This is a genomic window from Xanthomarina arctica (assembly GCF_014638915.1).
GTDB lineage: Bacteria > Bacteroidota > Bacteroidia > Flavobacteriales > Flavobacteriaceae > Xanthomarina > Xanthomarina arctica.
The window spans coordinates 922,742-980,412 of record NZ_BMFQ01000002.1; the positions used below are offsets into that span (position 1 = coordinate 922,742).

The window sequence follows — 57,671 nt, forward strand, 5'->3', positions numbered from 1 at the left end:
ATGAAAAAATTTTTAATATTATTAATATTATTGGGTACTTCAAGTATGATTTCGGCACAAGAAACCGCAAAAAATGCTGATAAGGTTATACATGCCACTTATGATGGTTACGATGGCGATGGCTTTTATTTTATTAATCAGAAGGACAATCAGAAAATGTTGTTTGTAAGAATTAGTCCACCAGTTTTAAAGAAATTCGACCTCATGGACGATACATCAATCGGTAAACTTTTTGAGGTATCTTATGATTTAGAAAAAGTTGGAAATTCGGAACAACCCGTTATAATTAATCTCGAAAAGATTTATGAAACCGATAGCAACGACGATTAAATAAGTGCTATGAAATACATACTATAATTGTATAGATTTCTTATTCCAAGCAAAATAAAGTATTTATAAAACCCTCTTTTAGATATAGAAAAAACCATCAAACAATTACTGCTTGATGGTTTTTATTTTCGGTTTAAAAAGAATTAAGGATGCAATTTCTTTTTTAAAACATCTAACTCTTTTACAGTTTCTTTTAAGTTCTTTTGAGCTTCTTTTAATTTTTTAGTTTCACCTGCTTTATGGTAGTCATAAACATTAATTGAAAATCTTTTGTGGCGATCGTGCAATGCTGCTAATTGATTGCGCTCGTCAGGATGATGTTGCATAGTATTACGTTTTAATTAATAAAATTATTTGTTTTTGTATGTAGATTGATAGCTTGCTATTGCTTTTTCTATAATAGATATGGCTGTATCAAGACCTTGAAAACCATCAACCAGCACCTCTTTATTTTGAAGTTTTTTATAATCTTCAAAGAAATTTTTCAATTCAAGCATAAAATGAGGTGGAAGTTGATCTAATGAATTAACATGGGAAACACTTACATCATTAGCTGCAACAGCAATAATTTTATCATCAGCTTCACCAGTATCTATCATTCGCATAACCCCAATTACCTTTGCTTTCACAATACAAAGTGGCTGTATGGTAATTTGTGATAATACTAAAATATCTAAAGGATCACCGTCTTCATCCAAAGTTTGAGGTATAAATCCATAATTTGCTGGATAATTTACCGAAGAGTATAAAACTCTGTCTAAACGAAGTAATCCAGAAGCTTTATCTAATTCATATTTGGCTTTTGAGCCTGTTGGAATTTCTATAATAGCTTGAATAATGTTAGGTTTTTCAAAACCTATATTCACTTCATGCCAAGGGTTAACTGCCATAATATTCTTTTTAATGTTTTATTATAATCTCGAAAGATCACTTGGAGTTTTAACAAACATAGCTTGATGTCCTCTAATAGCTATTGGTTCTTTAATAAATTGTGGATTTTTTTGAAGCACCTTAATCCAATCGTCATCAGAAAAATTAGAATTGTGAAATTTTTCATCATAATCTAGATGTTCTTTGTTTACCAATCCTTCTATGGTCACTTTTAATTTACTTGCCAATTCTTCCAATTGTGTTCCCGTAAATTTATTAGTTAAAATATTTACATCTTGTAATGCAAAACCTTCCCCTTTGGCATAACCCAAAGTTTTTGAAGCACTTGGTCTATCGGGATTATAATAGAGTATAATCTCTCGTTCTGAACTTGCTAATTCTGGCATAATTTATTTTATTTAATTGTTATTATAATCATTCAAAATTAAACCATGCAAACCTAATAAAATGCTACTTAGGTAGCAGTTGATCATATAATTATAAACATCTTAAACACAAATGGCTAATTTGATTCTATTGTTTCAACAGACGCTTTAGTTTTTAATTTTTCTTGTTTTTTGAAATAGCCTCTAAACAAAAAATTATGTTCTAAGGCTTCCATATTATCATTAAATCGTCCAATGGCTTGGTCTGCGTTTTTGGCCATATCTTTTACCTGATTTACTAAAGTGGTATCTGAAGCTACATAATTTAAAATGTTGTCTTTGTCATCAAATTTTGAAACTAAAGCATCCAAATTGGTTGACATGGTTTCAATTTTTTGACTTGAAGTTTCCAGATTTGCGACTACGTTTTTCACTTTAGCACCAGAATCTTCATCGTTCAACATCACTCCAGCAACACTTGTTTTTAAGTTCATTTGTTGTACCAAATTATTTAAGGCTGTAATAGTTTTATCTGCGGAAGCACTTGCTTTATTCAAATTGGCAAAAGTTTGTTGTAAATTAACAGACATCACAGAATCTTTTAACAACGCACCCAAAGTGCCATCACCTTTATCTAATGAACCCGTAATTTTTACCAAATTTTCTGAAAGTTTCGCAGCATTAAGATTGGTAGTGCTCAAAGTACTCAACATTTCTTGTGTGGTGGCTTGGCTGTCTGCGTCAATTGTACCACCATCAACTACATAAGGTGCATTGCCTTTTCCTGGGATAATATTTACCAACGTACTACCCACAATACCATCACTTCCAATAGAGGCTAAAGCATTTGTTTTAATAAGTGTTTTCATTTTGTCCTGTAGGGTCATATCAACTCTAATGAGTGTATCGTTAATCATTTCAATGTCCTTAACAGTACCAATATTTAATCCCGAATAACGCACATTGGCACCTTTTTGTAATCCGCTAGCATTTTTGAAATTGGATGATATACTAAAAGTTTTACTAAATAAATTCTCTTGATTACCAATAAGATAGGTACCAATAAGAAGTAGTAAAATTCCCGAAACAACAAAAATTCCTAGTTTTAGTTTTTGTGGTGATGTTTTTTCCATAATGTTATTTTTTAAAGAAGGCCGCAATTCTTGGATCCTTCGCATTGTATAAATCGTTAAAACTTCCTTCGGTATAATTAATACCGTCTAATAGCAATACCACGCGATCCGATATGACTTTTGCGCAATCAATGTCGTGTGTAATAATGATAGACGACGTTCCATAAGTATGCTGTACTTTGCCAATAAGTTCTACAATTTCCCTTGATGTAATAGGGTCAAGACCTGTTGTAGGTTCATCGTAAAGAATAATTTTTGGTTCTAATATTAAGGTGCGTGCCAAAGCCACTCGTTTTTGCATACCACCAGAGAGTTCTTTAGGCATTAAATCAATGGTGTTTGCTAAACCTACGCTTTCTAAAGCTGCCATGACGCGCGGTGTGGTATCTTTTATAACACCAAATTTTTCACGATGATGTCGTAATGGGAATTCGAGGTTTTCGCGAACACTCATAGAATCATATAATGCACCACCTTGAAATAGAAAACCAACTTCAGACCGAAGTGCATCCCAATCCTTAGTGGTTAGATGGTTTAATTTTTTTCCTAAAATTGAAACATCACCTTTATCTGGTGTTATCAATCCAACCAAGCATTTTATCAATACCGATTTTCCCGTTCCAGATTTACCCATTACAACCAAGTTTTCACTTTTGTAAAGGTTGAGATTCACACCATTTAGAACGTGATGGTCACCAAAACTTTTGTAAAGGTTCTTGATTTCAACAACGGTTTCTCTTGAATTATCCATTAGTTCGTGTAAAAAATATTAAACATAAACACCGCAACAAAATCTATAAAAAACAATAATAGTGAAGCAAATACCACAGCCGAATTTGCTGCTAAACCAACACCAACGGTGCCTTTTTCGCAATAGAAGCCTTTATAGCAGCCCACTAAACCAATCGCAAATCCGAAAAACAAGGATTTAATTATTGCAGGTATAAAATCGCTAAACTCTAAAATTGAAAATATCTCATTAAAGTAGAGCATAAAAGACGCGTCACCATTAAAGTTCTCGATTATGGCAGAACCAATAAGTGCTAAAGCATCACCAAATGCTACTAACATAGGCATCATCAATGTGGTTGATAAAACTCGTGTAACCACCAAATATTTAAAAGGGTTGGTGCCAGAAACTTCCATGGCATCAATTTGTTCAGTTACTCTCATAGCACCTATTTCGGCACCAATTCCAGAAGCAATTCTACCAGCACAAACCAAAGCGGTTATTACAGGACCTAATTCCCTAATAATAGAAATACCTACCATATTAGGCATCATAGAAACCGCACCAAACTCTTCAAGTACAGGTCTAGCTTGCAAGGTAAGCACCAAGCCTATAATAAATCCGGTAATGGCAACGAGCTGTAAGGAACGGTTGCCTACTTGATAACATTGTTTTAAAAATTCTTTCTTTTCAAAAGGAAATGAAAATAGTTCCTTAAAAAATCGAGTGGCAAAATAAGACAAGTCACCAAATTCAATGAAAATGCTTGATAGTTTTGTTTTAGTCTGAAAGTGATAAGCCATTATATTTGGTATATATTTATCTGTATAAAATTAATCAGCCTTAATTGATATAACTGCTACATAAGTAGCAGTTATATACATATTCTAAATGTAATTTTACAGTCATAATTATAACACGATGAAAAAAGCAAATTATTTAATACTATGTACTTCTTTACTACTTTTTGTTGCATGTTCTGGCCCTTACACATACAAAGACAATGGATCTATTATAGAATTAACTGAAGACGACCCCTTCGATATACAGCTAATATCTGATGTTGGTTCTGATTATACATGGCAATTAGAATCAACTTTAGAATTCACAAAATTATTAGATACTGAAACAATAAAAAACAGCGATAATACCATTGATTATCATTTCAATTTTAAAACCATATCAGATGGCGAAGAATTTATCAGATTTAATTTAACGGATGGTAGCGACATTAAAAACACATTCGAAATTAAAGTAATTGTAGGTTCAATAGGATTAATTACTTCAGACTAAAAAAAGACTAAAAACATAATTAAAAACTTATTTCAATGAAGAAGAGAACAAAAATAATCATTACAATTATCTTGATAATTATAGCCATTATATCTTATAACTTTGTTTATTCTTAAATTTTGCAAACACCAATTCTAATCGTAAAATGTGTTTGTTTTAAAATAATTTCAAATAAAACTTTGAGTGCTACCTACGTAGCACTTTTTGTTTGTAATAGCATCTACTTTTAGATGCATTAATAATTTAAAAAACAAAACTATTATGTTTTACGAAAGCAATTACTTCGGAATGCACTTTTTTTGGTGGATTATTTGGATATTCTTTTTACTATGGATATTCGCTACACCTTATGATGTACCTTACCAAAGAAGTAAAAAAGAGAGTCCTTTAAATATTTTGAAAGCGCGATATGCTAAAGGCGAAATTTCTAAAGAAGAGTTTGAAGAAACCAAGAAAACTTTAAACATAAAGTAACTAAAATTTAAGAAATAATTTTTTAAAATAACTTGACAAGTGCTACTTAGGTAGCACTTTTTGGTTTAAAGCTATACTACATTTACTTATAATTTTAAGTAAATAGGATAAGCATGGAAAAGTTAATTGCACTTATAAACGAAATTCAGGATTGTACGTTGGAAATTGAAGTACACTATCCAACATTGTACAACCAGTTAGACAAGAATCCTTATGAAGAACAATTGTCCAAGGTTTCTACAGAGATGCTTCTGGAATATTTTAATGCATTAAAAGTAAAATTAGATATGTATCAAATACCAATATGCCATGAATCAAGTGCAGTTATTTAACGAAGAAATTCTAGACTGCATTTTTGAAATAGAAATGTATTTCCCGGAACTATATTATCTATTAGAAGAAACACCTTTTAAAGGTATAAACTCTAACCAACTTATTTCAATTGAAGCGTTGGAAGATTATTTTAACACCTTAAAAGAAAAATTAAACACATTTAGAATAAATCAAACAAAATTAAATTTTAAGAAAACATGAAGACAAAACATATTGTTATACTAGTTGCCTTGATGGCAATAGGTTTAAATGTACATGCGCAAGATAATGAGGCGCAACCAACCAAAGGATTTTACCTTAGAGCTGGTGGTGGTTTTATTGCACAAACTGGTAAAACTGAATTTAACAATGCAGATCCAAATGGCATTACCATGATTCAACAATCCACTGAGATTAGTACTGATGGTTCAACAATTAATGTAAAAGCCTTAAACGGAACCTTAGGAGGTGGATTTAAATTCAACCTTACAGGTGGTTATATGTTTAACGATTATATTGGAGCAGAATTAGGAATTAATTATTTTAATAGTAGTAAAGAAACCATTGGTAAGTTGACTAGTCCACAATTAATTTCAGAAGAAACGGCTTACATACGTGGTGTCGATTTAATGCCTGCCATCTATTTAACACCTAATTTTAAAAAACTAAATCCCTATGCAAGAGTTGGTTTAGTAATGACTGGTGCTGGAAAATTATATATAGATACTGATGTTAGACAAATTGATGGTGGTGGTATTGGAACTGATATAGTTGTGAATGTCAAGACAGAAGTAAAATCAAAATTTAGCACTGGTTTAGGAGCCGCTGCAGGTGTAACCTACCCAATAGGAAACAAATTAAATCTTTTTGGCGAAGTAGAGTTTAGAAATTTTAGTATTAAAAGTAAGTCGGCTTCCATTAAAGAATATGAAACAAGAGCTGTGACTGGAAGTCAATCTCAATTAGTTCCTGGACAGCAATTGGCAGACTTACCAACCTCTGAAAAGGAATTTATTTTTACAGATAATTACAGTCAAAGTGCTACAAGTCCAGTACCAACAAACGAGGCGAGAAAAATACCAACTCAATATGTAAATGCAAGTGGAACTGGAATTAATGTTGGTGTGAGATATTCATTCTAAAAAATGAAAACTATAAAAAACATATTATTGATGCCATTGTTTTTCTTCGGAATAACATCAGTATTCTCGCAATCTGTTATTGGAAAATGGACTACTATAGATGACGATACCAATAAGGCAAAATCTGTTGTTGAGATTTACCAAGAAAACGATAAAATTTTCGGTAAAGTGGTTGAGATTATAGATAAGACCAAAGAACACAAGTTATGCGATTTATGTGAAGGCACAAATAAAAACCAACCCATATTAGGAATGGTTATTATGCAAGACCTCGAAAAAGATGGCGATACTTGGGAAGGTGGTACCATCTTAGACCCAGATACAGGGAAAGTTTATAAATGTTATATCGCTTTAGAAGGCGACAACAAACTAAAAGTAAGAGGCTATATAGGCTTCTCACTATTAGGAAGAACACAATATTGGAATAGAGAAATTAATTAAAAAACATATGAAATGAACAAAAATTCAGAGAACCTTCTAGACGGAAATCTTAAAAACATGTACCAACTTACAAAAGAGTGGATTGATGAAGTTGAGTTTTATATCATAGAACTAAAATTTTTTAATAGCCTTATTTCAGAACATATAAGCTCTACCACCACTGACGATTTAGAACATAAAGAAATATATAGAAATATAGATGAATTGTTATTTAAATTATCTAATGATTTAATTAGTCAATTTAAAACACATAAAAAAGAAATAATTGTATTAGTAGATACCAAAAACTTAACGGAAAATAGTAAAGAATGCATAGAACATATTCATCTTTTAGAAAAAATGACTAAGTTAAAACAAGGTATCAAAAAACTCAAAAAAGCATTATTTAGATACTTAAAAAACCATCCTTTTGAATTTGATTTTGACACTATTTATTAGAATTACAACTAAAAACAATAAATGATTTATTGCTATTGAATATTGATATACAGTTAGATATAAATAGTATTTTTCAAAATTAATTTTTAGTTTTAGACTAAATAGTAAAATTTAAAATCATGACCATTAAAAATACCAATCATATTTATAAGGATGAACTTAAAAAATCTGAACTATTTGCCATTTGGATTACCGAACGAATAGGTACAATAGGTTTTTTCTTTATTATTATAATATGGACAGTAATTTGGTTATGTTGGAATATGTTTGCGCCACTGCATTTGTGCTTTGATCCTTTTCCCGGCTTTGTTCTATGGTTATTTATATCTAATTTAATACAAATTATGTTGATGCCATTAATTATGGTAGGTCAAAATTTACAAGCCAAAAGAGCAGAAATACGTTCAGAAAACGATTTTAATGTCAATATAAAAGCCGAAAAAGAAATTACATTTCTTATTGAAGAGATGAAAGAATTAAAAGTAATGGTTTCAAAACTTACCAAAGACCACCAATGATAAAATATCTAAAAGACGAAAAAATCATTTTTTACGATGTTATTAAGTGGTTCTTTTTAGCTACTTTAATTGGTTTGGGCTCTGGTTTATTAGTAGCCTCATTTTTAAAACTATTAAATTGGGGAACAGTCTATTCTGAAAGTTTTGGCAAATATTTCTGGATTGCACCAGTATTTTTTGTCATTAACATTATCCTTATTAAATATTTAGCACCAGATGCTCAAGGTCATGGTACAGAAAAAGTAATAGAAGCCATTCATAAAAAAGCTGGTAAAATAAAAGTAGCAGTAATTCCTGTAAAATTGATAACCACTTTATTGACTTTGTTTTCTGGAGGTTCAGTAGGTAAAGAAGGCCCAAGTGCACAAATGGGAGGTGGTTTAGCGTCACTAATGGCAGATATTCTAAAATTTAATGATGATGACCGAAAAAAATTAGTGATCTGTGGCATTAGTGGTGGTTTTGCTGCCATATTTGGTACACCAATTTCTGGTGCAGTATTTGGTATCGAAGTCTTATTTGTAGGTATGATTTTGTACGACGATTTATTGCCTTCTTTCGTTTCTGGTATCACAGCCTATTATGTTACTACTTTAATGGGAGTTGTAAGACCAGAATATCATATTGACTTTACAACCGGAATGACGGAGTTTTTTATTCTTAAAATAGCATTGGCAGGTATTGCTTTTGGCGTTTGCTCTTTTATTTTTATCGAAATAATGAACCAAACCGAACGTATTTCAAAACGAATTAAAATTCATTTTTTACTAAAAGGCCTTATTGGCGGAAGCGCAGTTATTTTGGTAGGTACTTTTTTTGGTACGGAAACTTTAGGTTTAGGAACAACAACCGTAAACGCAATTTTCTCTGGCGCCAAAATAGTTTGGTATCTCTTTATTTTAAAAATAATTATCACGTCTATAACTCTAAATTTTGGAGGAAGTGGAGGTATTGTAACACCTGTTTTTTTTGTAGGTGCAACCGTTGGAGCCTTTGTTGGTCAAATTACAGGTCATGATCCAGCACTTTTTGCAGCAATAGGTTTGGTTGCCGTTTTAGGTGGTACAACTAATGCACCAATTGCAGCCTGTATTATGGGAATAGAATTGTTTGGTGTAGCCATTGCGCCTTATGCAGCTTTGGCGTGTATCATTTCCTTTTTTATCACAGGAAACCGAAGCATTTACCCAACACAAATATTGGCAATGAAAAAAGCATCACATCTTACCACCGTTGTTGGTAGAGAAATAAAATTAATAGATGAAGAAATTGAACAAGAAGAAATAATACAAGAAATAAAAGAACAAAACAATAAATAATTAATAACAATTAAATATATAATTACAATGGAAAACACGCTTACAATGAACATGAACAACAAATACTGGTGGCTACAAATGCTATTAGGTATTGCTTTTATAGGCTTTGGCTTATGGTTCTGGTTTACACCAGCAGAAACTTACATCACTTTAGCCGTCTTTTTTAGTTATTGGATTTTTATTACCGGAATTTTTGAAATATTCAATGCGTTTGGTTCGAGCAAACATTCAGGACAGTGGGTACTTTATCTTATTGGTGGTATTATAGATTTGGGTATTGGTGGCATATTAATGGCTCACGAAAATCTAACTATGGAAATTTTACCAATATTCTTGGGCTTTTGGTTACTCTTCAGAGCCATAATGCTTATAGTGATGTATTATGAATTAAAAAGAACATCAAAAGGTGCTTCTGGAATGTTATTACTTGCAGCTATACTATCTGGAATATTTGCTTTAATAGTTTTAGCGAAACCAGTTGTAGGCGATTTAGCAATAGTCTATTCTACAGCATTTGCATTCTTTTTTATAGGTGTTTATCGTGTTATTTTGGGTAATAATCTTCGTAAAACAATTAAATAAATATTTATTAATTATTAACATGAGACGATTTATTCTTAAATCGTCTCATGTTTTTTTTTATAACAATTACATTTATTTTTAACAACAGAATTAACTTAAAACTATATATGTAAGTTGCATTAAATTTTACAATTATAGATTTATTTAATTAAAATAATAGAAAAATTAAATAGAGCATGATCAATTATTCCTTCCTTTAAAATGCCATTTTCATAAGTGTATGTATTTTTATGAGAATGATCAGGATCTGTAAATAAATAAGCATTATCACCTGTCTCGGTAATATCTTTATAAATACCTTCAAGCTCAGCAAACATTTTGGAAATACCTTTAGGCTCGTTAAAATACAATTGATTGGCACTTGCAGTAATGGGTCCAGGGAAACTAGAAATTGCCCCTTTTCGATTTATTGAATAGGTTCCATTGTTTTCGGTTATTGTAGTACTATCATAAGGGCTTCCATCCTTCTCTACTGTATAAACGCTAGATTCTAAAACATCCTTTCGGTATACCACGACCAAAGATGTTGTTATTGTAGTTTTCCCAAATATATCTATAGTAGACGTACTATTGGTATCGAACGTTATTTTACCTTCTTGAATGGTTTTGGTGGCTACAAGTGTTCCAACATTTTCACCTGCAACAACAATGTTATAATTTAATGTTGTTACTTGAGCCTTTATACAAGTTCCGGATAACAAAATGAATAGTAGATAAAATAAGTTTTTCATTTCAAAATTTTTAAGGTTATTAATTACTTGTTATTTTTAAACTAACAAATGGATGAATCTAATAAAGACGATAATAATAATAATAATACCGATTAAGATCCCAAAATTATTATTAATATAAACAGGAAAATATGCTTCTATAATTAAACTCCAAGTTGCAAGTATCACTTTTAAAAAACAAAATTCCAAATAGTAAAATTTGTTCTTATTTTTTATTTAATTTATTTATCAAGCTTTTGAAGCCAAATTTATACTGAAAGATACAATTAATCCAACTATAGTACTACTTTAACCTAGTTAGAAATAAACTTCTTCCAAAAATCACTCTAAAAATTCCTATAATAATAAAAGCAATACTAGTTGCATATACAATGGTGTAACTGCCAATTTCTGGTTTTAATAAAATTAATAGTCCCATTGAAATAATAAGTATTCCAAAAAACAATAGCACAAACCAAGTAGCAAATACCTCTTTCCTTACTTCTAGACTTAGAATGATATAAAGAATCCCTCTAAAAACAATCCAAGCACCTAATAATATAGGAATTAACTGCATTGTTAACTCTAGATTTGCTAAAAAAATTACACCTACAATGGCATCTACAATACCACCAAACAAATACCATTTCCACTTATCTGAAAATGGTTTATTTTTTATAGCTCTAGTAATTTCAAAAGCACCAGTTACCAAAATAGCTACCGCATAAAAAAAACTTAACTCAGCATAACCTTCTTTTGGTAATAAAGCTATTTCTACTCCAAATGCAATAAAAAAGATACCCAAAGTGATTTGTAACCACCATAATTTAGTATAAACTTTGGTTAATAAACTTGTTCTCATGAAAATAATTTTGGTGTTATTTATTTTTAATCACATGTTTCTATAGTAAAAATTTTATAACTTTTATTTTAGTTATTGTTATTTAAACTCAATTCAAAAATAATAGGACTTCTAAATTTAAACTGCTACCTAAGTAGCATTATCTTTTTTTTTAATAAAGTAATATTGATGTAAATTGTAATATTATTAATAAAACAACAAGCAATTGAAAAATAAGATAACTTCAATAAAAGAATACGATTTAATATGTGTAGGTGGCGGTATAATGAGTGCTACTTTAGCCTTATTATCCAAGCTATTAAAGCCTGACTTGAAAGTACTTGTTTTAGAACGGTTAGATGCTGTGGCGCAAGAAAGTTCTGCCACTTGGAACAATGCAGGAACAGGACATTCGGCACTTTGCGAACTAAATTACACACCTCAAAATGAAGATGGCTCTGTGGATATTCATAAAGCCATAGACATTTGCACACAGTTTGAAACGTCCAAACAATTTTGGTCATACTTAACAACCAAAGGCTATATTAAAAATCCAGTTGAATTCATTTGCAAAGTTCCACATCACAGTTGGGTTATAGGAAAAGATAATGCCGATTATCTCGAAAAACGCTACCAAGCGATGAAGCAACATTTCATGTTCAATACCATTCAATTTACAAAAGATATAGAACAGATGAAACAATGGTTTCCATTAATGATGCACCAGAGAAATAACGACGAAGCTATGGCAGCTTCAAGAATTGAACGAGGAACGGAAGTCAATTACGGAACATTGACCAAACAACTCTATGAAATTTTAGACACCGAATTCGATACCAAAGTACAATGCCACAAAGAAGTTTTGGATGTTGACCCAGATACCAATTTAGATTGGTCTGTTAAAGTAAAAGACTTAAAGACTGATGATATTTCACATTTAGAAGCAAAGCACGCATTTATTGGTGCTGGTGGTGGAAGTCTGTTATTGCTTCAAAAGGCCGAAATTGAAGAAAAAGAAGGTTATGGTGGTTTCCCAATTAGTGGCGAATGGTTGGTTTGTAAAAACCCAGATATCATCAATCAGCACAATGCAAAAGTGTATAGTAAAGCAGGTATTGGCGATCCGCCAATGTCTGTACCACATTTAGACACACGTTATATTAATGGTAAACGAGAATTATTATTTGGACCTTTTGCAGGTTTTAGTCCTAAATTTTTAAAAGAAGGTTCTAATCTGGATTTGTTCAAATCTATAAAATTTAAAAATCTTCATTCATTTTGGGGCGTTTTTTGGCATAATCTGCCATTAACCGAATATTTGGTAAAACAAGTAGCCATGTCCTTTAAAGACAGAATGAATGCCTTACGCGTATTTGTAAAGGATGCTAAAGATGACGATTGGGAAATTTTGGTTGCAGGACAGCGTGTACAGACCATTAAAAAAAATGAATTTGAAGGTGGTATTTTAGAATTTGGTACAGAAGTAGTAAGTAGCAAGGATGGAAAAATAACCTGCTTGTTAGGAGCATCGCCTGGAGCATCAACCGCTGTGAAAATTATGTTGGATGTATTAGAAAAGGCGTTTCCAGAGCTACTTAATTCTACTGAAGCTATAGAAAATTTGAATGAGATGATTCCGTTTTTTAACAAAACAATCGACGAATCCTTTTTTAATGAGCAGCTAAAAAAATCTGAAACCATTCTTCAGCTTAACTAAAAAACTAAATGGATATTTTCAGTATAGCAGCAGTTTTGATGGTATTAGTGTCCTTTTTTGGGTATCTAAATTTTAGATTTTTAAAATTGCAAAATAGTATTGGGATAATGATAGTCTCTATTCTATTTTCAATGTTCATCATTGTTATCTCCATTTATTTTCCTGCTTTTATTAAATTCCAAAAGAGTATTGTAAGTACTATCGATTTTCAAAAATTATTGCTTAATGGTATTTTAAGTTTTATGCTTTTCGCTGGGGCTTTGCACTTAGATTTTAATCAGCTAAAAACTCAAAAATGGAATGTGCTAGCCTTTACTACACTTGGAGTTATTTTATCTACAGCATTTGTAGGTGTAATACTTTATTATGCTTTGGGATGGGTTGGACTATCTATGCCTATTATTCATTGTCTATTGTTTGGTGCATTAATTTCGCCAACAGATCCTGTGGCTGTAATAGGTATTCTAAAAAAAGCTGGCATTAATAAAACAGTAGAAATTAATATTGTAGGCGAAAGTTTATTTAATGATGGCATAGGTGTGGTCATTTTTTTAACCTTACTCCAATTTGCATCTGTTGGAAATACTGAAACCATTGCACTTTCAGGCATTATAAAGCTTATTTTTTTAGAAGTGATTGGTGGTATTGCTTTTGGGATTATTTTAGGTCGAATTACCCATCGTGCCATTATGAAAATTGATAGTTACGAAACAGAAGTTCTTATTACCTTAGGTATGGTAATGGGTGGTTATGCACTAGCAGAAAAATTAGGCGTTTCAGGACCTTTAACCATGGTGGTTTCAGGATTACTTATTGGTAATAAAACCTATTCGGAATCTAAAAAACGCACTGATACCCAAAGCTATGTATTCAAATTTTGGGAACTAATAGACATACTTTGCAACGCTATTTTATTTGTATTAATTGGGTTAGAAATTGTTCTTATTTCTTTTGATAAACAACTCGTACTTGCTGGATTTATTGCAATTCCTATTGTTATTCTGGCACGTTATCTATCTGTAAAAGTTTTGGTAAACTCATTAAAAAAATGGGAACCTTTTGGATCCAAGACTTCTCTCCTTATGACTTGGGGAGGTTTGCGTGGAGGTATATCTATTGCAATGGCATTATCCTTATCCAAAGCTACTTCTTGGGATATTATTGTGCCTATAACGTATATAGTTGTTGTATTTTCAATTATAGTTCAAGGCTTATCTCTGGGAAGATTGGTAGCCTTTTTTAAGAAGTCCAATAAAATAAAAACTTAAAAATGCTAACAGGATTTATAATAAATTTTGACGATTGGTTAGGTCATCTTTCAGTGGCATACCCCATTGGTGTATATGTTGTATTCTTTGTTATTGTATTTGTTGAAACTGCATTTTTCCCGGCAGCACCTGTTTTACCAGGAGATGGTCTATTGTTTTTTGTTGGTGTCATGGCAACATCTGGTTCGGTTAATTTTTGGTCAGCAGGTATAGCAATGATTTTTGGAGGTGTTCTTGGTAATTTAATGGCCTATCAGATAGGAAAATGGCTAGCACCAAAAGATGGAAAACCCATAAAATGGGTTAAACAAACAACGTACAATGATGCACAGAAATTTTATGATAAATACGGTGTCAAAGCGTTATTTTATTCTCGATTTATCCCATTAATACGTTCTATTGTACCATTGATTGCAGGTGTAGCAGTTATGGATTACAAAACGTTTTCAAAATACAGTATATTTAGTGTTATAATTTGGGTTTTTGCTATTATGATATAGCGTACTTCTTAGGTCACATTCCTTGGATTAAGCACAATTTTACTATTATCATCTTAGCATTTACCTTAATAAGTGGTTTACCTATCTTTATATTGTGGATTAAAATGAAATTACTTCAATTAAATAAAAATAGAAACTAGACATGGAGAACTTTAAAAGCATCATATCCAATAACGAATTTCCAATATCTGAAATGATATTAGGTAAGACCATACGGAACTCCATTTTTACACTTATTAAAAGTGAACATCTTAAATTTAATAGACATAGTTCGATTTCGATTTCAGAATTAAATCGTTATAGACAGAAATATTTAGAAACCTACCTGATTAAAGAAGTAGGCGAACTTACAACTCTTGAAGAAGATGTTTTACAAAGTATCGTAAACCAAGATCTCATATCGGCTAACAAACTACCAGAAGAAGTTGAAATTTCTAAAAATTTTGGTGAGCGTTTAGCAGATAAAGTAGCTTCTTTCGGTGGAAGTTGGAAATTTATTATCCTATTTTCGGTAATCATTTTCATTTGGATTTCAGCAAACATTATACTTCTTGCCAATAAAGGTTTTGATCCTTATCCTTTTATACTTCTTAATTTGATTCTATCTTGTTTAGCTGCCTTCCAAGCACCAGTTATTATGATGAGCCAGAACAGACAAGAAGAAAAAGACCGAGAACGTGCTAATCAAGATTATATGATTAATCTAAAGGCAGAACTTGAGATACGAACTTTACTCGAAAAACTTGATCATCTTATCATTCACCAACAGCAAGAAATGTTGAATATTCAGAAAGTACAAGTAGAAATGATGGAAGATATTATGAATAAAATTAATACAAGTAAAAATGGATAATATAGGGATAGTACTATCTGGAGGAGGAGCAAGAGGTGCAGCACATATTGGTGTTTTACAGGCTTTAAATGAAAACGGAATCTATCCATCTCAAGTCTCTGGTGCAAGCGCAGGCGCTCTTATAGCATCATTATATTGTTCTGGCTATACACCTAAAGAAATTTTAGAACTAAGTAAGGAAAAAGAGTTTTTAAAGATTTTTAAGATTGGTTTTCTCAATAAGGGATTAACTCATATGACACGACTTCAAGAGTTTCTGGAGTATCATATTTCACAGAAAAATATCGAAGACTTAAAAATTCCACTTCATATTTCCATTTCAAATATTAATTCTGGTCGAAGCGAAATTGTAAATACAGGAGAATTGACACTTTATGTTATGGCATCTTGCGCAGTACCGCTTATTTTTAAACCTATAAAAATAGGAGACAGTCTTTATGTTGATGGAGGATTGTTAAATGACTTACCTATAGAACCACTACTAGAAAAGAAGGTAAAAATTATTGGCGTTAGTGTATGTCCTAATAATTTTAAAAAAAATATTGTAGGTGTTAAAGCCATTGCAGAACGTGTGTTTCAAATGAGTATTTGGGATAATGTTGCACCACGAATAAAACAATGTGATGTTGCATTAGAACTTGATAAATCGTTTGCTTATAGTTTGTTCGATTTTAAAAAATCTGAAGAACTTTATAAAATTGGATATGAAGCTACAATAAACAAAATGGATAAAATATTCAAAATAATTAATTAAAATTTAATAGTTTGTTTCTATTTAGCTATAGTAACCGAACGTTGTGGAAACGGAATTTCAATATTTTCAGTATCAAAGCGTTTTTTTATACTTTGTAATAAATCGCAATACAATACATAACCATCTGCACTATCTTTTGCCCATGCCGCAACTTTAAGATTTACAGCAGAATCGCCTAAAGCAGTTACACGTGCAGTAACAAGAGGCACATTATTTTCAATGTCTTCTGGTGTTCTACTATCTATATGTAATGGATGTTTGGCAACTTCATCTTTCATAATCTCAAGCGCAAGTTCTGTATTTGAAGTATAACCAATTCCAATGTCAATATATCTACAATTACGAGTGTCACCTAAATGAGCATTAACCAATAAATCATTACTTATTACAGAATTTGGGATAATAATTCTATTATTTTCAACATCTCTTAATACTACCTGTCTTAGGTTAATATCTTCAACAGTACCAGTAAAAGTGCCACGAAGTGTTATTTTATCGTTAATTTTAAAAGGTTTAAAAATCACGATTAAAATACCACTCATAATATTACTCAATGCCTGCTGAGAGGCTAAACCAGCAACCAAAGATAGTACACCTGCACCAGCCAATAAAGTATGTCCGATGGTTTTAAAAGCTGGTATTTGAATCAATGCAAATGCGATACCAATAATATAAATTATAGCGGTAGAAATATGTTTCATAAAAAGGTAAGCTGTTACATCTTTATGATGTTCAACTAATGTCTTTTTTACAAATCTACGCATCAACCAATTAAACACTATTGAAATTGTAAAGGTTGAAAGAACGATGATTGCAATCATAGTTTCAATTCTGAATTCTGTAAAATATTTGTGTATCATTTTTTATTCATTTTAAGTTTGGACAGTTGTCACAGCTGTGGTATGTATACTTTTATTAATTTTTATATGCTTCACTCTTTTTTTCTTTAAATATATATAATAGAATATGGAGATAATTATTGCGATACATCCTTCAATAAAAACCATTTTTTGTACACCTATATAATGTGATATGCTGCTTACCATCAAACTACCTAAAGGAATGGCACTTGCTAATACCAATAAAAAATCACTAATAACGCGACCTCTAAAGGCTTCTTCTACATTTATTTGTAGTATCGTATTGGTAAGTGTTCTAATAGACATCATCCCAAAAGAACCAATAATTAAAAAAGTTAATGCTATAGGTAACGTATCCATTAAAGAAAATGATATGAGACCAACACCAAAAATAAACGTGTTTATGGTTAATATTTTGTTTAAGTTGGTTCCAGGTTTAAGTGATGCAAGATACAAAGCACCTAAAAATGCACCCAAACCAATTGAACCATCTATAAAACCTAATGTTGAAGCATTTCCTTTAAAAATATTTTGTGCGAAAATTGGTGTTAAGGTGGTAAATGGAAGCACAAAAAATCCTGCAAATGCTGTAAAAATAATTACTGAAGACAATAGCTCACTTTTTTTTAGATATTGAAAACCTTCTTTTAAATCGTCAATATCTCTACTAATTTTAGCTTTAGGGATAAATACAGGTAGCTTCATAAGTAATAGACTAATAATTACCGTTAAATAGCTTACTGCGTTGAGTCCAAAGCAAATTTGATCACCAAATTGTTGCAGTATAAAACCTGCAATGGTTGGACCAATCAATTTTGAAAAATTTACCATTGATGAATTTAGAGCCAAAGCATTTGGTAGATTTTTAGAATCTTCTACCAAATCCTTAACTAATGCTTGTCGGGCTGGTGATCCATAGCCATTAATAATACCCAACACAACACTTAAACCTATAATAAACCAGACAGAGTCTTGTTTAAAAAACACAACTGCAAACGTTAATAAAACAGCCTGAATTAAGGCTGCTATTTGAGTGATTAATAACACCTTGTATTTATTATATTTATCTGCAACAATACCACCAAATAATGAAAATATTGCAGTTGGAAAAAGTGTTGCAAATACAGAAATACCAAGCATTATATTAGATTGTGTCAATGAGTACACGACCCAACTTACGGCAGTCTTTTGCATCCAAGTACCAATAAGTGAAATAGACTGACCGACAAAATAGAGTCTAAAATTTCGACTTTTAAGTGAATTGAATGTGGTAAATTTCATTAAGAGTTTGAGGTTATATAATTAATCGTACTTCCCCTAATTCTTGAATTTTATAAGGAAACTTATCGCCAGGTGAAGCTATAAACATAAAATTGGTAGGTATGTGCCAACGTCTGGATAATTCTTTTATTTTTTCTGGCCCAAAAACACCAGGTTCTTCAATAAATTCTACACGAATTAATGGATATGCTCTATCTAGAGTCTCTATGTCTTTTCTAAGACCTTCCTCTACAGTTTCATCTTTATCTAAAACCGTAATAATTTTCACCTTTCGAGTAGATTCATTTTCAGAAATATATAGCAACACCTTATTTAATGTAGCCACATCATCGCGTTTAGTAAAATAGATAAATTGTTGTTTGTTAACTTCGTTTAAATGATGTTTAATATATTTATTCAATTTTATAAACAGGACAGTTTTTTCAGGAAAGATATAATCGAGTATTTTCAAGACAATTTTGTAGGTCCAAGTTCGGTAGAACATAAAAAACACTACAGCAAGCGTAGGAATAAGGTATTCCAAAAATATACCTAAATAGGCTGGATTTAAAAATACATTACCTATAATAGCTAGAGCTACAGCGATTATACCAATAAATAAACCCAACCAACTAGACTTTTCAGGTCTTGGTAAGCTAGAACGATTCACTTTTAGCAAAAGGTTCCCTATTCCAAATAAAATCATTACTGATAAAAACGCTATGGTGTAAACTCCAGCTAATTTGGCAAGGTCGCCTTCTGTAATCAATAAAATAGAAACACATAATGCAAAAAACAAAATAAAGATTAAGTAGTTACTGCCTTTTTTAGTTTGTTTTAGTAGAAGTTCTGGTAAAATTCTGTCTAATGCCATACGTTTCATTAAACCCCCAACACCAACAAAAGAGGTTAGAACTGCACCACTCAATACTAAAGCAGCATCAATACCAATCAATAGTGACAACCAACTACCACTTGCCGTTTTTCCCATGATAGATAATAATGCATCTTGGTTATGAACTACTGTAGGAATTGGAATGATACACAAAGCCAAAAACGCAATTAAGGGATTAAATACGGTAACCACAATCCACATGTTGCGTAATGTTTTAGGGAACACACCATTTTCTTGTTCTTCAACATAATTAGCCGAACTTTCAAAGCCACTAATACCTAACATTGCAGCCGAAAACCCTAAAAATAGAGCTGTTGTAATTCCACCTTTTACTGGTGTGCTAAAATTAGAAAAGAGCGTTTCAGTACCGTTTTCAATTAAAAAAACAAAACAAAATCCGCAAAGAATAGTGAGTGATACTAAATGAAAAATAAAGATGCCTATTGCAACTTTAGAAGATTCGCCAATGCCTATAATTACTAATCCCATAAATAAGACTAATAAACCTATTGTAGTAGGAATAATTGGGATAACTTCCCAAATGCTATGTGCATATTTTACAGCTTCGCTGGCAGAAATTACTGCAGTTGCCATATAAGATAAAACAGTAAGAGACGCTGCTAGAGAAGCTGTTGATTTTTTTGTTGTATTTAACAAAGCGTTATAGGCCCCTCCATTAAGAGGCAAAGCTCCTACTACCTCTCCATAAATTCTTCGGAAGAAAAATAGAACCACAGCGACCATTAATAATGAAATCCATGCATACTGTCCAGCATAAACTATTGCTAAGGCAGAAACATATAAGCATGATGAACTAATATCATTACCGCAAATTGCAGTAGCTTCAAGTTGGTTGAGTTTTTTTTGCATAGGTTATTAAGTTATAATTACTATATGATTTTGATTTTGCTACTTAGGTAGCAAAATCAAAATGAATTTAATAATAGTTTAATGAATTACTATTTATCCATTATTTAAGAAATATAAGATAATTCTGGATGCTCTAAGTTTCAACATTCCTTCCAAAAAATTAAATCTAAAAATAAATCCTCTTATATTAAGCGAAATATAAGTTTAGGGTTTAATATTTATTGATATTTAGAGGCGTTTATCAATACTCTTTTCATTAAAAGCAATAAGGTTAAATAGTTGTCTCATTCTAGAACGTACTCGATTGCCATATCTCTCTTCTAATTCTTGAGCGTTTAGATTGGTAGTTGCATGGGTTTTTATGTTTCGTTTTAGGAATAAATCGTAACGAGATAAGAGAATTTCACCCAAGACATTACAGTCTTTACCAAAATGACGACCTGTAGTTTCAACACCCAAATCATCAAAACAGTAAAAATTGCTATTACCATATTCTTCAATAGTTTTATAACCCAGGTTGTTAAAAGCAAATGTGATGTTACGAGCTGGAATTACTTCATACATTTTTTGATGAGGTACTATGTACCGTAATAACTTTATTAAACTGGTTTTACCACAGCCTACAGGCCCAGATAACAGAATTCCTTTATTTGGATCTATCTTTAGCTTTTCGCAAGCTTCAAAGTCTCTAATAAAATAAATGCACAGCTTGTAAAGAATGATCTCATCTTCATCATAAATTTTAAAGTGTTTACCGAAGAGTAATTTCCCCTTGGCTTCGAGGTAAATCAATATTTTTTTAAAATCGTATTGAATCATGTTACCATTGAGAGTTCCAAGATGGTACTCCACTCCTTTTTCGATTATTATATGTGGTTGTGTCGTATTCATGGTTCTATAGATGTGACCTTTCGACAGGCTCAAGGTGACAATTTGTTTTTATGAGATTCCCACTTTACTTATTGATTCACTATTTTAAACAATTGTTTTCTTGAATCTTCCATTTCGTGGGAACTAAAGAGGTTCGTTGTAATTTTTGTTTTTAGTTGTCCTTAGGTTGTCTTTAAAATGAGACTGTTGCTTATTGTTTATAATTTCTTCAGCTTTTAGCATCCAATTTCTGGCTGTAGCTTGCCAATTAACAATTTTAGTTTTACCACCTACTTTCCATCCAATACCTTGATAATGATTGTAAAATTTTTGAGCTTCAGTTTTTGCCCAGTTTTCCTTTTTAAAAAAATCAATTACTTCTTTTTCATTTTTGGGCTGGTCAAGTTTATTTATGTTTTTATTGTTTTCTATTGTTTGTATATGTTTATATTTAGGTACCAGTGCTTGTCCATTGCTTGTCTCATTTTTGGGGCGGTTGTGTACCACTGCTTGTCCAGAGGTTGTCTCGAATTTGAGTATCTTAATTTTACTCCCTCGATATGGATTATGAGATGGATCATACACAACATATTTCCAATGATGCAATTCTTTAATACACCTATGATAGGTAGATTTTGAGCCTATTTTTGATAGTTGCATCACCTCATCGCGAATTATAAAAAACTGTTCCTTAAACCGGTTTATGTTCCACAACTGGAACAAAGCCATATATAAACTAATATGGGTTGGGTTTAAACGGCTGTCTTTCGAGAATTGCTCAAAGACAGCGTTTAGATGTTTGATGTAATTTACGTCTTCCATAAGGCCTCCCCAACCCCCCCAAAGGAGGGGCTATTTTTAGGTGTGCTAAAATTTATTATGAATTTTATTGTCCTCCATAACTTTTTGAATTTCTTCATAATCGTAATAAATAACGCCACCAACTTTCGTATAAGGTAGTATTCCATTAATGCGAAGATTTTGTAGTGTTCCCGGTGAGATACTTAAAAAATCGCGAACTTCTGGGGACTTTAGCCATTTTTTAGGTGTAAATCCTGAATTGTGATTCATGATTGCTTTGAGGTCATCTAATAGTTCTAATTTGAACTCTCTTAAATCCTCTGTAGTAATAATTGTTGCTGGCATAGTAAAAATTTTAGTTTAAAATAGCTACCATATTGAACTTTCGCTCTCCATGGCAGCTATTAAATTGATTTGACTTTCGTTCAGCAAATTTTAGATTATTTGTTGATAATACTTCGGTAGTACCGAACAACTACCGAAGTAATTTAACATTTTATTAATACAAGTGTTATTACCTCCATTTTTAATGATAGGTAATGTTACTATTTAGAAAGTCTGAACTTGGATATGATGATTTGTGTTGGAAAAAGGATCTAGCTTTTAACTATAAAACGCCTTTTAGTGGATATGTATTAGTACTCAATAATAGTTTTCACCATTTAAAACATACAACAACTTAGAAGATTTATGCCTTTATTGGTAATTCATAGTGTTTTTCAATGAAAACTCTTCGGTAGTACCGAACAACTACCGAAAGAATTTAACAGTTATCCATATTTAAATATGCTTAAAATAGCATCCGAATTTAGTCGTCATCGGCATCCATTCTACGGAGTAGTGAAGATTTCAAATTATCCAAAAATTTTGTACGATCTCTTTCTCTTGCTCTAATTTCACCATAGGTTTTATAGAAGTTACCTAGATCAATATCGAAAAGTGACTCAAAGAGTTTCGCCAGGTTTTTTATATCTGCATTGCCATTTTGAATGGCTCCAATTGCATGAGTAGCGTACAATAATTCCACGAGATCTGTTTTAGAGGCAGTCCAAGAAAACCTTTGAGAAATTGGCAGAATATCTTCATTGAGATAATCTAATTTTTTGCTTTTTAAAAGCTTAAGTTCTTGCCTGTAATATGTAATTAGTAAATCGTAGGCCACAATTTTTGCAACCATATCATCATGACTAGTTGAAAATTCGGGATCGACAAAATGATTAATATTATTAGATATCGCTATGGTTTTTGAACCCCGAACAAAATAAATATGATCCAATCTAGTAGCTTTATGCCGATAATATCTAACGAAATCAAGTTGACGTATTTTATGCGCTTCTAGCTTATCAATAATGATGTAAATGTATTTTTTCTGTTTTGAAGCATTTACTTTAGGACGGTTCATTAAATAAGTATGTACATGACTAAAATACTTTAAATGACCATTAACAAAGGGTTTTACATCTTTGAAAAAATGAATTTCATCTACTTCAGTAGGGAATCCTCTTTGTCTAACAAATAGTCTTAATAAGTGAAGGTAATCGCTACTGAGGGTAATAAGGTAATTTAAATTAGAGATTTCCTTTAGGCTATCTTGTTGAATATTATTGACTTGATTTTTGTATTCATCAACAAGGTCGTTAATCTTATTCATCAATGATCGATTTGGGTTGGGAATATAAATGTAAGAAAATTTATCAGAAAATCACACCATTTGAGTTTAGCTAACTGATTTCTTTTTTTGTTCTTTTTTGTTGCTTACTTAAAAATGACTTTAAGGTTCCCATATCCTCACTCACCTTTCTTTCAATTACTTTAGCATAAATTTGAGTAGTTGAAATTCTAGAATGACCTAATAGCTTTGAAACTGTTTCAATGGGTACTCCGTTTGAAAGTGTTACTGTGGTTGCAAACGTATGTCGTGCTAAATGAAAGGTTAGGTTTTTTCTGATTTTACATAAATCTGCAATTTCTTTAAGATAAGAGTTTAGTTTTTGATTTGACATTTTCGGAAAAATCGTCCCATTGGCTATGGATTTGGGGGTTTCTTTATATTTATTAATTAAATCTAGTGCTTTAGGCAAAATTGGGATCCGTAAGGCATTATTTGTTTTCTCTCTTTTCATGATTAGCCATAGTTCACCATCTATTCCGTAATTGATGTCATTAGCAGTCAAATTAACGACGTCTATATAGCTTAAACCCGTATAACACGCAAATACAAATAGACCCTTTACTAATTGTAATCTTTCAATTGTATAGTTTTTCTCTTCAATATCCAACAATTCGGCTTCTGTTAAAAACCCCCTTTCTACTTTTTCAAATTTGGATTGGAAATTAATAAAAGGATCTCTATCAATCCATTCCAATTTATAGGCAAGGGTTATCATTTTTCTAAAACGCTCAATATGTTTCATTACCGTATTATTGCCCATCGGCTTTTGATGGTCTGTTGGTATGTAGTTTCTTAAGTACGTTTCAAATTTTAAAATGAAATTATAGTCAAGTTGTTTTAAGTACATATCATTTACTTTAAACTTTGTGAGTAAAAAACCTGTTATATATCCTTGAGTCGTAAAGTAGTTTTTTTGAGTGCCCCACTTTAGCTTCCCGACCATATCTTCATTATGATATTTTGTAATATCATTTAAAGAATAGTTTTGTTCATCTTCTTTTAAATAACGAGCCTTAATCGTTAGAGCCGAAATAATTTTGCCTTCAGATTTTAATTCGTTCTTGGATTTGTGAAGTTCTGAAGAAACCTGGTCTAAAAATTCGTTAATAATTCGTGCTTCTTGGTTGGTGCCTTTGACCTTATTCTTGGCCGAGCTCCAGAATTCAATAATGATTTTCCTTTTTAGGCTAATCTCCGCTCTTTTTCCATTTACTGTAATGCGAGCATAAAGGGGTGCTTTTCCGTTTTTGGCTTTCGAAAGTTTGAGCCAAAACAGAATACTAAATGTGGTTGAAGTTTTCATGTCTTTCGTCTTTTAGTTAAACATTTGTTTACTGACGAAAGTCAAATCAATAATTCGGTTACCTTTTTATTTACTATTAAATGGTAACCGAATAGGTCACTTATTTAACCAAATAATATCAATTCTTATGATTGCTTAAAAACCATAAAACCTCGATAATCTTACGATTACCAAGGTTTTGATATTAATTGATCATTAATTTTGTCGGGGTGGCAGGATTCGAACCTGCGGCCTCCACGTCCCAAACGTGGCGCGATAACCGGGCTACGCTACACCCCGAAAACAGTTATCTGATAATAATAAAAAAAAGCGGAGAGACAGGGATTCGAACCCTGGGTAAGTTTTCACCTACGACGATTTAGCAAACCGTTCCTTTCGGCCACTCAGGCACCTCTCCAGTAATATTTGTATGAACGCACATTTGAAATTAAATGCGGATGCAAATGTAGCTTTTCATCTTAAATAACGCAACTATTTTTTTCACTTTTTTTAATATTTATTCTGGATATTCAATTCGCAAATGGTAAATGTTTGCAAGCTTGTGTTTTAGCACTTTTTTAATGGCTTGAATTTCTTTAAAAGTTATGTTTGCATTCAAGAATTGTTCGTCCACCATCTGCTTATTGATAATATTTTCAACAAATGCATCAATTTTACTCGATGTTGGTTCCTTTAAACTTTTAGATGCCGCTTCTACACTATCGCACATCATCAAGATAGCTGTTTCTTTACTAAACGGTTTTGGACCAGGATAAGTAAATAAACTTCTGTCCACGGAATCATCTATATCTTTTTCTTTTTTATAGAAATAATAAACAACGCTAGTTCCATGGTGTGTTCTAATAAAATCGATTACGCGGTCTGGCAGGTTGTTCTTTTTAGCTATTTCAATCCCGTTAATTACATGATCAATTATAATTTTAGCACTTTCCTTCGAAGATAACTCATCGTGCGGATTAATACCGGTTGACTGATTTTCTGTAAAATAAGTAGGGTTCATCATTTTACCAATATCATGATACAATGCTCCTACTCTAACCAACATGGCATTTGCTCCAATTTCATTTGCAGAAGCTTCAGCTAAATTAGCGACGTTTAAAGAATGATGAAAGGTTCCTGGTGCTTTGTTGGATAGTTCCTTTAAAAGTTTGGTATTCGTATCCGACAATTCCAATAATGACACATCTGAAACCAATCCAAAAATCTTTTCATAGGCATAAATTAAAGGTTGCACGAATAAGGTTGCCAAGCCACAAAGTACAAACATTCCGAAGGTTTCCCATTCTAAGGTTTCAACACTTCCTTCATGTATTACAAAAAACGCAAAATAGGCGATGATGTAAATAAGTGTGATTTGTCCGACAGAAATAAACAGATTCGCACGTTTATAAAGCTCAGAAACCGTTAAAATAGTAACAATTCCAGCTATTATTTGAAGAAACATATACTCGTAACTGTTTGGCACTATAGAACCAAGTAGAAGTACCGTAATAACATGGGTAAACAACCCTAAACGAGCATCAAAAAAGGCTTTAAGAACTAGCGGTAAAATACACAGTGGAACAACATAAATATATTGCGAATTATAACTAACAACCAACGTGGTAATTAAAACCATTAAAAACACATTGAAAAAAATAAAAGTTACTTTAGTATTGTTCTCAAAAATGTCGTTTCTATATTTTCGTAAGAATAACAATAACATCAGTAATGCTAAAGAAACCAATAAGGTATAGGCAAATACAATCCAATAATAATTCGATTTTGTCCATACTTGAGACTCATATTCAGATTCTAGCGATTTTAAAATTTGATATTTATCTCCTTCAACCACTTCACCTTTAGAGATTATTAGCGTTTCTTTTTCAACACTTCCTCTGGTAAATGAAATTTTATCTAATTCATTTTGTAAGGCTTTCTCCGTAAACTCTTTATCATAGCTAAGATTTGGCTCTATAACATCGAAAAACAAAGCAATAAATGGCTTTTGAAATTCCATTAAATTTTCTTTAACTAAGAAATTGGTTATGCTATTTTTAATGTCGTTTTGCTTAACTAAATCAGAAAATCTAACAGTTTGTTTCTCTGTTCTATCTTCAAGAAGAATGGCTTTCTTGTCTTTTGAAAATTTATAATCTTCATTTAAAACTCCGTTTACATATAGTTTATTAATTAAATCTAAGCCTGTGTTATATAATTTATTTTTATAGGAAGTCACTAAAGTGTCCGGCAGTTCCAATTTAAACTCAGATTTATAATTTGAAACGACACGTTCTGTAATGTTTGGCTCAAGAATAAAATATAAATTAGCTTTATCTGTTATCTCCTTTTTCTCAACTTTTATTTCTTCATCCGTTTTTTTAATAGCAAAATCGAATGGTGCGTATAAGTTTTCGGATTGCCAAGGTTTCCCTTTTTCAAAATTATACTTAAACTTGCCACTTTTAGGAAACAAATAAACAATTAAAAACGTGGTACTTATAAAAAGAATTAATTTATAAGCAAGAGAATGATTTCTATAAAGAAAATTAATAAAGTCTTTCATTGATTAGGTTCGAGTATTCAAATGTAATAAAAATTACAGCGAATTAGGTGACTTATAATAAGTGAAACATTCTAAATTCTATAAAAAATTGATTAATTTTGCATCATTAAAATTTAAACCCACAGAAAATGAGTAAAGAAGTCGTAATTGTATCTGCAGCCAGAACACCAATAGGTAGTTTTTTAGGTGCTATATCTACTATAACAGCACCAAGATTAGGTGCAATAGCTATTAAAGGTGCTTTAGATAAAATAAACCTAGATCCAAATTTGGTTCAAGAAGTGATTATGGGAAATGTGGTTTCTGCTGGAACTGGACAAGCTCCTGCAAGACAAGCAGCAATTTATGCTGGTATTCCAAATACAGTTCCATGTACTACGGTTAATAAAGTATGTGCTTCTGGAATGAAAAGTGTGATGCAAGCCGCTCAAGCAATTGCTTTAGGAGATGCCGATATTATTGTGGCTGGAGGAATGGAAAACATGAGTTTAATTCCACATTATTATCATGCAAGAACTGGAACAAAATTTGGACCAGCAACATTAGAAGATGGAATGCAGAAAGATGGTTTGGTAGATGCTTACGATAACAACGCCATGGGTGTTTGTGCCGATGCATGTGCTACAGAATATAAATTTTCTCGTGAAGATCAAGATGCTTATGCTATTCAATCATATAAAAGATCTGCAGCAGCCTGGGAAGCTGGAAAATTTGATAATGAAGTAGTTCCTGTGGAAGTACCTCAACGTCGTGGAGATGCTATTATTGTTTCTAAAGATGAAGAATTTACAAATGTTAAACTAGATAAAATTCCTGGCTTACGTCCTGCTTTTACAAAAGATGGTACGGTTACAGCTGCAAATGCTTCCACTATTAATGATGGAGCTGGCGCAATGGTATTAATGAGTAAAGAAAAAGCTCTAGAGCTAGGTTTAAAACCATTGGCAACCATTACAGGATATGCAGATGCTGCTCATGAACCTGAATGGTTTACAACAGCACCTTCTAAAGCATTACCAAAAGCTTTGAATAAAGCAGGTATTTCTTTAAAGGATGTTGAATATTTTGAATTTAACGAAGCTTTTTCAATTGTTGGTTTAGCCAATATGAAAATTTTAGGACTAAATGATAGCAATGTTAATGTTAATGGTGGAGCTGTTTCTTTAGGTCACCCACTTGGTTGTTCTGGTGTTCGAATTTTAATTACTTTATTAAATGTTTTAGAACAAAACAACGCAAAAATTGGTGCAGCAACAATTTGTAATGGTGGTGGTGGTGCTTCGGCAGTTGTAATTGAAAGAAACTAATCCTGATATTTAATATTAATGCAATACGGAATTTGTAATTTAAGCATTGTTCCTTTAAGACTAGAACCTACAGACACTAGTGAATTAGTTTCACAAGTGTTGTATGGCGATTCTTTTAAAGTAATTGAACAACGTAAGTCTTGGAGCAAAATCCGTATTAGTTTTGACAGCTATGAAGGTTGGATTGATAATAAACAATATATTGAAATTTCTGAAGAACAATACCTTACCCTTCAAATAGAAAATCCCATACTTTCAAAAGATTTGGTTGAATTTGTTGAAGATAAGGAACAACAGCTTTATGCTATTCCATTAGGATCATCATTAAACGGACTTTCACTTTTAAACCATTTACATGATGGTCACGTAATAACGGGTTTAAAGCCAAAAGCTAATATTATTGAAACGGCTTTTCTCTATTTAAATGCGCCATATTTATGGGGAGGAAAAACGCCATTTGGAATTGATTGTTCTGGTTTTACTCAAATGGTTTATAAACTTAATGGCTATAAGCTTTTAAGAGATGCTTCTCAACAAGCTACTCAGGGAGAGGCTTTAAGCTTTATAGAAGAAAGCGAACCTGGAGATCTTGCTTTTTTTGATAATAATGAAGGCCAAATTGTACATGTTGGCATCATTATGGAAGACAACTACATTATTCATGCTCATGGTAAAGTTAGAATTGACAGATTAGATCATTCTGGTATATATAATCATGATAAACGCATGCACACTCATAAATTAAGAGTCATAAAAAAAGTGATATAAAAAAAAGCTGCAAATAATTGCAGCTTTTTTTTATATCACTTTTTTAGAAGAAATTAATTCCCTCCTAAAGATTCTACTGTAGCTTTCATAGCTTTATATTTATCATCTCCAGTAGCACTATAAATATTCATTAAAGTGGTAGCTGCTTCAATATTTGCTGGATCAGTTACTAAAACACCTTCCAAGTATGGAATAACACTTTTATAAATCTCAGATCTTTGTAATTTCAACTCATCATAACGTTTGTTATCAGCTGAAGAACTACCTAATCCATTCATTTCTTGAATAAGGGCTTTCTCTTGATTCAAGATCATTGAAGCCATATTAATTTTAGAATTTACATCCGTTGGATCTAATACAATAGCTCTATCATAATATTTTTTAGCTGATTCAATATCTCCAGAATCTTGAGACATAACACCTAAATTAAATTGTAATTCAGCATTGTTAGGATCTCTTTCAGTGGCTATAGTTAATAATTCTTTAAATTTCTCAGTATCTCCTAATTTGTAATACAAATTTGCTTGAGATATTAATAAATTTAAATCATCAGGATTTGCTTCTCTAGCTTTAGTCATTGCAATCAGAGCTTGTTCATTATCACCTTTATTGGTATAAATTAAAGCCATGTTTTTAACAATTTCTGCCTTTTTAGATTCTGTATGACGCTTACTAGGTTTTACGAAATCACCTCCTTTAACAGAAATATCTCTAATATTTTTGCTTTGAAAAACTTCGATTACACCTGTTTCTTTATTTACAGCAATATATTCAGTTTCAATACCTGTATAATTTAATTCTTCTAATTCCTCATAAAGAACTAAAGCTCTATCATACTCTTGAACACCAGTAGCTGTTGCAGCGGCATAATATAAATACAACGTATCTTGAGGAGAAACTCTATAGGCATTTTCAAAATTCTTTGAAGACAAACTAAAGTCATTACTTTCGTAAGCATCATTACCTTTTTTTACAAAAGATTGTAACATGGTATTTCTTAATTCTTGGTTTTCAACCTCTAAATCACCTTGAACTAAACCTAAACTTTTTAATGCTTTTGCAACATCGTCGTTATTAGCAGATCCATTTGCGTATAACGCCTTAGCATTTAATAAATAATATTGAGCCTTAAGGTCTTCATTCATAGAAGACAACATTGGCTCTACCTGAGTTAATAAACTTTTCGCTTCAGCATAATTGCTGTCTTTAATTGCTTTTTCTGCAGATTTTAATTCTTTTTTCTGTGCGAAACTAAAAGCAGTTACCATGATTGCCAAAGCAACTATAAATTGTTTTTTCATTGTTATTAATATTAAATTATTTTATTTTTTTATTCTTCTTCACTAGAATTATCAAGAGTTGTGCCATCTTCATTTTGAGTTTCCTCATTAGCCTCATTAGTCGTTTCTGGAATTATAATATTTCCATCTTCATCTAATTCAACCTCATCTTCGTCATGCATCACTTTAGCAACAGCTGCAATAGAATCGTTTCCTTTTAAGTTAATAAGTTTAACACCTTGAGTAGCTCTACCCATAACTCTTAAGTTTTGAACTGCCATTCTAATTGCAATACCCGATTTATTGATAATCATTAAATCGTCACTATCAGTTACATTCTTAATCGCTACTAAGTTACCTGTTTTTTCAGTAATAGAAATAGTTTTTACACCTTTCCCTCCTCTATTGGTAATTCTGTAATCTTCTAAGCTAGAACGTTTCCCGTATCCGTTTTCTGAAACAACAAGAATATCGCTTTCCATATCGTCAACAGCAATCATTCCAATAACTTCGTCTGTTTTCTCATCTTGTAAACGAATTCCTCTTACACCAGAAGCACTTCTACCCATTGGTCTGGTTTTAGCTTCTTCGAAACGAATAGCTTTCCCAGATTTTAAGGCTAACATTACCTGACTTTCGCCTGTAGTAAGTTTTGCTTCTAATAAGATATCATCATCTTTAATTGTAATGGCATTAATTCCATTAGTTCTAGGTCTCGAATATTGTTCTAAAGATGTCTTTTTAACCTGACCTTTTTTAGTAGCCATAATTACGTAATGACTATTAATGTAATCTTCATCTTTTAAATCTTGAGTACAGATAAACGCCTTAACAGCATCGTCTTGTTCAATATTAATTAGATTTTGAATAGCACGACCTTTAGATGTTTTACTTCCTTCTGGAATTTCATAAACACGCATCCAGAAACATTTCCCTTTTTGTGTAAAGAATAACATGTATTGGTGGTTTGTACCAACAAATAAATGCTCTAAGAAATCTTCATTTCTAGTAGTTGAAGCTTTTTGCCCAACGCCTCCTCTATTTTGGGTTTTATATTCTGAAAGTGATGTACGCTTAATATAACCAGCATGTGAAATAGTAATAACTACTTTTTCGTCTGGAATCATATCTTCAATACTTAAATCGCCACCGGCATATTCAATTACTGAACGACGTTCATCTCCATATTTATGTTTTACTTCGGCAAGTTCTGTTTTAATAATTTCCATACGACGATCTTTTTTATCAAGAATGTCTTTTAAATCTTCAATGGTAATCATTAAATCATCGTATTCAGTACGTAATTTGTCTTGTTCCAATCCTGTTAATTGACGCAAACGCATTTCAACAATGGCTTTTGCTTGAATTTCAGAAAGTTTAAAACGTTCAATTAATTTTTCGCGAGCCTCATCTGCATTATTAGATGCACGAATAATTTTTATAACCTCATCAATATTATCTGACGCTATAATTAAACCTTCAAGAATATGAGCACGTTCTTCAGCTTTACGTAATTCGTAGGTGGTTCTTCTAACAACTACTTCGTGTCTGTGTTCAACGAAATAATGAATAAGCTCCTTTAAATTAAGCATTTGAGGTCTTCCATTAACAAGTGCAATATTATTCACACTAAAAGAAGATTGTAAGGCTGTATATTTATAAAGTTTATTTAAAACAATATTTGGAATGGCATCACGCTTTAAAACGTAAACGACACGCATTCCATTTCTATCAGATTCGTCACGGATGGTTGCAATACCTTCTAATTTCTTTTCATTTACCAAATCTGCAGTCTTTTTAATCATGTCTGCTTTATTCACTTGGTAAGGAATCTCTGTAACTATAATACATTCTCTCCCTTGAACTTCTTCGATAATAGCTTTTCCACGCATGACAATTCGTCCACGCCCAGTATGAAAAGCTTCTTTAACACCGTCATATCCATAAATAGTTCCTCCTGTAGGAAAATCTGGCGCTTTAACGTGTGTTATTAATTCGTCAATTTCAATGTCTGTATTTTCAATATAAGCAATAATTCCATCTACCACTTCACTTAAATTGTGAGGAGGCATATTGGTAGCCATACCAACAGCAATACCAGATGCACCATTTACTAATAATCCTGGGATTCTAGTTGGTAATACAGTTGGTTCCTGTAAAGTATCATCAAAATTCAATTTATGATCTACTGTTTCTTTATCAATGTCTGCAAGCATATCTTCCGATATTTTACGCATACGTGCTTCTGTATAACGCATTGCTGCAGGACTATCTCCATCTACAGATCCAAAGTTCCCTTGTCCATCAACTAACATGTAACGCAAACTCCATTCTTGAGCCATACGAACCATGGCATCGTAAACAGAGGTATCTCCGTGTGGATGGTACTTTCCTAAAACTTCCCCAACAATTCTTGCTGATTTTTTATGTGCTCCCGTTGCTCTAATTCCCAATTCATGCATTCCAAAAAGAACACGTCTATGAACTGGTTTTAAGCCATCTCTTACATCTGGTAAAGCACGTGACACAATGACTGACATTGAATAGTCAATGTAAGCCGATTTCATTTCATCTTCAATGTTAATTGGAATGACTTTTTCTCCTTCTGTCATATATAAATTTAATTAGTTTTTTTCTAGTTTTTCAAATCGTGCTAATATAACCATTTCAGCAGTTAGAGTAAGTCTTTCTTATGAATTTTTTGAAGTTTTTTATTAACAATCTAAAGCTGTTTTATTTAATAAGTAAGCTGTTAAATATTTTGATTTTATTAAGTTTTTTTTGTCTATTAGCACAATACCTATATTTTAAGGTATAGTTTTTGTTTTTAGTTAGATGAATTAGTATTTTTAATGAAGAAAGGAATAATATATGGATGATAATTTTTCCCCAAGAGTCAAAGATGTAATTGCTTACAGCAAAGAAGAAGCCTTACGTTTAGGTCATGATTTTATTGGCACCGAACATTTAATGCTTGGTTTGCTTCGTGACGGCAACGGCAAAGCCATAAATATTTTGAATGCCCTAGAGATAGATTTAAATCATTTAAGGCGAAAAGTAGAAATATTAAGTCCTGCAAATCCAAATATTACTGTAGTTTCTAACGAAAAAAAGAATTTACATTTAACAAGACAAGCAGAACGAGCTTTAAAAACAACGTTTTTAGAAGCCAAATTATTTCAAAGTACCTCTATAAATACAGCCCATTTATTGCTGTGTATTTTAAGAAATGAAAACGATCCAACTACCAAGCTTTTAAACAAGCTAAAAGTGGATTATGATAACGCAAAAGAACAATTTAAGTTTATGATAACGAACGAAGAAGAAGATTATCCCGACGTTTCGGGAGAACCAAAAGCAGAATCGTTTCAAGATGATGATTCTAGTATGGATGACGATACATCAAAAGACAACCTTTTCAATACCCCGTCATCTAAAGCAAATAAGAAATCTAAAACACCTGTTTTAGATAACTTTGGTCGCGACTTAACTGCTATGGCAGAAGAAGGCAAACTCGACCCAGTTGTTGGAAGAGAGAAAGAAATTGAACGTGTTTCTCAAATTTTAAGTAGACGTAAGAAAAACAACCCGCTTTTAATTGGAGAACCTGGGGTTGGTAAATCTGCCATTGCTGAAGGTTTAGCAAATAGAATTGTCAGTAAAAAAGTGTCACGTATTTTATTCAACAAACGCGTAGTAACTCTTGATTTAGCTAGCTTAGTTGCGGGAACAAAATACAGAGGACAGTTTGAAGAACGTATGAAAGCCGTTATGAACGAGCTGGAAAAAAATGATGATATTATTCTATTTATCGACGAAATCCATACCATTGTTGGAGCTGGTGGGGCAACGGGAAGTTTAGATGCATCAAACATGTTTAAACCTGCCTTAGCACGTGGAGAAATTCAATGTGTTGGAGCTACAACTTTAGATGAATATAGACAGTATATTGAAAAAGATGGCGCTTTAGAACGTCGTTTTCAGAAAGTCATCATCGAGCCTACAAGCGTTGAAGAAACCATTGAAATCCTTAATAATATTAAGGACAAATATGAAGAACATCATAATGTTAATTACACGCCAGAAGCTATTGAAGCTTGTGTAAAATTAACTAACAGATACATGACAGAACGGTTTTTACCAGATAAAGCTATTGATGCTTTAGATGAAGCCGGATCTAGAGTTCATATAAAAAACATCAATGTTCCGAAACAAGTTTTAGAACTTGAGGCACAACTGGAAGCAGTTAAAGTTTCTAAAACTTCGGTTGTTAAAAAGCAAAAATATGAAGAAGCAGCCAAGCTCAGAGACGATGAAAAACGTTTAGAAAAAGAATTGGCCATTGCTCAAGAAAAATGGGAAGAAGACACCAAACTGCACCGTGAAGTTGTAACAGAAGATAATGTTGCAGATGTTGTATCCATGATGACTGGAATCCCTGTTAATAGAATTGCACAAACTGAAAGCACTAAATTAGCTCAGTTACCTGAATTAATTAAAGGAAAAGTTATTGGTCAGGACGAAGCTGTTGCAAAGGTTGTTAAAGCCATACAACGTAATCGTGCTGGACTTAAAGATCCAAACAAGCCCATTGGTTCGTTTATATTTTTAGGACAAACAGGTGTTGGGAAAACGCAATTAGCCAAAGTGTTATCTAGACAATTATTTGATAGTGAAGATTCACTTATTAGAATTGACATGAGTGAATACATGGAGAAATTTGCTATTTCTAGATTAGTTGGTGCACCTCCAGGATACGTAGGTTATGAAGAAGGTGGGCAATTAACTGAAAAAATTAGACGCAAACCTTATGCTGTTGTCTTATTAGATGAAATTGAAAAAGCACATCCAGATGTTTTTAACATGTTGTTACAAGTTTTAGATGATGGTTTCTTAACTGATAGCTTAGGAAGAAAAATAGACTTTAGAAATACCATTATCATTATGACTTCTAACATTGGTTCTAGAAAATTAAAAGATTTTGGAGCAGGAGTTGGTTTTGGAACAGCTTCTCAAAAAGCTCAGGAAGATGCTAATGCAAAAGGTGTTATTGAAAATGCGCTTAAAAAAGCCTTCGCACCAGAATTTCTAAATAGAATTGATGATGTTGTTGTCTTCAATGCTCTTGAAAGAGCAGATATCGACAAGATTATTGATATTGAGTTAGAAACTTTAGTTGAACGTATTAAATCTTTAGGTTATACGCTAAAATTAAGCAAAAAAGCTAAAGACTATATTGCCGATAAAGGTTTCGATAAACAATATGGAGCTAGACCTTTAAAAAGAGCTATTCAGAAATACGTTGAAGATAAATTAGCCGAAGAAATCATTAACTCAAACGTTAAAGAAGGAGATGTTATTTCAATGGATTTAGATACAAAAACTCAAGAATTAACAGTAAAAATTGAAAGATCCAAAAATAAAACAGAATCTTAACTGTTAGCCCTTACTATACTTAAAAACGCCATTAAAAATATTTAATGGCGTTTTTAATTTATAACTAGTTTATTTCCTAATTTTACCATATCTTAATAGATATTCATTTTATTCATTTATGTTAGATTCACTTACACTTCCATTTGGTACTGTTTCATTTCACGAAAACTATATGGTTTCTGTTATGAACGAAGGCATTACTGTAAATATTGGTCTAAATAATGTTTTGGAAGATTTAGCTAAATCATATTTTAAAAATAAAAATTTCGTTTACATTACGCACAGAATAAACTCTTATTCTGTAGACCCAAACATTTATTTTAAAACCTCTCAAATCTCTAATTTAGTAGGTTTTGCGGTTGTTACAGGTAATAAGCTTCATTTGGATAATATTGAACTTGAAAAAATGTTTTTTACTAAGCCTTTTAAAACTTTTAAATCTTTAACCAAAGCAATTGATTGGGCCAATAATCTAGTTGATAAGAATTAATTACCTATAAAACTTCCTGACTATCAATAGTTAAAGTATCAATAAAATATATTGAAGCTTCAATATCTTTATATAATTCTCTATCGAAAGCAACAAAAGGAACTTCTGCTCTATAGACAGTTAAAAAGCTTTCTATAAATTCGGAAGATTTTAAAGGAGCTCTTAAACTTAATGCTTGAGATGCATTAAATAATTCGATGGCTAAAATCCTTTTTATGTTAGTAATCAATCTGTAAGCTTGCGTTGCGGCATTTGCTCCCATGCTTACATGATCTTCTTGACCGTTACTAGATACAATACTATCAATACTTGCAGGGGAAGCCAATTGTTTATTTGCACTAACAATACTAGCAGCTGTATATTGAGGAATCATAAAACCTGAATTTAATCCTGGACTATCCACCAAAAATGCTGGTAATCCACGTAATCCAGATACTAATTGAAACACACGTCTTTCAGAGATATTTCCTAATTCTGCCATGGCTATTTTAAGATAATCTAATGCTAGAGCTAAAGGTTGTCCGTGAAAATTTCCGCCAGAAATAATTTCATCTTCTTTGGAGAAAATATTAGGGTTATCTGTTACAGAATTAATTTCAGTAATAAATGTTTTTTCAACAAAGGCTAAGGTATCTTTTGTGGCACCATGAACTTGAGGCATACATCTAAAGGAATAAGGATCTTGAACATGAACTTTCTCTTGTTTTATCAATTCACTTCCCTCTAGAAATTCTCTAATGCGCTCAGCAGTTTTTAGTTGTCCGTTATGTGGTCTAACTAAATGAACCAATTCGTTAAAAGGTTCTATCCTTCCATCGAAAGCATCTAAAGAAACACTTCCTATTAAATCGGCTAAATAAGAAAGTTTATAAGATTCAAATAACAAATGGATACCATAAGCACTCATAAATTGTGTGCCATTTAAAAGGGCTAAACCTTCCTTAGATTGCATGATAATCGGCTCCCAACCAAAGGCATTTAAAATAGCTTCTCCTGAATAAAGTTCTCCTTTATAAGACACTTCACCTTTTCCAATTAATGGTAGAGCCAAATGCGCTAAAGGTGCTAAATCACCAGAAGCCCCTAAAGAACCTTGGGTGAAAATTTTCGGATAAACCTCATTATTATAAAAATCCATTAATCGTTCAACCGTTTGTAATTGCACGCCGCTATGACCATAACTTAAAGATTGAATTTTAAGTAAGAGCATTAATTTTACAATTGCTTCCGGAACTTCATCTCCAGTACCACAAGCATGAGACATCATTAAGTTTTCTTGTAATTTTGTTAAGTTTTCTTTTGAAATTTTAACGTTATACAAGGAACCAAAACCTGTATTTATTCCATATATAGGATGATCTTGATTCTTTAATTTTTCATTTAAATACGTTCTACAATTAATTATTTTCTCTTTCGCTTCTTCTGAAAGTTTTAGTTGCATATTTTCTGATATGATACTATAAAGCGTCTTTAAATCGAGTGTTTTGGTAGAAATATAATGAATGTTGTCCATGTTTGTTTTTGATAGTTGTCAAAATTCAGCATTACAAACCTTTTATCCAAACAATTGTTAATAATTAACTGTTATGATGGAAATAATAATTAAACCGTTATTTTTGATAAAAATAAATAACCAACAATGAAAAAAATTATATTCATTTTAAGTGCAATTGCAGTAATTTCTTGCCAAGAAGAACCTAAAGACTATGTAACGTTTTCTGGAAAAATAACTAATAAAAGTAGTGATTCCGTTGTTTTAAGAACGCGCGATTATTCTAAAACCATTAAAGTTAATGAAGATGGGACATTTAGCGATACCCTAAAAGTTGAAACTGGTATTTACAACTTTTTTGACGGAAATGAAAGTGCAAACGTTTTCTTGAAAAATGGATACGACATCAACATGACCTTAGATACTAAGGAATTTGATGAAACAATTGTTTATACTGGAACAGGATCTGAGCACAGCAATTTTTTAACTGAAAAATCTTTAAAGGAAGAAAAATTATTAAATATTGACGAGTTAAGTGCCATTACAGACATGGCAGAACTTGATATTGCCATGGCCAACATAAAAACTGAATTAAACGAGTTTTATGCTTCTAAAACTGGTATCGATTCTTCTTTAATTAATAGTGGTGTTAAAGACATTGAGCCAATGGTTAAGTTTTATAAAGGCTATTTAGCAGATGCTATTTCATTGAAAACAGAATTTCCAGTAGGAGCTCCATCTCCAACTTTTGTAGATTACGAAAATATTGATGGAACAACGACCTCTCTTGAAGATTTAAAAGGAAAATACACATATATTGATATTTGGGCTACTTGGTGCGGTCCTTGTAAAGCTGAAATTCCTTCATTAAAAGCTTTAGAAAAAGAATATCATGGAAAAAACATTCAGTTTGTAAGCCTTTCTATTGATGACGATAGATCTCATGGTGGTTCTTGGGATAAAGCTCGCGAAGATTGGAAAGCTATGATTGCCGATAAAGAATTAAGTGGTATTCAATTATTTGCTCCAGAAGGATGGCAAACACCTTTTATTAGAGAATATAAAATTAATGGTATTCCTAGATTTTTATTAATCGATCCTAATGGAAATGTTGTGTCTCCAGATGCTCCAAGACCTTCAAGTGAGAAACTTATAGAATTATTTAATACGCTGGATATCTAATTCTTTTCAAATATAAAACTAAAAAAGCCACTCTGGTTGCTGAGCGTAGTCGAAGTACAGAGTAGCTTTTTTTATTTTCTTTTATTTTCTGATTCGGCTTCCGGTTGAGGCGGTTCTGGTTTCCAAAATAAATCTAGGTAAGCATCACCTAAAAATTCCACAACATGACTGGCAAATAAACTTTGATACCCTGTCTTTTCAACAGCAATATCCGCCGATTTTCCATGCAAATACACGCCAAAAATGGCAGAAACTAACGGATTATAGCCTTGCGCTAATAATCCAGTAATAATACCAGTTAAAACGTCTCCCGTTCCTCCTGTAGCCAATCCTGGGTTTCCTGTAGTATTTATATATAACTTATCTTCTAAAACAGTTATAGTATTCGCTCCTTTAATAACCACAATAACTTGATGCTTTTTAGAATAAGTTTTTACTTTTTTAAGTTTATCAAAATCATCTTTCCACACGCCAATTAAACGTTCCAATTCTTTAGGATGCGGTGTTAAAATAGTCCCTTCTGGAAGAAGCTTTATTAAGGCTTTCTTTTTTGATAAGATATTCAACCCATCTGCATCTACAACTAAAGGTGATTTATTACTTTTAAGAAAAGTTTCAAAAGCTTTAATCGTTTTTTCTTCTGTCCCCAAACCTACTCCAATTCCAATAGCTGTTGGTTCAAAATTTAATTCAATGTTAGTTATCATCTTTTCGTCTACATCCGTCAGGACCATAGCTTCTGGAAAAGCAGATTGAATAACCTGATACCCACATTTTGGAATATAAGCAGTTACCAAGCCTGCTCCAGATGCTAAAGTTGCTTTACTCGCTAAAGTAACAGCTCCTATTTTGCCATAACTCCCTCCAATTATTAGGGCATGGCCAAAATGGCCTTTATTCGAATATTTTTCTCGCGGTTGATAAAAGGTCAACGCTTCCTCTTTACGTATTAATTCTGCTTTGGTTTCGGTATTAATTAAAAAATCTCTGTCAATACCAATATCCAAAACCTCCCATTCTTTAGAATATTTAGCCGTTTCTGGTAAAAAGAACACCAGTTTGGGCGTTTGAAAACTCAAGGTGAAATTTGCCCAAACAACTCCGTTTTCATCCTTAGGAACCTGATCTGTATGTAATCCGGAAGGAATATCTATGGCCAAAGTAAAAGCTTTTGAAGCTTTAAAATGCTGAAACAATTGCTTTACCCAGTCTCCTACTTCCCTATTTAAACCAATACCAAAAACAGCATCTATAATAATGTCGTCTTCTTCAATTGGTGGAAAATCGTCTTTGCAATCCAATAAAGTTGGCCATTTTTTAGTAACGTGTTTTATCTTATCATAATTAAGCAAGAAATTCTTCGAACGTTTATCGCTACAATTCACTACATAAGTATCTACATTGTAACCATAGGTTACCAAATGTCTAGCCACAACCAAACCATCTCCTCCATTATCTCCTATTCCACAAAAAACATGAATAGGCACCTGTGCCCCTTGCATTTTAGTATGCAACCAGTTAAAAATCTGGATACCTGCACGCTCCATGAGTTCTGTTGACGATATGTTTTGCCTTTTGGCAGTTAATTTATCACCTTCGTAAACTTGCTCTTTCGATAATATTTTCATTTAAAAGTGTTTTTAATTTTCCATCGAATTATAAAAGAATTCAAGCTAAAAATTATCAATTTATTTGTTTATCTCAACAAAAATAATACATTTGAAGTATAGACAGATAAAATGTATCATTCTAATTACATACATAATCAATTATTAGCCAACAACACCTCTGTTGGTAATATTACTATTTTTACTACTTCAACCCTTTGGGGTTAATATAATTTTTCACTTCCGTCCTTCTTTGTAATTTATTTACAAAATCAAAAAAAATATTTAATAATCATAATTAGATTAATCATGAATGTATTGAAATTCGGAGGAACTTCTGTTGGCTCTTCAAAAAATATAAAACAAGTTATAACTATTCTTCAAGATTATTCTGAAAAAGAACAACTTATTTGTGTGGTATCGGCCATAGGTGGTATTACTAATAAGCTTCTAAAAGCTGGTGAATTGGCACAAAATAAAGATGAATCTTATTTATCTAAATTTAAAGAGATTAAGGAAATTCACTTTAATATTATATCTGAATTAATACCAAATCCCAAAGAATCTGTTTTAGATTATTTAGAAAGTAAACTACACGCTTTAAAAAATTTATTAGATGGTATCTATTTAATTAATGAGCTATCTCCAAAAACATCTGACAAACTTGTTAGTTTTGGTGAAACTTTATCGTCTTATATCATTGCTGAAACCATGAAACAGCAAGGCATAAACGTAGTCAGAAAAAATAGTCAAGACCTGATTACCACGAATTCTAATTTTGGTCATGCCCAAGTAAATTACCCAGTCACTAATAATAATATTCAATTTTACTTTAAAGACGCTAATCAAAAAATCACGATTCTGCCAGGTTTTGTTTCTAAATCTTTAGATAATGAAATTACAACTTTAGGTCGCGGTGGATCAGATTTTACAGCCGCAATTGTAGCTGCTGCTTTAAAAGTGAATCGTTTAGAAATTTGGACAGACGTGAGTGGCATGTATACAGCCAATCCGAAATTAGTAAAACAAGCCTATCCTATTAAAAATTTATCTTACCAGGAAGCTATGGAATTATCGCATTTTGGTGCTAAAGTTTTATATCCGCCCACGGTTCAACCTGTTTTAAGTTTAAACATTCCCATTCATATTAAAAACACATTACAACCAGATGCGGAAGGCACTGTAATCTCCAATGAAATTACCAATGGAAAAGCGGCTAAAGGCATCAGTAATATTGATGATATCGCTTTATTAACGCTTCAAGGAAATGGTATGGTGGGTATTCCAGGCTTTTCTAAGCGCCTATTCGAAACTCTTGCCCAAGAGAAGATTAATATTATTTTAATTACTCAAGCCTCGTCAGAACACTCTATTTGCTTTGGTATTGATCAAAATGATTCATTTAAAGCAGAACAAGCTATTAATGAAAGTTTTCAAAATGAAATTGCATTACATAAAATAGACCCGATTCTGGTTGAAAATAATTTAGCGATAGTCGCCTTAATTGGCGATAATATGAAAAATCATCAAGGTATTAGTGGTCGTATGTTTAGTGCCTTAGGAAAAAATAATATAAATATTCGTGCCATTGCTCAAGGAGCATCAGAAAAAAACATATCAACTGTTATTGCACAAAAAGATGTAAAAAAAGCATTAAATACCATTCATGAACGCTTTTTTGAAGATCAGAACAAACAACTCAATGTGTTTATTACTGGGGTTGGAAATGTTGGAGAGCGATTAGTGGAACAAATTAAACTTCAAAAGAAATATTTGAAAGAACATTTAAAAATAAATCTTCGAATTATAGGATTAGCTAATTCGCGGAAAATGATTTTTAATGATTCTGGATTATCTTTAAAATCATGGAAAACCGATTTAGAATCAGGAGAAAACACCTCTCTAAAAGCATTTCTAGAACGTGTCAAAGAACTCAATTTGCGTAACAGCATTTTTGTAGACGTTACTGCTAACAGCGATGTAGCCAATATATACTCAGACTATTTAAGAGAAAGTATAGCCGTTGTTGCTTGCAATAAAATAGCTTGTTCTAATGACTTTGAAAGCTATAAACAACTGAAAGAATTTTCTAAAAAATACAATGCTTCTTTTCTGTTTGAAACCAATGTAGGTGCCGGATTACCTATTATAGATACGCTAAGAAATTTGATGGCTTCTGGAGATAAAATTACAACGATTCAGGCTGTATTATCTGGAAGTTTAAATTTTGTTTTTAATAATTTTAATGATCAAACAAAATTTCACGATGTTGTAAAACAAGCTCAAAAGGAAGGATATACAGAACCAGACCCTAGAATAGACTTATCTGGTGTAGATGTGGCTAGAAAAATACTTATTTTGGCTAGAGAAAGCGGGTTGAAAATGGATTTAGAAGATATTGAGAACCATTCCTTTTTAACAAAAGCTAATTTAGAAAGTGATTCTGTTGATGACTTTTACCAGACTCTAATTACAGATGAAGCTCATTTTCAAAATCTATACGCATCTGCCAAACAAAATAAGTGTCAATTAAAATATGTTGCAGAACTAAAGGATGGAAAAGCGAAAGTTGGATTAAAAGAAATTCCTGTTGGACATCCGTTTTATAACTTAGAAGGAAAAGATAATATTGTAATGTTTTACACCGAACGCTATACCGAACAACCTATGATTATTAAGGGTGCAGGTGCTGGAGCAGATGTTACAGCTTCCGGTTTATTTGCTGATATTATTAGAATTGGTAACAATTAATTATGAATGAAATAAAAATATTCTCGCCAGCAACGGTCGCTAATGTTTCTTGTGGCTTTGATGTTCTAGGCTTTTGTTTAGATGCTATAGGCGACGAAATGGTTGTTAGAAAAACGAAGGAGAAAGGCATTAAAATCACAAAAATTGAAGGTTATGATTTGCCTTTTGAAGCTGAAAAGAATGTCGCAGGTGTTTCGGCTTTAGCTTTAATTGGACATGCTAATCCTGATTGTGGTTTTGAAATTGAAATTTATAAAAACATCAAACCTGGAAGTGGTATTGGAAGTAGTTCTGCTAGTGCTGCTGGAAGTGTTTTTGCTATAAATGAATTATTAGGGAAACCTTATAATAAAACCCAACTCACCAATTTTGCTATGAAAGGTGAAGCTTTAGCGAGTGGTAGCGAACATGCCGATAATTTGGCTCCAGGTATTTTTGGTGGCTTCACTTTGGTTAAAAGCACCGTACCATTAGAAATTTTAGAACTACCAACTCCTAGCCAATTATATGTGACCATTATTCACCCGCAAATCGAAATAAAAACATCTGAAGCCAGAGCTATTCTACCAAAAGAAATCCCCTTAAAAGATGCGATTACACAATGGGCAAATGTGGGTAGTCTTGTGCATGCTTTGCATACAAATGATTATAATCTAATTCAGAGATCGTTACAAGATGTCATTGTTGAACCCTACCGAAAATCATTAATCCCTTATTTTGAAGATGTAAAATCTTCAGCTTTAAAGATAGGAGCTTTAGGATGTGGCATTTCTGGTTCTGGGCCATCTATTTTCGTCTTAACTAAAGGAAAACAAAAAGCAAAAGATGTTGAAGAAGCAATTAAAACAGTTTATTCAAAAACAGACATTGAGTTTTATACATTTACATCAGCTATCAATACAGAGGGTATTAAAATAATCTAATTAATCTGCCAACCGTCTTCCATCAACGGTCATATACAAGATGAAATACTATAGTTTAAATAAAATAGCACCAGACACTTCTTTTAGTGAAGCCGTAATAAAAGGTATTGCACCAGACAAAGGACTTTATTTCCCAGAATCCATTACCCCTTTACCACAATCATTTTTTGATCATATTGACGAATTATCTCATACTGAAATTGCTTTTCAAGCCATTAAACAATTTGTTACCCCAGATATTCCTGAAGACATTTTAAAAACGATCATTGAAGAAACCTTGTCTTTTGATTTCCCTATTGTAAAACTGAATGAGAACATTTCGACTTTAGAATTATTTCATGGACCAACCATGGCTTTTAAAGATGTTGGAGCCAGATTTATGGCACGTTGTTTAGGCTATTTCAATAAGGATAATAATCAAGAAGTAACCGTTTTGGTAGCAACATCTGGAGATACTGGTGGCGCAGTTGCTAACGGGTTTTTAGGAGTAAAAGGTGTTAATGTTGTTATTCTTTATCCTAGTGGGAAAGTAAGTGATATTCAAGAGAAACAACTCACAACATTAGGTCAAAACATTACAGCTTTAGAAGTGGATGGTGTTTTTGATGACTGCCAAGACATGGTAAAACGTGCCTTTTTAGATACAGACATTACAAATTTTATGCAACTAACATCTGCCAACTCTATCAATGTGGCGCGTTGGTTACCTCAATTGTTCTATTTTATGTTTGCTTACAAACAGCTTCATAAGCAATACAAAAACCTTGTATTTTCAGTGCCAAGTGGAAATTTCGGGAACGTTTGTGCTGGTATGGTTGCGCAACAATTAGGCTTACCCATCAATCATTTTATAGCCTCCAATAATCAAAATAATGTAGTTTCTAATTATTTAAACACACAAAGTTACACGCCTAAACCATCAGTTCAAACCATCAGTAATGCTATGGATGTAGGAAACCCAAGTAATTTTGTTCGTATTCAAGAGATTTACAATAACGATTTCCATCTTTTAAGAAATAATTTGTCTGGTTTTAGTTTTACAGATGAAGAAACTAAAGAGGCTTTAAAAGAAATTTATACCCAATATAATTATGTTGCAGATCCGCATGGCGCTGTAGGTTATTTAGGTTGTAAGGCCTATTTAAAACATAATCCTAATGCGCATTGTGTGTTTTTAGAAACGGCGCATCCAACTAAATTTTTGGATGTTGTTGAAGACACTGTAAATACGAGCATTCCTTTACCTGACCAAATAAAAGCTGTTATCGATAAAGAGAAACAGGCGATTAGTATTTCAAATTACGATGGATTAAAATCTTTCCTTTTAAGTTAAAATTATGACTAACATTGTTAAGGCCAACTTAAGCCATGCTAAAATTCTTTCGGAAATAGGAAAACAAACGTTTATCGAATCTCATGGCATGAGTGCTCCGGAAAAAGATATTACCAATTATATTAAATCTAAGTTTACTAAAGTCGTATTTGAAGCTGAATTGGAAGATTCTAATAATATCTTTCACATGATTACTTACAATGAAAAACCAATTGGGTATTCTAAAATCAGTTACAATAGTACTCAAGAAAATATTTCGTTTAAAAACATTACAAAATTAGAAAGACTCTATATTTTACAAGAATACCATCATTTAAAATTAGGCTTTGAACTCTTTAAATTCAATGTTGAACTATCAAAAAAACAAAATCAAGCTGGTTTGTGGCTCTATGTATGGGTGGAAAATCAGAAGGCTATTAATTTTTATAACAAAGTTGGTTTTAAAATAATAGGTAGTTACGATTTCCAAATTTCTGAAACGCATTCCAATCCAAACCACCAGATGCTTTTAGTTTATTAAGCTAGAGTAATCATTTTAAAAAATATTTAATAACTTCGTTTTCAATAAAAATGACTGGTTTATGAGCCATTAAATAACATAACCACATCAAATAATATAAAATATGAAATTATTGATTAAAGGATTAAAAATTGTTTTATCCATTACAATTCTAATTCTTGTAGCGGTTGTTTTGTTCTTTGGACATCGAGACATCCCACTAAATGAATTAAAAACTAAATATACAAATACTGCATCTCAATTTGTTTCTATTGATGGTATGGAGGTGCATTTTCGTGACGAAGGAAACAAAACCGACTCTATTCCAATCGTATTAATCCATGGCACAGGAGCTAGTCTACAGACATTTGACGCGTGGACAGATATCCTGAAGAAATCAAATCGAATAATTAGAATGGATATTCCTGGTTACGGCTTAACAGGTCCATTTCTAGATGGCAATTATTCAATGACACAATACACATCCTTCTTAAAGGATTTTTTGATAGCTTTAGATATTAAACAATGTGTACTTGCTGGAAATTCTCTAGGGGGACAGATAGCGTGGAATTTCACTCTAGAAGAGCCTGATATGGTTGAAAAATTAATTTTAATCGATGCGGCTGGTTATCCTATGAATTCAAAGAGTGTTCCAATTGCTTTTAAAATGGCTAAAACGCCTGTTCTTAAAAATCTATTCACGTATTTAACACCTCGTTTTTTAGTGAGAGCAAGTGTTGAAAACGTTTATTTTGACACCTCAAAAGTAACTGACTCTTTAGTAGAAAGATACTTTGAACTAACTCTTAGAGAAGGAAATAGGCAAGCTTTTGTTGATAGGCTTGAAATCACTACCGATTCCAGCAATTATAAAAACATCAACAAAATTCAGCAACCAACATTGATACTTTGGGGAGCAGACGATTTATTAATTCCAGTAGATAATGCTTATAAATTTCAGGAAGATTTACCAAATGACACATTAGTCATTCTGGATGATATGGGTCATGTTCCAATGGAGGAAAATCCGCAAGAAAGCTTAAAACCCGTTTTAGAATTTTTAAATTAAAAATTATTAACTTCGTTTTTCATAGCTATTAAAAAAGACTATTTATCAACTAGTATCCGAAACCATGAAATATTTAAGTCAATTCATAATTCTCGCCATTCTATTAGCAAACTGTTCAAAAAAAACCACTTACAGCGATCCGATTCCTGAACATGATAGTTTTAAGATAGAGTCCATAGAAGTTAATGAAACTAGAACCATCAACGTTTGGACCCCTGAAGATTATAATGAAACGGATATATCTTATCCAGTTCTATACATGCCAGATGGTGGTATTGAAGGTGAAGATTTTCCACATATTGCAAATACTATTGCGAAACTTGTTAAAAACGAAAGCATCCCTCCTATTATTCTGGTTGGTATTGCAAACACAGATAGACATAGAGATTTAACTGGTTTTTCGGATACAGAATACGACAAACAATATGCGCCTCAAACTGATGGCGCTAAAAACTATAGAGCCTTTATTTCTGACGAATTATTTCAAGAAATTGGGAACCGATATAGAGTCACCGATAGAAAAGGACTAGTTGGAGAATCTCTCGCTGGACTTTTTGTTGTAGAAACTTTGTTTTTAACACCAGATTTATTCGATTTTTATATTGCTATGGATCCTTCCTTATGGTGGAATGATACGTATTTAACAAATACAGTTCAAGAACATTTAATAAATTTTCCAACTAAGAATATTAAATTTTGGTTTGCTGGATCGGATGCCGTAGATATTTCAAAAAGCACAAATAAATTGGCCGAAATTTTAACTACTAATGCACCTCAGACATTAACTTGGACCTATTCTGATGAGCCAAATGAACAACACAACACCATTTTTAGAGCCACCAAGGAGAAAGCTTTTATCTGGACTTTGAATGATAATGAATAACTAAAAAACCCATTAATTAAGACCGAAAAGAACAATACTTCGACGATTCTCAATTAGAGGAAGTTTATAATTTTGTGGACAAACCTTAATATTTAAAGTAACTTAATCCAAACTCGGTAGATTAAGTTATATAATGCACTTTTTTATCTCATGAGTTTTTCGATATCTTATAATTTTCTAGGCCTTCACAATATAAAATTATAATTTTTTACTATTTGGATTTTTGATATTAGAGAACAATGAAATTATTTCAATCGTATTTAAATTAATTTTATAATACAAACTATTATGTTTTTCAATAACGGCTTTTCTAACTTCATTTTTTTTAGATGATAAAGGAAATAATTTAGGGGCTTTCGAAATTAATTCAAGAGTATGTTCAAGTTTTGAGGAAAATTTTCTTAATTCTTTTTCAGTCCAATTAAATTCTAGATATTCAATTGTTTCCTTTAATTCGGAAAGTGCATGATCTGTCCAATATATTTTATAACCACTTATCATACATTTTCTTTGCCTCAGAATGGGAATTTAATTTACCACTATCTGCATCTTGAATTCCTTTTTCAATAGATTGCCTTTCAGCTAATGACATATCTTTCCACCAGTCTCTTTTTTCACTCTCTCTAAGTTTAATCAATTTATTAATTGTAGCAGAATCAGTTAGAGTAGATAACCATTGTATCAATTCAATTTTTTTATTCTCGATATCTATATCCATAACTATAAATTTACGAATTTTGCTTTATAAAACTATTTTTAAAAGGACATATTAAATCTGAAAAAGCTATTTACTTAATCCAAACTTGGCAGATTAAAGTTATTTAAGGCACTTTTCTCTTTCATAAGTTTTTCTATCTCTTCAGATTTTCTGGGAGCTTCAGCAGAAAGATTTACAGGCCCATTGTCGGTAATTAAAATATCGTCTTCAATTCTAACGCCAATTCCCCACCATTTTTCATCACAATCACTTCCATCTGGAATGTAAATACCAGGTTCCACAGTAATGACCATATTAGCTTGTAAAGGACCATAAAGTCCAGCATCGTGAACATCCAAGCCTATATAATGTGACGTTCCATGTGGAAAATATTTTCTAGAATCTTCTTCAGATTTTATAATGCCTAATTTCAACAAACCTTTTGTTATCACTTCCCTGCAAGCGGTATCTGTAGAATTATGTGGATTTCCAACAATTGCAGAAGCAATTCCTGCTTCTTGAGATTCATAAACTAAATCGTAAATTATTTTTTGCTCCGTGGTAAATTTTCCACTGGCAGGAATGGTTCTAGTAACATCGGCAGTGTAGCCATGATATTCGGCACCTAAATCCATTAAAACCAAATCGTTTTCTACTTTCAGTTTACTATTATCAATATAATGTAATACACAAGCATTGTTTCCTGCACCAACAATACTTGGGTATCCTTCGTATTCACTTCCATATTTTTTATAAACATATTCATGAATCCCTTGAATTTCGGTTTCAGACATACCTGGGTGCATGGCTTTCATTATTTCTCGTTGTCCCATAGCCGATATTCTAACCGCTTTTGTAAGCAACACCATTTCTTCAGGAGTTTTAATCTGTCTTAACTCTCCCATAATAGTGGTTAAGGTTTTAATATCTAAATTACTTTTAGGTGTTTCAGCTTCTATTTTAATTACTTGATTTTTTAATTCAATACGCGTCTTATTATCAGTGGTATTTATGTATTCTGAAATAATTTTATCCTCCTTTAATTCTGGGTAATATTCTAAGGCACGACCTAAATCCTTCACCAGATTATTACTATTTTCCACTTCAGTTACTTTGATCATCTCATACGCACGATCCTTCATTGGATTTGAATATGCTTCAACATTATAATTTGCTTGCGTCTTAAAAGTTTCAACCAAACTAAATAAATCGGCTTTATCTCTATTCGATTTTCTATAATCATCTTCAAAATTAAAAAACATGACTTTATCAAACGTCCCATAATCAATTCCTGACATCTCAAAATCTGTCCCAAAATAAGCCATATCGAAACCTAATTCCTTTTTGGCCCCTTCAGCTCCTAACCTATTGCCATTATAAAGTTCCATTCTTGCATTTTTTTCTTGAACATAAAGAATTTCATTATAGTCGTTTCCTTCTTCATTAGTTTGTGTTTCAGAAAAAATTACAACTACAGAATGTGGCTCTTTAAACCCTGTTAAATAATAAAAATTTGGATCTTGATGATATACATAATCCACATCGTTGGCACGATTTCTAATAGGATTCGCAAATAGAACTGCGACACTATTCTCTGGCATTTTTACTCTGAAAGCTTCTCTTCTAGTTTTATGAAAATCGGGTTTTAAATAATCTGTTGGATTCCCGTCTTGAGCAAATAAGGTAATAGAAAAAAACAAAAGGAAAAGAATAGTAAAATGAAGTTTCATATGGGTTTGGTTTTGGAAGTCTCTAAAATAATTATTTATACATAAAAATATTAAAAATTAACAAATTTTTAATCCCATTTTATACCTCAATAAATAGATACTTTCGATACTTTTGCTAGACAACTTAAGTTTAATTTATATGATTTCCGTCTTCCTACCAAAACGGCAGGCAGGCACGGGAATGAAAAAATATCTTCAATGAAAAATATTGCTTTATCATCTACACACGAAGCTCTTGGAGCTAAAATGGTCCCTTTTGCTGGTTATAATATGCCAGTTCAATATGAAGGCGTAAATATAGAACACGAAACCGTTAGAAAGGCTGTAGGTGTTTTTGACGTATCGCATATGGGAGAATTTTTAATTGAAGGACCTCACGCTTTGGAGCTCATTCAAAAAGTTTCAAGTAACGATGCTACCAAATTAACAATTGGAAAAGCTCAATACAGCTATTTACCAAATGATGATGGTGGTGTTGTAGACGATTTACTTATTTATAAAATTAAAGAAGAAACGTATTTATTGGTTGTAAATGCAAGTAACATAGAGAAAGATTGGAATTGGATTTCATCTAAAAATGATGTTGGTGCTCAAATGAAAGATTTAAGTGAAGATTATTCGCTTTTAGCCATTCAAGGTCCAAAAGCCGTTGAAGCCATGCAAAGCTTAACGAGTCATAATCTTTCTGAAATAAAGTTTTATAATTTTATAGTAGGCGATTTTGCCGGAATAGAAAATGTTATTATTTCTGCTACAGGTTATACAGGTAGTGGCGGTTTTGAAATCTATTGCAAAAATAGTGAGGTAAAACAAGTTTGGGATAAAGTTTTTGAAGCAGGAAAAAACTTCGGAATAAAACCTATTGGTCTTGCAGCAAGAGATACTCTCCGTTTAGAAATGGGTTATTGCCTTTATGGAAACGATATTGATGATACCACATCTCCTTTTGAAGCAGGTTTAGGTTGGGTAACTAAATTCACCAAAGAATTTACAAACTCGAAAGCCTTAGAAGCGGAAAAAGCTCATGGTGTTGAAAATAAATTGGTCGCTTTTAAATTAGACGAACGTGGTGTTCCAAGACAAGGATACGATATTGTTGATGGTCAAGGAAAAACTATTGGCCGCGTAACTTCAGGAACGATGTCTCCTTCATTAGGTATTGGAATTGGCATGGGGTATGTCCCAAAAGTATTTGCTGATATTGATAGTAAAATTCATATTCAAATTAGAAAAAATGCTGTTCCAGCAACGGTGATAAAACTTCCATTTTACAAAGGATAATGTATGATTGATTACCAAGGTATTTTAAATAACATCTATCAAACTGTTATTCTAGAAAAAGACAAAGGCGAGATTGCCACGTACATTCCAGAATTAGCTAACGTAGATAAAAATGCTTTTGGAATCCATTTACACCTTATTTCTGGTGAAACTTTTTCGGTTGGAGATTCTGAAAAGAAATTCTCCATTCAGAGTATTTCCAAAGTTTTAAGTTTGGCTTTAGCAATGTCTAAAGTTGGCTCTGACATTTGGAACCGTCTGGATGTAGAACCTTCTGGAAACCCGTTTAATCATTTGTCATTATTAGAATTAGAAGAAGGAATCCCTAGAAATCCACTAATCAATTCTGGGGCTATTGTTATTGCCGATGTTTTGGTTTCTGTATTAGACAACCCGAAAGAAGATTTCTTAAATTTTGTAAGAGACCTTACAGGAGACTCTAGTATTGATTATGATCTAAAGGTTGCATATTCAGAAAAAATAACAGGTTATAGGAATTACGCGGCTGCCAACTTACTTAAGTCCTTCAATAATTTAGAAAATGAGGTAGATGATGTATTAGATTTTTATTTTCATCAGTGCTCATTAAATATGACCTGTGCTCAATTAACGAAAGCTTTTTTTGTCTTTGCTAATAAAGGAAAATGTCTATTAGAAAAAACCAGACTTACTAAAAGTCAAGCCAAACGTATCAGCGCTATAATGCTTACTTGTGGTTTTTACGACGAAGCAGGAGAATTTGCTTTCGAAGTTGGACTTCCAGGAAAAAGTGGTGTTGGTGGTGGCATTGTAGCCTTACTACCAAATGAATTTGTTATTTCTGTTTGGGCTCCTGGTTTAAACGAAAGAGGTAATTCTAAATTGGGAATGCAAGCTCTTGAACAATTTACCACAGAAACCAATCAATCTATATTTTAATTACAAATCTTCCGTTTTAAGCTTATATGAAAGAAAGAGAAGATAAACATCGTGTATTAATTTTAGGCGCCAGTGGCTTTTTAGGAAATGCTATTTACAAAGAACTCTGCTCCTATTTTAAGACCTTTGGCACCTATAATACTGAAAACTTAGTTTTTGAAAAGAACAAACATTTATTTCAATATAACGTCGAAGAAGACGATATTTTCGACATTTTAGAAGCTGTAAAACCTACTATAATTATTTCTGCGCTTCGTGGCAAATTTTCGGCTCAAGTAATTGCTCATTCGCATATTTGCGATTATTTAAAATCTCGTCGCGAATGTAAACTCATTTTTCTTTCATCTGCAAACGTGTTTGATGGTTACAGCAAATATCCTAGTTACGAGCAGGATAAGACCTTAAGTCATAGTGTTTATGGGCATTTTAAAATCAAAATAGAAAACATGCTTATGCGCTTACCTAAAAGACAGGTTGCTATTGTAAGATTACCAATGGTTTTCGGAGCGCATTCGCCAAGAATTCAAGAAATTAAGGAGTTTATAATTAATAAAGAACCTATTGAAGTGTTTCCTAATCTGGTAATGAATGTGACTTCAGATTTTAAATTAACACAACAAATCCACTACATTATTAACAGAAATAAAACGGGGATTTTTCATTTAGGAAGTACCGATTTAGTACATCACGATGAATTTATTGAAGACATTATAAAAACTATTGGAGATTACAATCCGCTTTTTAAACAAGTGTTTACAACCAACGATGAAAGGTATTTGGCTGTTTTACCAAAAATTAATTTGTTACCAAAACATCTTCAATTAACAAGTTTAGAAATTATAAATGAATTGCTTGTATAATTGATAATTTCATCTAAAAAGAGTAATTTTATTCATATTAAAATGGAAACAAAATGAGCAAATTAAGAGATCAAGACATTGAAAAAAAATTATTGCGTTTTCCTGGTTGGGAATATTATGAAAATGCAATTCATTCAGAATTTGAATTCGAGAATTTTAAGGATTGTTTTAGTGCTATGAGCAGAATTGCTTTTGAATGCGAAGCGTTAAATCATCATCCAGAATGGACTAACATCTATAATGTCTTGACTATTTCTTTGTCAACACATGATGCTGGAGGTGTAACGGACAAAGATTTCAAACTAGCGGAAGCTATAGAACTGATTGTTGAAGTTCAGGAATAGCAAGCAGTTTACAGTAACAGTCTTCAGAGTAGATTTGTCTTACTAGAGGTTTATTGCTATTTAAGATAATTGCATGACAATAATAAATACTTTAGTAATTGAGAATTTTCTTTATCGAATCGGTCTCAATGACCTTATTTTTTTAAATTTGTCAAACAAACTAATTATTAAAAGAGATTTCCACTTTCGTGGGAACTAAAAATAAAATTTTTTAGATGGGAAGAGCTTTTGAATTTCGTAAAGCACGTAAAATGAAACGTTGGTCTGCCATGAGTAAAGCTTTTACTCGAATTGGTAAAGACATTGTAATGGCTATTAAAGAAGGTGGTCCAGACCCGGCAAGTAATTCTAGATTACGAGCGGTGATACAGAATGCCAAGGCCGTTAACATGCCGAAAGATAATGTGGAACGCGCTATTAAAAAAGCAAGTGATAAAAGTCAAGGCGATTATAAAGAAGTTATTTTTGAAGGTTATGCACCTCATGGAATTGCCATTTTAGTAGAAACTGCAACCGATAATAATACAAGAACTGTGGCTAACGTTCGTAGTTATTTTAATAAATGCGATGGTAGCTTAGGAACTTCTGGTTCCGTTGTTTTTATGTTCGACCACACTTGTAATTTCAGAATTCCAAATGAAGGATTAGATCCTGAAGAAATGGAATTAGAATTAATAGATTTTGGAGCTGAGGAAGTTTTTGCAGACGATGATGGTATTTTAATTTACGCACCTTTTGAAAGCTTTGGAGCCATTCAAGCAGAATTAGAATCTCGTGAGATTGAAATTCTCTCTTCGGGTTTTGAGCGCATTCCTCAAGTAACTAAAAAATTAACTCCAGAGGAAGTTGTAGATGTCGAAAAATTACTTGAAAAGTTGGATGACGATGACGATGTACAAAACGTCTATCATACTATGGAAGAGAGTGCTGAAGAGTAGCTTTTTCAAAATATATTCATAAATATTTCTAAAAATCCCAAACATATCGTTTGGGATTTTTCATCTTTATAGGTAACAAACCAACACGTCAATCGTTTTAAAAATAAAACCCATGCTTAAAACAACTTTAACCATTCTATTTATATTTGGTTTCATCTATTTTGGATTTTCGCAACAAGTTTCCGGAAAAGTCCTAACAAAATCTAATGAACCTATTCCTTTTGCTACCATTCAAATTGGTCCAAATTATGGTGTTATTACTAACGAAGAAGGAAATTTCTCTATAGAAACCCAGGGATTTACAGCTTCTGATTCTGTTTATATTTCATGTTTAGGCTATGAAAAAATAGGTTTACTCCTTCAAGAATTTTCTTCAAAAGAGTATAAATTATCAGATCAGGTCAATGAACTTCATGAAGTCTATTTAACCAATAAACCCTTAACAATAGATTCTATAATGCTTTATGTCAATAAAAACTTAAAGAGGAATTATAAAAGCGATTTGGTTTCTTACGATATCTTTAGTCGAAGAACCGAGTATATTATTGGTAAGGATGCTAATTTTGAAATAGATAAATCCACTGGTTTTAAAAAGAAGCAATTGGAAGCATTTAATAAAGATTTGGATGGTTTAGAAAAATCGTTATTAACTAATAAATCGAAGCAATACACAGAATTTGTTGGTTCTATAAATATTAAGAATGAAGAAGATTCAAAATTAGAAGTTGACAAAGCCATTAGATTATTGGACGAACGCAATAACCAATCTGTTGAAATGCTTACTGATAAAGCCAAGGATATTGTGCTAAAACATCTAGATAAAGACAAAATATATACTGTTAAATCCGGTTTGTTTACCATGTCCGATTCCGTGTCTTTAAATGAAGATAGAAGTAAAGTTGAAGACACTTTTAATTCTTTAAAATTTATCAGGAATATGGTTCATAAAATGGTAAATGATTATGCCTTTTCTTCAAAAACCATTTTAAACTTTATAACAGATACCAAAAAATACGAATACGCAATTAAGGATATTACCTTTATAGGTAATGAAATGGTTTATGTTATTAGTTATGCTCCACGTAGAAGTTCGGCCGATTTTGAAGGTACTTTTTACGTGTCTAATGAAACCTTTGCAATTTTAAGAGCAGATTATAAATTTGCAAAAGGGCGGATTGGAGAAAAGTTTAATTTAAAATTCCTTTTAGGCGTTAAATACATTGAACAAAATAAAAATGGATTTGTAATTTATAACAGAAATGAAGATGGCTACTATTATCCAAATTACATGACAGACCAGCTTGAAAGATATTTTTATGTAGATAGACCTATTAAATTTAAAGACAATAACAGTAGCGAAAAAGTGTCTTTCGATTTTAAGGTTGAAGGTATCTTTAAAGAGAAGAACGAGATTCTAGTTATGGGAGAAAAAAACATCACAGCTTCAGAATATGCTGCTACCACTGAGAAACGAAAAATAGATTATGAAACTCTAAAGGCTTTCGATCCAGAATATTGGAAGGATTATAACGTTTTGGAACCTTTAAAAGAAATGAAGGACTTTAAAGTTATAGATTAGATTCAACCAATCATAAATTAAAAAAGCTACTTCAAAGGAAGTAGCTTTTTATATTAGTATATGTTTCTTTTTAGGGACAAAAAGTTTACTTTATGTTTCATCTACCAACCTTATCTTAATCTTTTCAAAATTTATGCCAAACACCTAAGAATACTCTGGTACTTTACCAACTACTCCTTCAAAAAACTGTCTCATATATTTAAAATCAGCTTCCATATCGTCCGTTGTATAAAATGGTTCGGATATTTTATTCTGTTTATTCTTAAAATCTAGAGTAAACATAATAATAGGCACATTAGCCGCTTTAGCTATATAATAAAAACCTGTTCGCCATTCGGTTACTTTTTTTCTAGTTCCTTCTGGAGCCAGCATTAAGCGGAACTCGTCATTCTGATCGAATAGTTTAGCAATGGCTTGGACTTTGTTTTGACCAGATTTTCTATCTATTGGCCTACCTCCTATGGATCTAAAATAATAGCCCAACGGCCAAGTAAAAAGTTCTTTTTTACCAACAAAATTAGATTGGATCCCTATTACTTTTCGAAGTAACAACCCTATATAGAAATCATGCCAACTAGTATGTGGCAAGGCTATTAGAACAGCTTTTTTAACAGTGT

58 protein-coding genes and 2 tRNA genes (1 of these 60 cut by a window edge) are annotated in these 57,671 nt (G+C 32.1%); 33 read left to right on the plus strand and 27 right to left on the minus strand.

The window, feature by feature from the left end:
- Positions 1–330, plus strand: coding sequence for a hypothetical protein (locus IEV77_RS10465; RefSeq protein ID WP_188464489.1), 330 nt, complete (start codon positions 1–3; stop codon positions 328–330).
- Positions 331–473: 143 nt separating this feature from the next.
- Here IEV77_RS10465 and IEV77_RS10470 read toward each other — a convergent pair whose 3' ends face one another.
- The 6 genes from IEV77_RS10470 to IEV77_RS10495 all read right to left on the minus strand — a co-directional run bounded on the left by IEV77_RS10470 (position 474) and on the right by IEV77_RS10495 (position 4,252).
- On the minus strand, positions 474–656 hold the full coding sequence (locus tag IEV77_RS10470) for a hypothetical protein (protein ID WP_188464491.1): 183 nt from the start codon (positions 654–656) through the stop codon (positions 474–476).
- 24 nt (positions 657–680) lie between these two features.
- Entirely contained in the window at positions 681–1,220 is a 540-nt protein-coding gene (locus tag IEV77_RS10475) for an inorganic diphosphatase (protein WP_188464493.1), read from the minus strand.
- Between the two features lie 21 nt (positions 1,221–1,241).
- Positions 1,242–1,607, minus strand: coding sequence for an arsenate reductase family protein (locus tag IEV77_RS10480; RefSeq protein ID WP_188464495.1), 366 nt, complete (start codon positions 1,605–1,607; stop codon positions 1,242–1,244).
- A 116-nt stretch (positions 1,608–1,723) separates the two neighbouring features.
- A complete protein-coding gene (locus IEV77_RS10485) occupies positions 1,724–2,719 on the minus strand; it encodes an MlaD family protein (RefSeq protein ID WP_188464497.1) in 996 nt (331 codons plus the stop codon).
- Between the two features lie 4 nt (positions 2,720–2,723).
- Positions 2,724–3,470, minus strand: coding sequence for an ABC transporter ATP-binding protein (locus IEV77_RS10490; protein ID WP_188464498.1), 747 nt, complete (start codon positions 3,468–3,470; stop codon positions 2,724–2,726).
- A complete protein-coding gene (locus IEV77_RS10495) occupies positions 3,470–4,252 on the minus strand; it encodes an MlaE family ABC transporter permease (protein WP_188464500.1) in 783 nt (260 codons plus the stop codon). The genes IEV77_RS10490 and IEV77_RS10495 overlap by 1 nt, the downstream gene beginning before the upstream one ends.
- Positions 4,253–4,370: 118 nt before the next feature.
- Here IEV77_RS10495 and IEV77_RS10500 point away from each other — a divergent pair, with 118 nt between their 5' ends.
- The 10 genes from IEV77_RS10500 (at position 4,371) to IEV77_RS10545 (ending at position 9,968) form a co-directional block, all read left to right on the plus strand.
- The gene (locus IEV77_RS10500; protein WP_188464502.1) at positions 4,371–4,742 is read left to right on the plus strand and encodes a hypothetical protein; all 372 of its coding nucleotides are present in this window, start codon (positions 4,371–4,373) and stop codon (positions 4,740–4,742) included.
- A 261-nt stretch (positions 4,743–5,003) separates the two neighbouring features.
- Positions 5,004–5,216, plus strand: a complete 213-nt coding sequence (locus IEV77_RS10505; RefSeq protein WP_308419216.1) for an SHOCT domain-containing protein — start codon at positions 5,004–5,006, stop codon at positions 5,214–5,216.
- 113 nt (positions 5,217–5,329) lie between these two features.
- On the plus strand, positions 5,330–5,548 hold the full coding sequence (locus IEV77_RS10510; RefSeq protein WP_188464504.1) for a hypothetical protein: 219 nt from the start codon (positions 5,330–5,332) through the stop codon (positions 5,546–5,548).
- Positions 5,526–5,750 (plus strand): hypothetical protein, encoded by a 225-nt coding sequence (locus IEV77_RS10515; RefSeq protein ID WP_188464506.1) that lies wholly within the window; start codon positions 5,526–5,528, stop codon positions 5,748–5,750. Before IEV77_RS10510 ends, IEV77_RS10515 begins: the two co-directional genes overlap by 23 nt.
- Complete coding sequence (locus IEV77_RS10520) at positions 5,747–6,670, plus strand: outer membrane beta-barrel protein (protein WP_188464508.1); 924 nt, start codon at positions 5,747–5,749, stop codon at positions 6,668–6,670. Before IEV77_RS10515 ends, IEV77_RS10520 begins: the two co-directional genes overlap by 4 nt.
- A gap of 3 nt (positions 6,671–6,673) precedes the next feature.
- The gene (locus IEV77_RS10525; RefSeq protein WP_188464510.1) at positions 6,674–7,111 is read left to right on the plus strand and encodes a DUF2147 domain-containing protein; all 438 of its coding nucleotides are present in this window, start codon (positions 6,674–6,676) and stop codon (positions 7,109–7,111) included.
- Positions 7,112–7,123: 12 nt separating this feature from the next.
- The gene (locus tag IEV77_RS10530; protein WP_188464512.1) at positions 7,124–7,549 is read left to right on the plus strand and encodes a hypothetical protein; all 426 of its coding nucleotides are present in this window, start codon (positions 7,124–7,126) and stop codon (positions 7,547–7,549) included.
- Positions 7,550–7,668: 119 nt separating this feature from the next.
- Positions 7,669–8,067, plus strand: a complete 399-nt coding sequence (locus tag IEV77_RS10535; RefSeq protein WP_188464514.1) for a DUF1003 domain-containing protein — start codon at positions 7,669–7,671, stop codon at positions 8,065–8,067.
- The gene (locus IEV77_RS10540) at positions 8,064–9,386 is read left to right on the plus strand and encodes a chloride channel protein (protein ID WP_188464516.1); all 1,323 of its coding nucleotides are present in this window, start codon (positions 8,064–8,066) and stop codon (positions 9,384–9,386) included. The genes IEV77_RS10535 and IEV77_RS10540 overlap by 4 nt, the downstream gene beginning before the upstream one ends.
- A 51-nt stretch (positions 9,387–9,437) precedes the next feature.
- Positions 9,438–9,968, plus strand: coding sequence for an HdeD family acid-resistance protein (locus IEV77_RS10545; protein ID WP_229736648.1), 531 nt, complete (start codon positions 9,438–9,440; stop codon positions 9,966–9,968).
- A gap of 140 nt (positions 9,969–10,108) precedes the next feature.
- Here IEV77_RS10545 and IEV77_RS10550 read toward each other — a convergent pair whose 3' ends face one another.
- Positions 10,109–10,699: a DUF6134 family protein gene (locus IEV77_RS10550; protein ID WP_188464519.1), complete on the minus strand. Its 591-nt coding sequence runs from the start codon at positions 10,697–10,699 to the stop codon at positions 10,109–10,111.
- Positions 10,700–10,982: 283 nt separating this feature from the next.
- On the minus strand, positions 10,983–11,540 hold the full coding sequence (locus tag IEV77_RS10555) for an HdeD family acid-resistance protein (RefSeq protein ID WP_188464521.1): 558 nt from the start codon (positions 11,538–11,540) through the stop codon (positions 10,983–10,985).
- 205 nt (positions 11,541–11,745) lie between these two features.
- Here IEV77_RS10555 and mqo point away from each other — a divergent pair, with 205 nt between their 5' ends.
- The 5 genes from mqo (at position 11,746) to IEV77_RS10580 (ending at position 16,611) form a co-directional block, all read left to right on the plus strand.
- A complete protein-coding gene (gene mqo, locus IEV77_RS10560; protein ID WP_262891657.1) occupies positions 11,746–13,236 on the plus strand; it encodes a malate dehydrogenase (quinone) in 1,491 nt (496 codons plus the stop codon).
- Between the two features lie 38 nt (positions 13,237–13,274).
- A complete protein-coding gene (locus IEV77_RS10565; protein ID WP_308419218.1) occupies positions 13,275–14,504 on the plus strand; it encodes a cation:proton antiporter in 1,230 nt (409 codons plus the stop codon).
- 2 nt (positions 14,505–14,506) lie between these two features.
- Entirely contained in the window at positions 14,507–15,004 is a 498-nt protein-coding gene (locus IEV77_RS10570; RefSeq protein WP_188464525.1) for a DedA family protein, read from the plus strand.
- A 142-nt stretch (positions 15,005–15,146) separates the two neighbouring features.
- The gene (locus IEV77_RS10575; RefSeq protein ID WP_188464527.1) at positions 15,147–15,857 is read left to right on the plus strand and encodes a DUF1003 domain-containing protein; all 711 of its coding nucleotides are present in this window, start codon (positions 15,147–15,149) and stop codon (positions 15,855–15,857) included.
- A complete protein-coding gene (locus IEV77_RS10580) occupies positions 15,850–16,611 on the plus strand; it encodes a patatin-like phospholipase family protein (RefSeq protein WP_188464529.1) in 762 nt (253 codons plus the stop codon). The genes IEV77_RS10575 and IEV77_RS10580 overlap by 8 nt, the downstream gene beginning before the upstream one ends.
- 17 nt (positions 16,612–16,628) lie before the next feature.
- Here IEV77_RS10580 and IEV77_RS10585 read toward each other — a convergent pair whose 3' ends face one another.
- The 11 genes from IEV77_RS10585 to IEV77_RS10635 all read right to left on the minus strand — a co-directional run bounded on the left by IEV77_RS10585 (position 16,629) and on the right by IEV77_RS10635 (position 27,687).
- Positions 16,629–17,471, minus strand: coding sequence for a mechanosensitive ion channel family protein (locus IEV77_RS10585; RefSeq protein WP_188464531.1), 843 nt, complete (start codon positions 17,469–17,471; stop codon positions 16,629–16,631).
- 12 nt (positions 17,472–17,483) lie between these two features.
- Positions 17,484–18,752 (minus strand): MFS transporter, encoded by a 1,269-nt coding sequence (locus IEV77_RS10590; RefSeq protein ID WP_188464533.1) that lies wholly within the window; start codon positions 18,750–18,752, stop codon positions 17,484–17,486.
- Between the two features lie 13 nt (positions 18,753–18,765).
- Positions 18,766–20,496 carry an APC family permease gene (locus IEV77_RS10595; protein ID WP_188464534.1) on the minus strand — a complete coding sequence of 577 codons (1,731 nt, stop codon included), beginning with the start codon at positions 20,494–20,496 and terminating at the stop codon, positions 18,766–18,768.
- A 228-nt stretch (positions 20,497–20,724) separates the two neighbouring features.
- Positions 20,725–21,387, minus strand: coding sequence for a P-loop NTPase family protein (locus IEV77_RS10600; RefSeq protein WP_188464536.1), 663 nt, complete (start codon positions 21,385–21,387; stop codon positions 20,725–20,727).
- 123 nt (positions 21,388–21,510) lie between these two features.
- Positions 21,511–22,188, minus strand: coding sequence for a hypothetical protein (locus tag IEV77_RS10605; protein WP_188464539.1), 678 nt, complete (start codon positions 22,186–22,188; stop codon positions 21,511–21,513).
- Between the two features lie 45 nt (positions 22,189–22,233).
- Complete coding sequence (locus IEV77_RS10610) at positions 22,234–22,512, minus strand: helix-turn-helix domain-containing protein (protein ID WP_188464541.1); 279 nt, start codon at positions 22,510–22,512, stop codon at positions 22,234–22,236.
- Between the two features lie 463 nt (positions 22,513–22,975).
- The gene (locus IEV77_RS10615; protein ID WP_188464543.1) at positions 22,976–23,818 is read right to left on the minus strand and encodes an RteC domain-containing protein; all 843 of its coding nucleotides are present in this window, start codon (positions 23,816–23,818) and stop codon (positions 22,976–22,978) included.
- Positions 23,819–23,888: 70 nt separating this feature from the next.
- Positions 23,889–25,142 carry a site-specific integrase gene (locus tag IEV77_RS10620; protein ID WP_188464545.1) on the minus strand — a complete coding sequence of 418 codons (1,254 nt, stop codon included), beginning with the start codon at positions 25,140–25,142 and terminating at the stop codon, positions 23,889–23,891.
- A gap of 204 nt (positions 25,143–25,346) precedes the next feature.
- A tRNA-Pro gene (locus IEV77_RS10625) sits at positions 25,347–25,421 on the minus strand.
- A 31-nt stretch (positions 25,422–25,452) separates the two neighbouring features.
- Positions 25,453–25,539: transfer RNA gene (locus IEV77_RS10630), tRNA-Ser, on the minus strand.
- A 99-nt stretch (positions 25,540–25,638) separates the two neighbouring features.
- Positions 25,639–27,687, minus strand: coding sequence for an HD family phosphohydrolase (locus IEV77_RS10635; protein ID WP_188464547.1), 2,049 nt, complete (start codon positions 27,685–27,687; stop codon positions 25,639–25,641).
- A gap of 128 nt (positions 27,688–27,815) precedes the next feature.
- On the opposite strand from IEV77_RS10635, the gene IEV77_RS10640 reads away from it, so the two are divergent.
- Positions 27,816–28,994, plus strand: coding sequence for an acetyl-CoA C-acyltransferase (locus tag IEV77_RS10640; RefSeq protein ID WP_188464549.1), 1,179 nt, complete (start codon positions 27,816–27,818; stop codon positions 28,992–28,994).
- A gap of 18 nt (positions 28,995–29,012) precedes the next feature.
- Positions 29,013–29,762, plus strand: a complete 750-nt coding sequence (locus IEV77_RS10645; protein WP_188464551.1) for a C40 family peptidase — start codon at positions 29,013–29,015, stop codon at positions 29,760–29,762.
- Between the two features lie 53 nt (positions 29,763–29,815).
- Here IEV77_RS10645 and IEV77_RS10650 read toward each other — a convergent pair whose 3' ends face one another.
- Both IEV77_RS10650 and gyrA read right to left on the minus strand, forming a co-directional pair.
- The gene (locus IEV77_RS10650) at positions 29,816–31,063 is read right to left on the minus strand and encodes a tetratricopeptide repeat protein (RefSeq protein WP_188464553.1); all 1,248 of its coding nucleotides are present in this window, start codon (positions 31,061–31,063) and stop codon (positions 29,816–29,818) included.
- A gap of 29 nt (positions 31,064–31,092) precedes the next feature.
- Positions 31,093–33,654 (minus strand): DNA gyrase subunit A, encoded by a 2,562-nt coding sequence (gyrA, locus tag IEV77_RS10655; RefSeq protein ID WP_188464555.1) that lies wholly within the window; start codon positions 33,652–33,654, stop codon positions 31,093–31,095.
- A gap of 259 nt (positions 33,655–33,913) precedes the next feature.
- On the opposite strand from gyrA, the gene IEV77_RS10660 reads away from it, so the two are divergent.
- Both IEV77_RS10660 and IEV77_RS10665 read left to right on the plus strand, forming a co-directional pair.
- The gene (locus IEV77_RS10660) at positions 33,914–36,478 is read left to right on the plus strand and encodes an ATP-dependent Clp protease ATP-binding subunit (protein WP_188464557.1); all 2,565 of its coding nucleotides are present in this window, start codon (positions 33,914–33,916) and stop codon (positions 36,476–36,478) included.
- A 118-nt stretch (positions 36,479–36,596) separates the two neighbouring features.
- On the plus strand, positions 36,597–36,968 hold the full coding sequence (locus IEV77_RS10665; RefSeq protein ID WP_188464559.1) for a hypothetical protein: 372 nt from the start codon (positions 36,597–36,599) through the stop codon (positions 36,966–36,968).
- A 4-nt stretch (positions 36,969–36,972) separates the two neighbouring features.
- Here the strand turns inward: IEV77_RS10665 and hutH are convergent, their stop codons facing one another.
- The gene (hutH, locus tag IEV77_RS10670) at positions 36,973–38,481 is read right to left on the minus strand and encodes a histidine ammonia-lyase (protein WP_188464561.1); all 1,509 of its coding nucleotides are present in this window, start codon (positions 38,479–38,481) and stop codon (positions 36,973–36,975) included.
- 126 nt (positions 38,482–38,607) lie between these two features.
- Between hutH and IEV77_RS10675 the strand changes: the two genes are divergently transcribed.
- The gene (locus tag IEV77_RS10675) at positions 38,608–39,642 is read left to right on the plus strand and encodes a TlpA family protein disulfide reductase (protein ID WP_188464563.1); all 1,035 of its coding nucleotides are present in this window, start codon (positions 38,608–38,610) and stop codon (positions 39,640–39,642) included.
- A 71-nt stretch (positions 39,643–39,713) separates the two neighbouring features.
- Here the strand turns inward: IEV77_RS10675 and IEV77_RS10680 are convergent, their stop codons facing one another.
- Positions 39,714–41,270 (minus strand): NAD(P)H-hydrate dehydratase, encoded by a 1,557-nt coding sequence (locus IEV77_RS10680; RefSeq protein ID WP_188464565.1) that lies wholly within the window; start codon positions 41,268–41,270, stop codon positions 39,714–39,716.
- A gap of 288 nt (positions 41,271–41,558) precedes the next feature.
- On the opposite strand from IEV77_RS10680, the gene thrA reads away from it, so the two are divergent.
- From thrA to IEV77_RS10710, 6 genes are all read left to right on the plus strand, one after another.
- Positions 41,559–44,000, plus strand: a complete 2,442-nt coding sequence (gene thrA, locus IEV77_RS10685) for a bifunctional aspartate kinase/homoserine dehydrogenase I (RefSeq protein WP_188464567.1) — start codon at positions 41,559–41,561, stop codon at positions 43,998–44,000.
- A gap of 2 nt (positions 44,001–44,002) precedes the next feature.
- The gene (locus IEV77_RS10690; RefSeq protein ID WP_188464569.1) at positions 44,003–44,923 is read left to right on the plus strand and encodes a homoserine kinase; all 921 of its coding nucleotides are present in this window, start codon (positions 44,003–44,005) and stop codon (positions 44,921–44,923) included.
- 40 nt (positions 44,924–44,963) lie between these two features.
- Entirely contained in the window at positions 44,964–46,256 is a 1,293-nt protein-coding gene (thrC, locus tag IEV77_RS10695) for a threonine synthase (RefSeq protein ID WP_188464571.1), read from the plus strand.
- Between the two features lie 4 nt (positions 46,257–46,260).
- Positions 46,261–46,776, plus strand: a complete 516-nt coding sequence (locus IEV77_RS10700) for a GNAT family N-acetyltransferase (protein ID WP_188464573.1) — start codon at positions 46,261–46,263, stop codon at positions 46,774–46,776.
- Positions 46,777–46,879: 103 nt separating this feature from the next.
- Positions 46,880–47,824, plus strand: coding sequence for an alpha/beta fold hydrolase (locus tag IEV77_RS10705; protein ID WP_188464575.1), 945 nt, complete (start codon positions 46,880–46,882; stop codon positions 47,822–47,824).
- A 64-nt stretch (positions 47,825–47,888) separates the two neighbouring features.
- Positions 47,889–48,707 (plus strand): alpha/beta hydrolase, encoded by an 819-nt coding sequence (locus IEV77_RS10710; RefSeq protein WP_188464577.1) that lies wholly within the window; start codon positions 47,889–47,891, stop codon positions 48,705–48,707.
- 198 nt (positions 48,708–48,905) lie between these two features.
- Here IEV77_RS10710 and IEV77_RS10715 read toward each other — a convergent pair whose 3' ends face one another.
- The 3 genes from IEV77_RS10715 to IEV77_RS10725 all read right to left on the minus strand — a co-directional run bounded on the left by IEV77_RS10715 (position 48,906) and on the right by IEV77_RS10725 (position 51,134).
- Entirely contained in the window at positions 48,906–49,208 is a 303-nt protein-coding gene (locus IEV77_RS10715; RefSeq protein WP_188464579.1) for a type II toxin-antitoxin system RelE/ParE family toxin, read from the minus strand.
- Positions 49,192–49,425, minus strand: coding sequence for a hypothetical protein (locus IEV77_RS10720; protein WP_188464580.1), 234 nt, complete (start codon positions 49,423–49,425; stop codon positions 49,192–49,194). Before IEV77_RS10720 ends, IEV77_RS10715 begins: the two co-directional genes overlap by 17 nt.
- 74 nt (positions 49,426–49,499) lie before the next feature.
- Positions 49,500–51,134, minus strand: coding sequence for an aminopeptidase P family protein (locus IEV77_RS10725; RefSeq protein ID WP_188464583.1), 1,635 nt, complete (start codon positions 51,132–51,134; stop codon positions 49,500–49,502).
- Between the two features lie 198 nt (positions 51,135–51,332).
- Here IEV77_RS10725 and gcvT point away from each other — a divergent pair, with 198 nt between their 5' ends.
- From gcvT to IEV77_RS10755, 6 genes are all read left to right on the plus strand, one after another.
- Positions 51,333–52,415 (plus strand): glycine cleavage system aminomethyltransferase GcvT, encoded by a 1,083-nt coding sequence (gene gcvT, locus IEV77_RS10730; protein ID WP_188464585.1) that lies wholly within the window; start codon positions 51,333–51,335, stop codon positions 52,413–52,415.
- Between the two features lie 3 nt (positions 52,416–52,418).
- Positions 52,419–53,333, plus strand: coding sequence for a glutaminase (locus tag IEV77_RS10735; protein ID WP_188464587.1), 915 nt, complete (start codon positions 52,419–52,421; stop codon positions 53,331–53,333).
- A gap of 26 nt (positions 53,334–53,359) precedes the next feature.
- Positions 53,360–54,193 carry a sugar nucleotide-binding protein gene (locus tag IEV77_RS10740; RefSeq protein WP_188464589.1) on the plus strand — a complete coding sequence of 278 codons (834 nt, stop codon included), beginning with the start codon at positions 53,360–53,362 and terminating at the stop codon, positions 54,191–54,193.
- 53 nt (positions 54,194–54,246) lie between these two features.
- Complete coding sequence (locus IEV77_RS10745) at positions 54,247–54,537, plus strand: 4a-hydroxytetrahydrobiopterin dehydratase (RefSeq protein ID WP_188464591.1); 291 nt, start codon at positions 54,247–54,249, stop codon at positions 54,535–54,537.
- Positions 54,538–54,752: 215 nt separating this feature from the next.
- On the plus strand, positions 54,753–55,475 hold the full coding sequence (locus tag IEV77_RS10750; RefSeq protein ID WP_188464593.1) for a YebC/PmpR family DNA-binding transcriptional regulator: 723 nt from the start codon (positions 54,753–54,755) through the stop codon (positions 55,473–55,475).
- A 112-nt stretch (positions 55,476–55,587) separates the two neighbouring features.
- Positions 55,588–57,054 carry a carboxypeptidase-like regulatory domain-containing protein gene (locus tag IEV77_RS10755; protein ID WP_188464595.1) on the plus strand — a complete coding sequence of 489 codons (1,467 nt, stop codon included), beginning with the start codon at positions 55,588–55,590 and terminating at the stop codon, positions 57,052–57,054.
- A gap of 144 nt (positions 57,055–57,198) precedes the next feature.
- Here IEV77_RS10755 and IEV77_RS10760 read toward each other — a convergent pair whose 3' ends face one another.
- Positions 57,199–57,671, minus strand: partial view of a 1-acyl-sn-glycerol-3-phosphate acyltransferase gene (locus tag IEV77_RS10760; protein WP_188464597.1) — the 3' portion only. It continues 76 nt past the right edge of the window; only the last 473 of its 549 coding nucleotides appear in the window; its start codon lies beyond the right edge, outside the window — the gene reads right to left on this strand; the stop codon is at positions 57,199–57,201.

Excerpts from the sequence above, each read along its gene's own strand:
- IEV77_RS10515 (WP_188464506.1), top strand. The coding sequence starts at position 5,526 with ATGAATCAAGTGCAGTTATTTAACGAAGAAATTCTAGACTGCATTTTT.
- IEV77_RS10480 (WP_188464495.1), bottom strand. The coding sequence starts at position 1,607 with ATGCCAGAATTAGCAAGTTCAGAACGAGAGATTATACTCTATTATAAT.
- IEV77_RS10500 (WP_188464502.1), top strand. The coding sequence starts at position 4,371 with ATGAAAAAAGCAAATTATTTAATACTATGTACTTCTTTACTACTTTTT.
- IEV77_RS10600 (WP_188464536.1), bottom strand. The coding sequence starts at position 21,387 with ATGAATACGACACAACCACATATAATAATCGAAAAAGGAGTGGAGTAC.
- IEV77_RS10635 (WP_188464547.1), bottom strand. The coding sequence starts at position 27,687 with ATGAAAGACTTTATTAATTTTCTTTATAGAAATCATTCTCTTGCTTAT.
- IEV77_RS10535 (WP_188464514.1), top strand. The coding sequence starts at position 7,669 with ATGACCATTAAAAATACCAATCATATTTATAAGGATGAACTTAAAAAA.
- IEV77_RS10495 (WP_188464500.1), bottom strand. The coding sequence starts at position 4,252 with ATGGCTTATCACTTTCAGACTAAAACAAAACTATCAAGCATTTTCATT.
- IEV77_RS10565 (WP_308419218.1), top strand. The coding sequence starts at position 13,275 with ATGGTATTAGTGTCCTTTTTTGGGTATCTAAATTTTAGATTTTTAAAA.
- IEV77_RS10620 (WP_188464545.1), bottom strand. The coding sequence starts at position 25,142 with ATGAAAACTTCAACCACATTTAGTATTCTGTTTTGGCTCAAACTTTCG.
- IEV77_RS10690 (WP_188464569.1), top strand. The coding sequence starts at position 44,003 with ATGAATGAAATAAAAATATTCTCGCCAGCAACGGTCGCTAATGTTTCT.
- IEV77_RS10605 (WP_188464539.1), bottom strand. The coding sequence starts at position 22,188 with ATGGAAGACGTAAATTACATCAAACATCTAAACGCTGTCTTTGAGCAA.
- IEV77_RS10550 (WP_188464519.1), bottom strand. The coding sequence starts at position 10,699 with ATGAAAAACTTATTTTATCTACTATTCATTTTGTTATCCGGAACTTGT.
- thrC (WP_188464571.1), top strand. The coding sequence starts at position 44,964 with ATGAAATACTATAGTTTAAATAAAATAGCACCAGACACTTCTTTTAGT.
- IEV77_RS10660 (WP_188464557.1), top strand. The coding sequence starts at position 33,914 with ATGGATGATAATTTTTCCCCAAGAGTCAAAGATGTAATTGCTTACAGC.
- IEV77_RS10575 (WP_188464527.1), top strand. The coding sequence starts at position 15,147 with ATGGAGAACTTTAAAAGCATCATATCCAATAACGAATTTCCAATATCT.
- IEV77_RS10715 (WP_188464579.1), bottom strand. The coding sequence starts at position 49,208 with ATGATAAGTGGTTATAAAATATATTGGACAGATCATGCACTTTCCGAA.
- IEV77_RS10570 (WP_188464525.1), top strand. The coding sequence starts at position 14,507 with ATGCTAACAGGATTTATAATAAATTTTGACGATTGGTTAGGTCATCTT.
- IEV77_RS10740 (WP_188464589.1), top strand. The coding sequence starts at position 53,360 with ATGAAAGAAAGAGAAGATAAACATCGTGTATTAATTTTAGGCGCCAGT.
- IEV77_RS10595 (WP_188464534.1), bottom strand. The coding sequence starts at position 20,496 with ATGCAAAAAAAACTCAACCAACTTGAAGCTACTGCAATTTGCGGTAAT.
- IEV77_RS10540 (WP_188464516.1), top strand. The coding sequence starts at position 8,064 with ATGATAAAATATCTAAAAGACGAAAAAATCATTTTTTACGATGTTATT.
- IEV77_RS10520 (WP_188464508.1), top strand. The coding sequence starts at position 5,747 with ATGAAGACAAAACATATTGTTATACTAGTTGCCTTGATGGCAATAGGT.
- IEV77_RS10530 (WP_188464512.1), top strand. The coding sequence starts at position 7,124 with ATGAACAAAAATTCAGAGAACCTTCTAGACGGAAATCTTAAAAACATG.
- IEV77_RS10510 (WP_188464504.1), top strand. The coding sequence starts at position 5,330 with ATGGAAAAGTTAATTGCACTTATAAACGAAATTCAGGATTGTACGTTG.
- IEV77_RS10675 (WP_188464563.1), top strand. The coding sequence starts at position 38,608 with ATGAAAAAAATTATATTCATTTTAAGTGCAATTGCAGTAATTTCTTGC.
- IEV77_RS10580 (WP_188464529.1), top strand. The coding sequence starts at position 15,850 with ATGGATAATATAGGGATAGTACTATCTGGAGGAGGAGCAAGAGGTGCA.
- IEV77_RS10700 (WP_188464573.1), top strand. The coding sequence starts at position 46,261 with ATGACTAACATTGTTAAGGCCAACTTAAGCCATGCTAAAATTCTTTCG.
- IEV77_RS10555 (WP_188464521.1), bottom strand. The coding sequence starts at position 11,540 with ATGAGAACAAGTTTATTAACCAAAGTTTATACTAAATTATGGTGGTTA.
- IEV77_RS10490 (WP_188464498.1), bottom strand. The coding sequence starts at position 3,470 with ATGGATAATTCAAGAGAAACCGTTGTTGAAATCAAGAACCTTTACAAA.
- IEV77_RS10525 (WP_188464510.1), top strand. The coding sequence starts at position 6,674 with ATGAAAACTATAAAAAACATATTATTGATGCCATTGTTTTTCTTCGGA.
- IEV77_RS10505 (WP_308419216.1), top strand. The coding sequence starts at position 5,004 with ATGTTTTACGAAAGCAATTACTTCGGAATGCACTTTTTTTGGTGGATT.
- IEV77_RS10590 (WP_188464533.1), bottom strand. The coding sequence starts at position 18,752 with ATGAAATTTACCACATTCAATTCACTTAAAAGTCGAAATTTTAGACTC.
- IEV77_RS10475 (WP_188464493.1), bottom strand. The coding sequence starts at position 1,220 with ATGGCAGTTAACCCTTGGCATGAAGTGAATATAGGTTTTGAAAAACCT.
- thrA (WP_188464567.1), top strand. The coding sequence starts at position 41,559 with ATGAATGTATTGAAATTCGGAGGAACTTCTGTTGGCTCTTCAAAAAAT.
- IEV77_RS10710 (WP_188464577.1), top strand. The coding sequence starts at position 47,889 with ATGAAATATTTAAGTCAATTCATAATTCTCGCCATTCTATTAGCAAAC.
- IEV77_RS10735 (WP_188464587.1), top strand. The coding sequence starts at position 52,419 with ATGATTGATTACCAAGGTATTTTAAATAACATCTATCAAACTGTTATT.
- IEV77_RS10465 (WP_188464489.1), top strand. The coding sequence starts at position 1 with ATGAAAAAATTTTTAATATTATTAATATTATTGGGTACTTCAAGTATG.
- IEV77_RS10470 (WP_188464491.1), bottom strand. The coding sequence starts at position 656 with ATGCAACATCATCCTGACGAGCGCAATCAATTAGCAGCATTGCACGAT.
- IEV77_RS10650 (WP_188464553.1), bottom strand. The coding sequence starts at position 31,063 with ATGAAAAAACAATTTATAGTTGCTTTGGCAATCATGGTAACTGCTTTT.
- IEV77_RS10615 (WP_188464543.1), bottom strand. The coding sequence starts at position 23,818 with ATGAATAAGATTAACGACCTTGTTGATGAATACAAAAATCAAGTCAAT.
- IEV77_RS10545 (WP_229736648.1), top strand. The coding sequence starts at position 9,438 with ATGAACAACAAATACTGGTGGCTACAAATGCTATTAGGTATTGCTTTT.
- IEV77_RS10645 (WP_188464551.1), top strand. The coding sequence starts at position 29,013 with ATGCAATACGGAATTTGTAATTTAAGCATTGTTCCTTTAAGACTAGAA.
- IEV77_RS10750 (WP_188464593.1), top strand. The coding sequence starts at position 54,753 with ATGGGAAGAGCTTTTGAATTTCGTAAAGCACGTAAAATGAAACGTTGG.
- IEV77_RS10725 (WP_188464583.1), bottom strand. The coding sequence starts at position 51,134 with ATGAAACTTCATTTTACTATTCTTTTCCTTTTGTTTTTTTCTATTACC.
- IEV77_RS10640 (WP_188464549.1), top strand. The coding sequence starts at position 27,816 with ATGAGTAAAGAAGTCGTAATTGTATCTGCAGCCAGAACACCAATAGGT.
- IEV77_RS10610 (WP_188464541.1), bottom strand. The coding sequence starts at position 22,512 with ATGCCAGCAACAATTATTACTACAGAGGATTTAAGAGAGTTCAAATTA.
- gyrA (WP_188464555.1), bottom strand. The coding sequence starts at position 33,654 with ATGACAGAAGGAGAAAAAGTCATTCCAATTAACATTGAAGATGAAATG.
- IEV77_RS10485 (WP_188464497.1), bottom strand. The coding sequence starts at position 2,719 with ATGGAAAAAACATCACCACAAAAACTAAAACTAGGAATTTTTGTTGTT.
- IEV77_RS10745 (WP_188464591.1), top strand. The coding sequence starts at position 54,247 with ATGAGCAAATTAAGAGATCAAGACATTGAAAAAAAATTATTGCGTTTT.
- IEV77_RS10755 (WP_188464595.1), top strand. The coding sequence starts at position 55,588 with ATGCTTAAAACAACTTTAACCATTCTATTTATATTTGGTTTCATCTAT.
- IEV77_RS10665 (WP_188464559.1), top strand. The coding sequence starts at position 36,597 with ATGTTAGATTCACTTACACTTCCATTTGGTACTGTTTCATTTCACGAA.
- gcvT (WP_188464585.1), top strand. The coding sequence starts at position 51,333 with ATGAAAAATATTGCTTTATCATCTACACACGAAGCTCTTGGAGCTAAA.
- IEV77_RS10720 (WP_188464580.1), bottom strand. The coding sequence starts at position 49,425 with ATGGATATAGATATCGAGAATAAAAAAATTGAATTGATACAATGGTTA.
- IEV77_RS10680 (WP_188464565.1), bottom strand. The coding sequence starts at position 41,270 with ATGAAAATATTATCGAAAGAGCAAGTTTACGAAGGTGATAAATTAACT.
- IEV77_RS10705 (WP_188464575.1), top strand. The coding sequence starts at position 46,880 with ATGAAATTATTGATTAAAGGATTAAAAATTGTTTTATCCATTACAATT.
- IEV77_RS10585 (WP_188464531.1), bottom strand. The coding sequence starts at position 17,471 with ATGATACACAAATATTTTACAGAATTCAGAATTGAAACTATGATTGCA.
- hutH (WP_188464561.1), bottom strand. The coding sequence starts at position 38,481 with ATGGACAACATTCATTATATTTCTACCAAAACACTCGATTTAAAGACG.